The following is a 57,671-nucleotide window of genomic DNA, read 5'->3' as shown; positions in this document are numbered from 1 at the left end:
CTGCTGGATGCTAAGGTAACACGTAATGAATGTATGGCAGAGGGCGGCCATTGCTGCCGCTACGCTATCGTACCCAAAAATGTTACTGACAAAACTTCTGAAAAGTTATAATAATTAGTCACAAGACAATCCCCTGCTGCTTATGATATAGCAGATATAGGCATTAGCCCGGTAGAGCGGGGAGCAATGAATTTAAAGGAGAGATGAAACGATGAAAAAGGACACCAAAGGTTTATTATGGGGCGCTTTAGTCGGCAGTGTGGTTGGATCGGTGACAGCATTGCTGTTCGCGCCTAAACCAGGTAAAGAGCTGCGCAAGGATATTGCAGAAGGAACTACCGCTGGTATTGAAAAGGTTCAAGAACTTGCCGTTCAAGCGGGAGATAAGAGCATTGAGATTTATGACAAGGCAAAAGATTCGATTGGGCATGTAGTGCATGAAGTTCGGGAATGGAGCAAATCATGTGCGAATGCTGTTGATGAAGAAGAAAAAATTACAGTAACTGTCAGCGGCATCGCTACAGAAGAAGCTGTAGAAGCAGTTGACGCTGTAGAAGCTGTTGAAGAGGCTGCTGCCACTTTGGAAGTGGAAACTGAGTTGGTTGAGGCCACTATAAGTGAAGATGTAAGTGAAGAAGCCAGCTTTGAAGAAGTCGTTCAAGATGACAAGGTTAATAAAGAAATTCTATAATGGAACCGTGGTTTAAATCCTCTGTTTCAGTGGTAAAAGAGTACTCATTCTCTTATAATAGAGCCGCTTTTTCGCATTGGGCGGAGGGTGGCTTTTTTAATTAGTTTGCACCCGCTTGTTAAATGATGGAAGAAGACTACTCTTGAACTCAGAGGGCAAAAGGAGTAATATCTGCAGTTGGGGCTGAAAGCCAGGTACATTTTGTTTTCACCTTACATAAGCTACACAAAACAAGTAGAAGGAAGCGGTGTGTTCGTGCAGCAAGCTATAGCAATATTAGACTCAGGTGTGGGAGGGTTAACAGTTGTCAAAGAAGTGATGAGGCAACTCCCGCGGGAGAAGATCATTTATTTCGGAGATACTGCCCGAGCTCCGTACGGACCCCGTTCGACCGAGGAAGTACAACTGTTTACTGAACAAATTGTAGATTATTTGATCCAGTTTAATCCTAAAATGATCGTTATCGCTTGTAATACCGCAACAGCTGCGGCACTCGATTATATCTCAGCTAAGGTCTCCATCCCTGTAATTGGGGTGATTCATCCCGGAGCCCGCGCAGCAATTAGCGCAACCAAAAGCGGACATGTCGGCGTGATCGGTACGGTAGGAACCATCAACAGCGGTGCTTATACTAACGCATTAAAGCAGTTGTCCCCTTTTGTTGAGGTTGTAAGTCAAGCCTGTCCAGCGCTTGTCCCACTCGTCGAGCAAGGCAAGTTCCGCTCAGAGAAAAGTTACGATATCGTAGAAGAGGCACTAGAAGGCATTAAAGACACTAACATCGATACTTTAATTTTAGGATGCACTCATTATCCATTTCTTGTAGAACCCATTGGTGAGACTATGGGATCGGGAGTCAAGCTGATCAGTTCTGCAGATGAGACCGCTCGTGAGATCAGCACAATTTTATATGATAAAGGCAAGCTGTCCATCGGGGATGAAAGTCCAATTCACCAGTTTTTCTGCAGCGGTGATGCTGAGATGTTTCAAAGCATCGCGCGAGACTGGCTTGGAGAACAAATTAGACGCACCCCAGTAGTGTGGCAAGTATCCACGTTATAAGCAGGAGCAATGTTGAATTGAATAGGGACAAACTCCATGGGAGTGTAAAAGAAAAACAGACTGGGAAAGCACATTTCCCAGTCTGTTTTTTTGAAATATAAGCACTTATATGCTGCGGAACTGTAATATCCTTATTTTTCATGAGAAACGGTTGCCATCTATAAAGGGCGATGACGTTGTTTTTTCTTGTGATTCATTTCTCCTTCATGCCGGGTAGTGGCGCTTGCATACAATAGAGTTAAGTGCTGTATGCCGCTGTTTTTGTATTGCTGTATCAGCAATTTAAGGCCGAGAGGATGAGACCTAATGCGACAATATATTGCAAACAGGGGAGATACCGTAAGCCGAATTGCCGCTCTACATGGATTAACTCCTGAGCATGTTATTCAAGGTAATCCATGGGTTGGGAGACAATCTTATTTATACCCAGGTCAGGTTTTATTTCTGCCATCTTCGCCGCGTAAAAGGTATGCTGTGCAGGAAGGGGACACTCCAGAACGGATAACCTCATTATTTAAGGTGAATTTAGAGGATTTGGAGAAGCTTAATCCTGGTGTGACCTCAGGGCGCTGCTGTACACCTGGAAAAATACTTGTCATTCCACCCCCAATTCCAGACCGCGTGGTGTTTCTGCGCGGGGAGTACGGTCCGGCTGAGGTTGAGAGCGACATTGACAGCTTGCTTGACCAATACCCGTTTATACAAGCAGCCACAATAGGCACGAGCGTGCTCGGCAAGCCGCTCCATGTACTCAAGATCGGGAATGGCACTCGTCATCTGCATGTTAACGCCGCTTTGCATGCCAATGAATGGCTGACTTCGCCATGCTTGATGTCCTTCATAGAGGAGTATGCAGCAGCTTATGCTGAAGGCTTGGAATGGAATGGACACAGTCCTGAGGTTTGGTTCCAAAACTGGACATTATGGGTCGTGCCTATGGCTAATCCAGATGGCGTGGAGCTGGTTCAGGAAGGGGTTTTGCCAGACCATCCGTTTTATGATGACCTCATGAAATGGAATGGTGGACGAAGCAGCTTCCGGCATTGGAAAGCTAACATCCGCGGTGTGGATCTTGGGGATCAATTTCCCGCTCATTGGGAAGAGGAGCGGGAACGTCGGGGAGTAAGGCTGCCCTCACCGCGGGATTACAGCGGCCCTGAGCCGCTGAGTGAGCCAGAAGCAGCCGCTCTGGCTGCCCTGGCTGAGGCAGCGCCTGGCGAAGCTGCAGTGTCTCTGCATAGCCAAGGAGGAGAGATTTATTGGAACTACCGGGGGTATGAACCTCCCGAGAGCCGTGAATTAGCCGCGCAGCTGGCAGTTGCGAGCAGTTACCGGGCAGTGGAGCTGACTGGAAGTGATGCCGGATATAAGGATTGGTTTATTCAGACCTTCCGCAAACCTGGATTTACGGTGGAGCTGGGGATCGGCAAAAATCCGCTGCCACTAGCAGATTTTGAAGATATGGCCTTGGAAACAGGACTTATATTGGCAACGCTCCTTTCTAATGTGAAATAATTATGAAACATTTGCAGTAAACTTGCGTAAAATAAAACATGGGGTATGGCCGCTGTCGTCACTACACGTTATCCGCGGCTGTATCCTTTTTACTTGGGAGGAGGGTCACCATGAAACTGAAAAAAATACTGTCACTAAAACAATGGTCCCATATCTTCAGTAGCTCCTGGCAATACATCCGCTCCCCTAAAGTAGCAATGGGGGACAAGCTGTTATTTACAATTCCAGTATTGCTCTATTGGGTCTTGCCGGACTTCATGCCATTTATTCCGATCGATGATATTGGAGTGACCATGCTGCTGATGGGCTGGTTCGTGTCACGAATGGGGCGGAAATATCCTGCACTTCAGCAGGGTGAATAGGATCGCACCACACATTTTCGACAAGAACTTCAGAGCTAATTAGCTAATATAGTTGCTTTTAGATGTCATTTACCTTTAAAATAAGTAATTGAGTATTTAATTTTCGGACTAGGAGATGGAATATAGATGAAGGTCAAAATTACCCGCAATGCGGCTAAAGTGATAAAGAAACAAATGGAGCTTGAAGGAAACAGCGAGTTGAAGCTGCGCGTAGCAATTACACATGCACACGGTGATCATGCTCACTACGGACTGGACTTGGACACGCCTAAAGAGAACGATGTTGTAGTGTCGACAGATAAGGAAATCGATGTTATTCTAGATCCGAGTCAACCACTCCTTGATGGCGTGGTCGTTGATTATTTGTATCTTCCACAAGAAGGTTTTGTCATTACGAATCCGTCTAAAGGTAATCACGGCGATCACTAAACACTCGCCTGTAAATTTCGAACACAAAGAAGGGTTGCTCCATGGCTAACGAAATACAAGTGTGCGATGAATGTAATTTCATGAAGTTGAAAAGTATTATCCCTAAGCTGCAAAAAATGGCACCTGATGCCGAGATCAAGGTTGGCTGCAAGTCGTACTGCGGTCCATGTGGCAAACGGGCTTTTGTTTATGTGAATGGTCGTTATGTGAGTGCTCCAACGGAGGATGAAGTGTTGAAGAAAGCAGAAGCTTTTATCAAACAGCCCTCCGTTCAGAAATAATACTGAGTTCTTATCAACTAAGATAATAGGGTCGATCCCTCTTCATTCTCAGAATAAGTAAAAGTAAACAGAGCAGCGATTCTCCTGTTATTGGAGGATCGCTGCTCTGCGTTTTCTGGTCATTGACGGCTTTCTTCAATCGTGTCCATCATCCCATCATTTCTCCGTCTCCTCATCTCATCGACCCATCGTCCCATCATCTCACCATCTCATCGACCCACCATCCTATCATTCCACCATCCCACCATCTCCTCATCCTACAGGGGTTACGGACTCAGATGACGTTATTTGCGTGTTTTTAGCTGTTAATGCAAGATTTCGGACCCCAGGGACGCTATTCCTCAGAAAAGAGGCTCATATCGGCGTTTTTCAGGCTAATAGCTGCTCTGGAGTCCGTTAGCATTCCAAATCTCGGATATTGCTGGGTTTAAGGTCAGCTGTGTCCGTTAGTGAGATACTTCGCGTATCTAAGTCGGAAAACCCAACGTGCTTCCAACAACGATCAGGAGTTAGTGTCCAACATAGAGAGGATGTCGCAGCCGCCCTTTTCGATAGTTTTGTGGACAGTCTCTTCATTTACCGGGATATAAGCTTAAGGTGCAGATTGTGTATTCTTAAGCTTTTTGATTCCATCATATTTCATGATATCGTCGGAGATCTGTAGGCGGAGCTTGCTGGTCTCATACCCGATGCTGCACTCCCCTACGTCCACGGCTTCGCGGCTTTCGAGACTATAACAGGTTCCGCTGGCAAATTGCCCATTCTCGCTGGGGAGATAAGACAGCTTTGCATCGGCATAGGCGCCGGATCGCAGCGTTACAAGACGCTCATGCCCGCTAAACAGATTATTGCCCATGAGATAATAAGGATCACGTGAGATCCCGAGCAAATGGAGCAAGGAAGGTGTAAGATCCAACTGACCAGCTGGAGCTGAATCTAGGACAGAGGCGTTAGAGCCTGGAAGATGAATGAGCAAGGGAACCTGATGCATTATTTGCTGCATATCGAGTGCGCTAAGGCTTTTGCCGAGAAATTGTTCGTAATAAGCGATCTCCTGGATCGAATTATCATGATCTCCATAGAAAGCAACAATGGTATTATCCCACAGCCCACGCTGCTTCATCTCTTTGACCATTTCCCCTAAAGCTTCATCCGTATAGTGAACAGCCTGCAAATAATCTCCGAAGATCGTGCCCTTGAACTCTCCAGTATCAAGCCCTTGTTTATCTGCAGGGAGAGAATAAGGGTGATGGCTGGATAGTGTAGTCAAAAATGAATAAAAAGGCTGCTGTATCGTTTCTGAAGTGTTCATAATATCGAGGGATTGCCGTAAAAAGGATTTGTCACCCAGAGACCAGCCTAGAGGTTCGTCTATTGTATAGTCTTTTTTGTTATAAAAATGGTCATAACCCATCGCGTTATACATAATCTGCCGATTCCAGAAGCTGCCTTCGTACGCATGAAAAGCATTGGTACTGTAGCCCTTTGATTTCAAAATAGCAGGCAGCGTGTCAAACTGATGATCCGGGTAACGGACAAATACCGAGCCGGAGACCAGCGGGTACAGGGAAGCGTTGGACGTGAAATCCGCATCGGAAGTTCGGCCTTGTGAGGTCTGATGGTAGTAATTGCTGAAATAGGTGTTTTCTTTGATTAGAGCGTTCAGATTAGGCGTGATCTCCTGGCCGGATATTGAGCGTCCAACTACAAAGTTCATAAAAGCTTCAGCTTGAATAACAACAATGTTGCTTCCGCTGTATTTTCCAAAGCTGTCATTATTGGCACTTTGCTCAGTGTTTTGTTCATTGAACCAGAGCTGCATCGAGGTGGCTTCTTCTTGTGAAAGCTCGGGCTGCGGACCTAGATGATCTTTAGCATATAAGTAAATATCATAACCGTGAAAACCGATTAGTCCGGTTACGTTATACATGGCGAGACTCCACCAGTTGCCAGTGAATAGATCTTTAGCCCAGGTAGTAGCGTAGGTGTGGATAGGTCCAAAGGTCAGCACGCAACCTAGCACCAGAGCAACGATCCCATTCACGCTTCTTTTTAGCGTCCTGCTTAGGCGTGAAGAGCGGCGGGAATAACCGGTTTGAGAATAAGAGTGAGATTGCCCATAACGGCGAGGGACGGCATTAGACAAGTATGTATGGGATTTGCGGCGGTATAATCCTACGCCGATTCCGTATGCAATAAGAAATAGCCAGTCAGCGAACAAATAAAGATCGGAAGGACGCAGTAGGGCGAAGATACTTCCACCAAGCGCATCCATCTGTCCAGCCTGAAACAATACGGGTACCGTGATAAAATCCTTAAAATAACGATAGTAGACGATATCCGAATAAATAAGCAGCGTCAGAAGCAAGTTTATACTTAACAACGTTATCGTCTGTCCCCGGCGGGGAAGCCACAGGGTCCAAAAAGACAATAACATGACTGAACCTACAGCAATCCATTTGTCCTGCCGGTTCATATCTATATTGGGAGCATGCAGCCCACTATGCAGAAATAATAACTTGGCCAGCATGATGCCAAGAAAAAGGAGATAACCGATATATCGGGAGCGAATCACAGCAGCTATTGTACTTGTTACGGTTGTGCTGCTCCGACTTGATGGAAAAACTGACATTTTGAAGCCTCCTAGCACAGAAAATAAATAAAACGAGAAGAAACAACGTTGTTGTCTTTTTTAGATGACAAACGTTTCTCTTAGAAATATAAGAGCGTAAAGGATGGGTGTTAAACCAAAACTGTCTTATACTCGGAGAAAAACGGACACCCTCCTCATACGATACGAGGTAGATGTCCGTTCTGCATTCAAACCAATGGTGATCCTAATTATTTCGGATTTCTAGGTGGAAGTGGACCCAAGTATTGATAATATTGACACTCGATACGTCCGTTATACAGTTTGCGGCGTTTGTCTGCCTTACGACCGTAAAATTGTTCGAATTCCTTGTAAGGGCTAATCGCAAAAAATGACCATGTTGGCAGATATATCATCATTTCACCAAACTGGCGGGTCAGCTTCTCCACTTCTTTGTCATTACTGATCCGTTCACCATATGGAGGGTTGGTGATGATACAACCATATTCTCCTTCAGGTCTTGCTTTGGCGGCAGCCATCACTTTGAAGGTGATTTCTCCGGACAGTCCAGCACTCTTGGCGGCGGCTTCAGCAATTTCAATTGCTTCTGGATCGATGTCCGTACCCGTTAATTGCAAAGGATAATCGTCGCGCACAGCATCGAAAGCTTCTTCGCGAGCCTCTTCCCAAAGATGTTTCGGAATGACTGGCCAATTTTCAGATGGAAATGAGCGGCGTAGTCCTGGAGCAATATTCCAAGCGATCATGGCGGCTTCAATTAACAGTGTTCCCGAACCACAACATGGGTCGAACAGCGGCCGATGGCCATTCCAGCGGCTAAGCTGGATTAGTGCAGCAGCCATTGTTTCCTTCAGTGGAGCCTCTGTTGCATGTCTGCGGTAACCACGTTTGTGAAGCGCGGGTCCTGTGGTATCTAATGTGATCAAAGCGATGTCATTTAATAAAATCACTTCGATCACATATCGAGGACCGTTCTCCGGGAACCAGTCTGTATGATACGAAAGCTTCAGCTTCTCGACGATTGCTTTTTTGACAATCCCTTGGCAAGCGGGTACACTCGTTAGTTGTGATTTATGGGACCGTCCTTCAACCGGGAATTCTCCATTCTCTGGAATCCAGTCTTCCCAAGGCAAAGCTTTAACCCCTTCGAATAACTCGTCAAAGGTTTTAGCAGGGAATTGGCCCATTTTAACCAATACGCGGTCAGATGTACGCAGCCACAAGTTACAGCGACAGATATCGATGTAATCACCGCTGAATAATACTCGTCCGTTCTCGACCTTGGTCTCATAACCCAGTTCGTTTAATTCGCGCGCTACCACAGCTTCTAAACCCATAGGGGCAGTAGCGATTAATTGTAATTTGCTCAAATACTCTCAACTCCGTTTAACTTGTAGATAAATACAAAAAGCCAGTACAATAAGAAGAGACGACATTGTCGTCCTTTAAAGCATCCATACAAGTATAGGGGAATGTGGGACACTTCACAATGCCCGGCATTCCATAAATCATAAAATGTTCCCCGTCATCCCTTACTATGAGCAAACGGGGGATCCTCAAAGGAGAATCTTTATGCTTACGCAAGAAGAATACAGTGAACAACTTTATACAGAGGACGAAATTCTGCTTCAAGTAAAAGAAGCAATCGTCCAAGCAGGCATGCCGCCGGTGTCTGTCGAGCCGGGGTACGGAAGACTGCTCACCATGCTTGTTAGACTGTCTCGCTCTAAGCGTATTTTGGAAATTGGCGCACTTGGCGGTTACAGCGGAATTTGCTTGTCCCGCGGTTTCTCTGAAGGCGGCACACTGACTTCGCTAGAGCTGAGAGCCGACTATGCCGAGCTTGCCCGCCGTAATTTAGAGCTGGCAGGCTTCGGGGATACTACGGAGTATAGAATAGGACCTGCAATGGACAGCCTGAAGGCACTGGAAGCAGAGGGCGCTAGGTTCGATTTCTTTTTCATTGACGCAGATAAGTTGAACTACACTAACTACTTGGAATATGCCATCAAGCTGGCCAATCCAGGAGCGATCATTGCGGGTGATAATATTTTTCTCCGTGGACGGACCTTAAATACAGATAGAAATGGTCCTGCCATCCTGGCTGTGCGCCACTTCAATGAGATGATCGCCACGGATGAACGTCTTATCAGTACATGTCTGCCTGCCTATGATGGATTGGCGCTAGCGATGGTGAAATAGCTGATTAGCGAAATAACCGCGGTGTTGTTACTTTGTACAGCTTCAATCGAACCCAAATCGTATTAACCAGCAGCAAGCAGCCGGATATAATGAAAAGCCCCTCAATTCCGATGTAACCTGATAGAAAGCCGCCCAAGATAGCTCCCAGCATATTGCCTAGCGCCAATGTACTGCTGTTGAAGCCGAATGCGCGGCTTTCTTTTCCGTCAGGGGTATAGGAGCGGATAAGCGCATTAACGCTGGGCAACAGTCCACCCATGAAGACTCCCATTAGGAAACGGACTATAATCAGCTGCCAGACACTAGTTACGAATGCCTGCGGAATTAGGAATAGTGAAGCGCCAATTAACGCATAGGTCAGAATACGATGTGCGCCGACTTTGTCACTTAGCTTACCAAGCAAGGGAGAAGCCAGCATATTGGAGATCCCTGTAACGGCACTGACCATTCCGGCCAAGAAGGCTATATTCTCGGCGGGTCCATTTAATTTTTCTACATAAAGTGGCAACAAGGCCATAGGACTAATCATTGCAAATTGCAGCAGAAAGGTTACACCGAATAGAGCTGGCAGCTGAGGGATTTTGATTAATTCCTTCAAACCTGCGAGTACAGAAACCTGCGGCTCCTGTGCAGCTTCGGCGCGGTCGAATTTTTCCTTAACAAGAAATAATGCCAGGAGAGAGGCGATAAAGAGCAAGGCCCCAACGACATAAAAAATCGGCCGAAATCCGATTAAATCGGCAAGTAAGCCACCAATCAGTGGCCCTAGAATTGTTCCTGCTACAGATCCTGATTGCATTAATCCCATGGAGAAGCCCATACGTTCTTTGGGGGTAGTACCTGACACCAGTGCGATGGAGGCGGGATTGAAGCCAGAGATTGTACCGTTTAAGAGACGGAGCAGGAGCAGCTGTAAAGGGGATTGTGCGAAGCCCATTAATACCATGACAATAGCCATCCCAAAGCTGGAACGCAGCAACATGATCTTACGGCCATACTTGTCTGCAAGCTTGCCCCATAATGGCTGGAATATGAAAGAGGTTAAGAAGTTTGCGGCAAAAATAAGTCCCGCCCAGATTCCAATTTCATGTTCACCCTGGACACCAAGATCCTTCGCAAGGTACAAGGTCAGGAAGGGTGTAATCATTGTCATTCCAGCATTCACCAAAAATTGCCCGAACCAAAGCACTAAGAGGTTGACCTTCCAGGTCTCCCATTTCTTCATAGTGCTTTCACATCCTTTCAAAGAATTTCAGAGAATATATGATTCACGGAAAAAATGCCATTTTATCAGTATATCATTTTTTGCAGCTTAATGTGTGCAACACATGTCATAGTAATGTCATAGGATTGTCATTCCAAACTCTTCGTATTAGTTGTTACAAGCTTTTAAAAAGGGCATAATAGTAGATATGCCGATTAAAAAAATCTAATAAAATATAATGGAGATCTTATCATGACCTACAATGACACTTTTATCCGCGCCTGTAGAAAGCAGGACACGGAGCACGTTCCCGTATGGTACATGCGGCAGGCCGGCCGTTATGATCCCGAGTACCGTAAAATCAAGGAAAAGTATTCGTTGCTTGAAATCTGCAAGCAGCCTGAGCTGGCGGCAGAAGTAACCATGATGCCCGTTCGCAAGCTGGGTGTGGATGCGGCCATTTTGTATTCCGACATTATGAATCCAGTTGCTTCAATCGGAGTGAAATTCGATATCGTTAAGGATATCGGTCCAGTGATTGAGAATCCGATCCGTAGTGCAGCTGATGTGGAGAGACTAAAACCCATTGATGTGGAGGGTGATCTGAGCCACATTTTGGAAACGATTGCTATTCTCGATAAGGAACTGGACGTTCCTTTGATCACTTTTGCAGGCGCGCCGTTTACAATTGCCAGCTATTTGATCGAAGGTAGACCTTCCAAAGGATATATCCGTACGAAAGAGCTAATGTACAGTGAACCCCGTGTCTGGGAAATGCTGATGGACAAGCTGGGCGATATGATTATCACGTACCTCCGAAGTCATGTGCGGAGTGGAGGAAAGGCCTTCCAATTGTTCGACAGTTGGGTTGGTGCGCTTGCTCCACGCGATTTTGAAACGTATGTGCTGCCGACGGTTTCTCGTATTTTTTCCGAATTATCTGATCTTGATGTACCGAAAATATACTTTCCTGGTGTGAGCTCTGGAGAATTGCTGCCAAGTCTTACGAAGCTTCAAGCAGACGTAATCGGGCTGGATTGGCGTGTTAGCTTGACTGAAGGCCGACGCAGAACAGGCAATAAATTTGCGATTCAAGGAAATCTTGATCCATATTTGCTTACAGCTCCGATGGACCTTTTGAAGGAACGCGCGAAAGCACTGATCGATGAAGGTGTGCTTGAGCCAGGTTATATCTTCAATCTGGGCCATGGATTATTCCCGGAGGCTTCATTAGATAAACTTAGAGAATTGACGGAGTATATTCACACTTATTCTCAGGAAGTATTACAAAAAACGGCTAAGCAACGTTCGTAAAAAATATAAGAATTTATATGTTCCACGCTATTAAATTGTAAAGGGGACGGAATCCGTGACAGTAAAAATAGGTGTTCTCGTCATGTCGTATGGCACTCCTAAGAGCCTAGAAGATGTTAAAGCTTATTACACGCATATTAGACGGGGGAATCCGCCAACAGCGGAGCAGCTTAAAGAGTTAACCGACCGTTATGAAGCAATCGTCGGGGGGGTATTCCCACTGCGGGAGAATACAGACCGGCAAGTAGAAGCTTTACAAGCAGCATTAAATGCGGATAAGGCGGGAGCAGATGTTGAATTTGTCTGCTATCAAGGCTTGAAGCATGCCAGTCCCTTTATTGAGGACGGCGTTGAGGCTATGGCGAAGGATGGCATTACTCAAGCAGTGGGTATTGTTTTGGCGCCACACTATTCCAGTATGAGTGTGGGGAGCTACATCAAGCGTGCACAGGAAAAGGCTGATGCATGCAAGATTGACATGGGTTTTGTAGAGAGTTACCATATGCATCCTGAATTGATCGATGTGTTAAGCCAAAGAGTGTCGGCGAAGCTGGATCAATATATTGAAGCAGGTGCGACCCGTGATGAGATTCGCGTATTATTCAGCGCTCATAGTCTTCCAGAACGTATTCTGGCTATGGGTGATCCATATCGGGATCAGCTGCTGGAAACTTCGCAAGCAATTGCAGCTCAGGCAGGCGTAACCAACTGGCAGTTTACTTGGCAAAGTGCTGGTCGCACAGCTGAACCGTGGCTCGGTCCGGATATTCTGGACACGCTGCAACAGCTTAGTAAAGAACAGGTGGAATACGTATTGGTGGCCCCTATCGGATTCGTATCCGATCATTTAGAGGTACTGTACGATCTCGACATAGAGGCAACAGCCGTAGCTTCGGAGCTTGATATGCGTCTTATGCGGATCGACTCACTGAATAGTGATCCCGCATATATGTCTGTATTGAGCGATGTAATTCGTAAACGACTGGAGCAGATGAAGGCCGCTCAATCATGATTGGCCCCACAAGAAAAATTGTTATCATAGGCGGAGGGCTGAGTGGACTCAGCGCCGCCTTTTATATTCGTAAATTTTATAAAGAAGCGGGTATTAAGCCTGATATAGTCTTGCTTGAGAAAGAGAAAAACCTCGGTGGAAAGATTGAAACCTTACATCGCGATGGTTTTGTGATTGAAAAGGGACCAGATTCATTTCTAGCGGAAAGGGCGGAGATGTGCGAGCTGGCTAAGGAATTGGAATTGGATCACGAGCTGGTATCCTCCAACCCTCTTGCTAAGAAGCGATATATCTTGCAGCGGGACAAGCTTAATCCTCTGCCAACCGGTCTTGTACTCGGTATCCCTACCGAACTGAAACCTTTTTTATCAAGTGGGTTAGTTTCGTTTGGGGGCAAAATACGTGCGATGATGGATTTTATTCTTCCTCCGCGGCGTAATGATGAGGACGAATCGCTTGGTGAGCTTATTGCGCGACGTCTAGGATCTGAAGTGCTGGAGAATTTAACTGAGCCGCTCCTTTCTGGCATGTACGGCGGAGATATACAAAAGATTAGCCTGCAAGCTACATTTCCGCAATTTGGAGAATTAGAGCAGCAGTATGGGAGCCTTATTCGTGGAATGCGCACAGGGCGAAAGAATAAAAAGGCACAGGAAGGTACTACACAGAGTACCTTCCTCACGTTCCGCAAAGGGCTGCAAAGTCTCGTGCATAGTCTGATTTATGAGCTGCATGATGTAGAACAACGGACGGAGTCTAACGTAGTTTCTATTCAGGCTGCTGGGAGTCCTTCTATCTATGAGGTAGAGCTGGAGAATGGCGAACGGTTGCTTGCGGATGATGTATATATCACTGCGCCTAATTTTTCGGCTGCTGACTTACTTCGTCCCCATATGAATGTTACAGCGCTGGAAGCGGTGGATTATGTTTCAGTAGCGAATCTAGTCATGGCTTTTAACAAAAAGGATATTGTTAACGAATATGATGGATCGGGTTTTTTTGTGCCTCGTAAAGAAGGGCGAAATATTACTGCCTGCACATGGACATCTACGAAATGGCCGCATACGGCTCCTGATGATAAGGTGCTTTTACGCTGTTATGTGGGTCGTTCTGATGATGAACAGAATGTTCAGCTGCCTGATGAGGCTTTGACGGAGCTTGTACTTAAAGATTTGCGAGAGATCATGGGCATTACTGCGAATCCAATATTTACGGAAATCACCCGCTTAGAGCATTCCATGCCGCAGTATCCTATAGGACATCTTGATAATATTACCGAATTCCGCAAAGAATTAGCAGCTTCGCTTCCTGGTGTGTATGTCATTGGCGCCGGATTTAATGGCATAGCAATGCCGGATTGCATCAAGCAGTCCAAGCTTATTGCGGAAAGCGTTGCTAAACAGCTAATGAATGAAATGTGAGTACGATGACTAAATAAAACAGTGAAGCAAAGCATGAGGCGCTTCACTGTTTTTCTTTAGTTAGTAAAATTTTCTATTTCTATCGACTCTCTTATTTGTAGGGTGCTGTGATAGATATGCTATAATAAAAACAATTTGAGAGTAGAGGAGATCACAGAAACCATGTATCCGCCGCGATCGCGTTCTAGACAAAAGAACAAACATAAGAGCAAACGCAAGCGCAGAACGGCCTGGGCTTGGATCAATGCAGGTCTTCTTCTGATGATTACCGTGTTATTGACTTATAGCTTTACGAATGACCCTGACAAGAAAAGCGCCTCACCGCCTCCGGTAGCAGAAGCGACAGCTACGCCTATACCGGAGAGTAGTGATCAGCCTCAGACAGCATCTCCGGTGGTTGCAGTTGCAACGCCTGAAGCTACGGAGACGCCAAGCCCTTCTCCTACGGCAACTCCAGAGCCAACGCCTACACCGCAGGAGGAGCCCGAAGAGATCATTGAAACACAAGCTCCTGAAGCGACAGCGACCCCTGCGAAGGATGAGGACAGCTCGGAAGCAGCAAATAATGATCCAGTGTCTGGTCTGCCGTCAGATGATGACGCGTCTGGTAAGACGGTGACTTTGAATTTTGGTGGAGATGTTATATTTTCCGGGAAAGCTGGAGAACTGCTGGAGAAGAAAGGTTATGATTATTCGTATGCCGCATTGGAGGGTCTGTTCAAGAAAGATGATCTTACGATCTTGAATCTGGAAACTCCAGTGACCACAGGTGGCGTAAGTGCCACTAATAAGCAATTTGTATTCAAAGGATCACCACTCGCTCTGGATGCGCTTAAGTCAGCTGGTGTGGACGCAGTAAATATGGCGAATAATCACACGCTTGATCAAGGAGAGCAAGGCTTGCGGGATACCCTTAACCACCTTGCTGAAAGAGGAATTCCTTATGTGGGTGCGGGGCTTAACAGTAAAGAAGCATATTCGGCGCAATATTTTGAACGTAAGGGCATTAAGATCGCTTTGCTGGGATTCACCCGGGTGATTCCTGCGTCGGATTGGATGGCAGGAAAAAATAAGCCGGGACTTGCCTCCGTATACGATAGTGCAGAAGGACTGAAGGCTATTGCTGCAGCCAAAAAGAAAGCCGATTTGGTGGTCGTAGTTGTCCATTGGGGTAAAGAACGGGTAGAACAATATGATAAAACGCAACAGTCGCTGGGCCATAGCTTTATCGATGCAGGAGCCGATCTTGTCATTGGCGGCCATCCACACGTGCTACAAGGCGTGGAGCCATATAAGGGCAAATGGATTGCCTACAGCACCGGGAATTTTATTTTTACGAGATCTACAGTGCCTGCCACTTGGGAAACTGCGGTTTTTCAGGCGGAATGTAGTGTAAAAGGTCAATGCTCCTTAAAGCTGAAGCCTATGAAAGCCGAGCTAGCACAGCCTGTGCCGATGAACGCAGTGGATGGACAACTTTTGTTAAAAAGAGTAGAAGCTCTATCCGCAGGACGGGTAAAGATCGGTAGCGACGGTAAAGTCACTCAAGTTACCAAATAGGGTTCCTGGGAGGTCCTTATGATGAACAATTTGTGTGTAGCCCATCGAGGGTTTTCCGGTAAAGCTCCAGAGAATACATTGGCAGCCATTCGGATGGCGATTGCCATGCCCTATGTGCACTGGATGGAAATTGATGTCCAGCTCTCCAAAGACGGCGTTCCTGTTGTCATTCATGATTATACGTTGGACCGGACGACCAATGGTCATGGCAAGGTGAAGAACATGGACTGGGAATATATCCGGCGTCTGGATGCGGGGAGCTGGAAAGGGCGTTCTTTTCAGGGCGAGCGGGTGCCTTCTTTGGAAGAGGTGCTGTCACTAGCCTCCGGAAGATTGCGTCTGAATATTGAACTGAAAACAGTGGGAGATATGTATCCTGGCATTGAGAAGACGGTGACGGATCTTATTTCTGCAAAAGGTATGCGGGACGACGTGATCTTGACCTCTTTTGATACTGGAGCATTAAAAAAAGTCAAGGAAATTGATTCCCGTTTTCGCACCGGATTGATCTTTGATTCCAGATTTGGCAATCCTGCACGCAGGCTGCATGAACTGGATTGCTCTTTACTTTCGATTAGCTTCTCGCGTCTGAATCCTAGACTGGCCAAGCTTTTGTCCGAGCGAGGGGTGGAAATTATGGCTTGGACTGTGAACAAAGCGAAAGAGATGCGTCGCTTAGCCGACATGCATTCTGATATAATGATCTGTACAAACCGCCCGGATATATGGGGCGACACCTTTCTGAAGGTATAAATAATCCAAATCGATGGGAAAGAGAGCTGACTGTTTATGTGCGCTGCTGTTAATAATCTTTATTGTGTTGGACGCAACTACAAGCTACACGCGGAGGAATTGGGTAACAATGTGCCAGTGGAGCCGCTCATTTTCATGAAGCCCTCACATGCGGCTGTTTCCCTCGATAAAGCAGTAATTAAGCTGCCAAAGGATGCGGGTCAGATTCATTATGAAGGGGAACTTGTACTGCGTATTGCACGTGATTATACACCAGGCATGAGCGTGGAGGATCTGGTAGATGTAATGGCACTGGGACTGGATTTCACGCTGCGTGATGTGCATAATGATCTGCAGAAGAAAGGTTTGCCATGGACGCCAGCTAAAGGCTTTAAAAATGCCGCACCACTCACCCCTTACATAGCGTTTCCAGATAAGGAAGAGCTGGAGGGAACTGATTTTACAGTGGTGAAAAATGGGGTGGAAGTACAACGCGGCAATGTTAAAAACATGATTTTTTCACTTCAAAAAATTGTTGATTTTATCGCCGAGCGCTACGGGTTAGGGAAAGACGATGTGATATTTACAGGTACTCCGGCAGGCGTGGGTCCTACTGTAGCTGGAGACGCTTTCGAGCTGTACTGGGGCGACAAGCTGATGGGGACTTGCCTGATCGGTTAATAGATCTGTTGGAGATGAATCTATGCAGTGGGTTATTGGCGCTTTAGGCGCTTTGATTGTTGCGGGAGCGGCATATTGGAAGCAGTCTTTAAGTCTCTCTGGCATGATTGCCGCGGTAGTGATGGGCACTATTTATTTTGGTGCCGGAAATGCTTTTTGGTTTGGGATATTGCTGATCTTCTTCATCACTTCAAGCCTGCTGTCCAAACTTCATCATGATAATAAAGCAGAATTAGAGCTGACGTATGCTAAGACGGGCCGCCGCGATGCCGGGCAGGTCTTTGCTAACGGTGGACTTGGCATGGTTCTGGTTCTCCTGAATGCGATCTTCCCGCATGAGCTGTGGGGGTTCCTATTTATTGGTGTAATGGCTACAGTAACCTCGGATACATGGGCTACGGAGATCGGAACACTGAGCAAGAAACCGCCTCGTTCTGTCCTTACGGGTAAAGTTCTTGCTGCCGGAGCTTCGGGAGGTGTATCCAGCTTGGGTACGCTGGCGGCAGCAGCAGGAGGCGCACTCATCGGTGCGTCAGCTTGGCTGCTGCGAATGATATCCGGCATGCCGGATCACTCTTTCGTGCTGCTTACCCTAGCAGGACTTGCCGGAGGACTAGTCGGCGCCTTTGCCGACTCTATCCTTGGTGCAACCGTGCAGCAGATGAACCGCTGTACCGTATGCGGCCGCGAAGTGGAAGGCTCACAGCATTGTGGGGCTCCAGCTGTACACGCAAGAGGCTGGAAGTGGATGAGCAATGATGCAGTCAATGCCATCAGCTCTATCCTCGGCGGTGCAGCTGCCTTACTGCTGAGCATGATCATTTAGCATTTGAATTTAAGCTTTGAACGGCACAGTTTAGGGAGGGACCGATGAGTAGCGCATCCAATCAAAAACATACTGCTATTCTGGATGCCGCATACGAGCTCTTCGGTTCAGGTGGATTTTACGAAACGAAGATGTCGGAAGTGGCGGAGCAAGCCGGGATAGCAAAGGGCACCGTTTATTTATACTTCAAGAGCAAGGAAGAATTATTCATGGCAGTGACGCGCCGCGATTGTGAGGGATTTCTCCTGCAATTACAGGAAAGGCTGAAGGCTAGTGATACTTTGGCCGGTAAACTGTCGATCATTGCTAAACATCACCTGAATTATTATTATGAACGCAAGCGGCATACGAAGCTCTTTTTCCGTGCCCCTAACAATAATCCTGAATTAGTGGCGTATATGACACAATTTATGGAGCAATACATGCAAGATGTGGTCAAGGTATTATTAGAAGGTGGAGCATCCGAGCCTGAGCTTATGGCACAGTCCTACATAGGGATGTTGGATCGTTTGAAGATGGATATCTTATTTGATCCGTCTTTTACGGAGGAGGACGCGTATAAACGCGCTGATTTCGCTGCTGGTCTTTTTATTAGAGGGGCCATGATCACCTGAATTTTGGATAGGATGATAGACCGGATAAATAGCATTGGTTAGATGCGGCCGGTTTTATGAAAATATAAGGCAAGCGAGGAAATGGCATGAATATTATGACCGTGGAACATCTTTCCAAGAGTTATGGCGAGAAAGTACTCTTTAGCGACGCTTCATTTGGTATGGACGATCGGGATAAAATTGGCTTGATCGGTGTGAATGGAACGGGTAAATCAACCTTTTTACGGATTATTGCCGGTCTGGATACTCCGGATGGTGGGCAAATTGCCATCGGGAATAATGTAAGAGTACAATATTTGGCGCAGAATCCTCCTTATGATCCTATGAATACAGTTTTGCAGCAAGTGTTCGCCGGGGATGATCCAGACCTTGCTACCATGCGTGAGTATATGGAGACTATGTCTCTACTTGAACAGCAGCCTGGTAATGCTGAACTGGAAGGAAAACTAGTAAAGATTGGGCAGGCGATCGACGCTGCGGGAACATGGCATTTGGAGAGTGAAGCCAAAAGTGTGCTTACCAAGCTAGGCATCTTAAAGTTTGATGCGCTAATGGACACACTTTCTGGTGGACAACGTAAACGTGTAGCTCTGGCAGCTGCACTGATTACCCCCTCTGAACTGCTGATTCTTGATGAGCCTACCAACCATATTGATACGGATTCCGTGGCTTGGCTAGAGCAATATTTGCAGAAACGGCGCGGCGCTCTTTTGATGGTGACGCATGATCGTTACTTCCTGGAGCGTGTGGCTAGTGTCATGCTAGAGCTAGATGGTGGCCAGCTTTATCGTTATGAAGCTAACTATTCACGGTTTCTAGAGCTTAAAGCCGATCGCGAAGAACGAGAAGCCTCTGCCGAACAGAAGCGTAAGAACCTGCTGCGTACAGAGCTGGCTTGGATTCGTCGCGGTGCCAAAGCCCGTTCAACAAAACAGAAGGCAAGAATCGACCGCTTCGAAAAGCTGAAAGAGAGTACAGGAAGCAGCTCGAACGGTTCATTGGATATTTCTGTGGCTTCTACACGTTTAGGTCGCAAGATCATTGAAATTAATGACCTGTCGAAAGCGTTGGATGGTCGTCAGCTAATCAAAGATCTCAGCTATATCGCTGTACCCCAGGATAGAGTGGGCATCGTCGGCCCGAACGGCAGCGGCAAATCAACACTCTTAAATATGATTGCAGGTCAGCTGCAACCCGATAAAGGTGAAGTTCAGCTTGGCGCTACGGTTAAGCTTGGTTACTTTACACAAGAGCATCAGGATATGGATGACAGTATGCGTGCCATTGAATACGTGAAGGAAGAAGCAGAAGTGATACGGACAGCAGACGGCAGTGTGATTACGGCGGGTCAAATGCTGGAACGCTTCTTGTTCCCTCCTGCGATGCAATGGACACCGATCTCGAAGCTGTCCGGGGGCGAAAAAAGACGCTTGTATCTGCTTCGTGTATTGATGGGAGCACCTAACGTATTGCTTTTGGATGAACCTACGAACGATTTGGATATCGGCACATTGGCTGTATTGGAAGATTATCTGGATGAATTTCCGGGTGTCGTCTTTACCGTATCCCATGACCGTTATTTCTTGGACCGTACGATAGATAAGCTGATTGCTTTTGAAAATGGCGATATCCGGATTCACGTTGGCGATTATACGGAATATGAAGAATGGCTGGCCAAAAATGTACCGTCACGCATTGGAGAATCGAACAAAGAAGATGGAAGCTCAAAGCGAAAAGAGGCCGCGGACACTGGCAGCAACCCTGCATCTTCAACGGCTCCCAAAACAAAACTCAAATTCAGCTTCAAGGAACAGCGTGAATATGAGGGCATTGATGAGCAAATTGAGCTTGCAGAGCAACGTTTGACGGATATTAGTGTACAGATGGAGGCGGCTTTTGCTGACTCTGGAAGGCTGCAGGAGCTAGTAGAGGAGCAACGCCTAGCCGAAGCAGAGCTGGAGCGTCTTATGGAACGCTGGACCTATCTGAACGAGCTTGCGGAGAAAATCGCTGGTAAGGCTTAAACCAGTTGGATGGCTTTTAATGAAAATAGGGGAGGGCTCTGTGTGGAAGATAAACTTAAAGCTGCCGTAGCCCTACGCAACGCTGGTAAAGCGGAAGAAGCCAAAATGATGCTGTTTGAGCTATATGAGCAGAATGCTGGGGACGCTGAACTTCTATATCAATTGGCCTGGACGCATGATGTGCTGGGTTTGGAGCGGGCGGCAGTACCCTTTTATGAGAAAAGCTTGGCGTTAGGATTACCCTCTGAGCAGAGAGTTGGCGCTCTATTGGGACTGGGCAGCACCTACCGGACACTCGGAGAATACGAGAAGTCAAAAGGTCTTCTGATGCAGGCTGTTCAGGAGTACCCAGAGAATAAGGAATTTCCGGCGTTCCTAGCCATGACCTTGCACAATCTTGGAGAGCATAGTCAAGCGATGGAGCTGCTGCTTAAGCTGTTGGCAGAAACCTCTGCGGATGAAGGGATAAGAAGTTACAGTAAGGCCATTTCTTATTATTCAGATAAGCTGGAGCAAGTCTGGGATTGATGCTAGCTTTTAGATCACATTAATACTTACGAAGTACTATCCGGACACCACTGACCTTAAACGCAGCATTATTGCACATTTGGAATGTTAACGGACACCACAGTCGCTATTGACACTAAAAGCGCCCAATACGTTCCTTTTTAGCGTGAATAACGTCGCTTGGGTCCGAAACAGTGCCCCATAGGCTGAAAATTGGCGAATAACATCATCTGGGTCCGTAAGCACCAGGCGAAAGTGATGACCACCGGAAATTCCGGCAATGTCTGTTGAAGAACAAGCGAACCACCAATAAAAAAAGAGTAGGGTCCTCCAGTAATTGGAGAATTCTACTCTTTTATTTCGTTCCGTCCACAGCAATCATTTGCACTACAGACCGAGAATCGCCGGGTACAATGATTTCCTTCGCATTCATCTGGGAAGAGCCATCTCCGTCCAAGAAGATACCCTCCAGACCCTTGGCAGGAACTGTCTGGAGGATCGCTGAGCGGAAATCTGCCGCTGTTGAGAGCGTTGGGGTAACAATCAGCCAGAGCTTTCCTGTGTTGTCATACACCATGCCTGAGCGCAGGCGTTTCTCATCAGCGTAAGGAAGATGCTCTTCAGCTACTGCCGCTTCCCATAAGTCTTCGTGTCCCAGATTCATACTAATGCCACCTTGCGCAAAATAATGCTGGCGATCAGTAATCTTCAATTCTTCTCCAGAAGAGACAACCTGTACGGAGAAGCTACGGCTGGCACCATCCCAGACAAGAGTTCCACGTGCGTATTTAGCATTGAACCAGCCAGACCCATAACCCTTCTGGGCCCCGTTGACTGGAGTATCATTCATGATAGCCATGGATAAAAGCGCATCTTGATAGAAAAAACCACCGTTAATCCCATATGCATTAACTTGCCGTAAAGGGACACCCGCGGCCCTGAGCTTAATATCTTCAGGTGAAAGTGACATCATATAGAGCTGCACATTATCTGCACTCACTGTTTCCAAAAAGCTATAGGCGTGAGGAAGACCTTTAAAGGGATCTTCCTTGTGATTTCTAAATACCAGAAACAACGATAGCGCTAACCCCGCTATCAATAACACCAGGAGTGAGACGATAAGTCTCTGTCTGCGCCTCCAGAGCTGTTTTAGCTTGCCAGAGCTAGCCTCAGTTTGTACCCACATAAGCAGCGAGAAGCTTAGCAGTGTTCACTACAGCTTGCTTATGCGTACGTTCCATGGAGTGGGAGGCATGTACACCTGGGCCAATCAATGCTGCACGGATATTGTTTCCGCCTCTGAGCGCTGCGGAAGCATCGGAGCCGTACATAGGATAAATATCAACGGCATAAGGAATTGCGAGTGCCTCTGCCAGTTCAATCAAACGGCCTGTCATAACATAATCGTAAGGGCCGGAAGAGTCTTTTGCACAGATGGATACATCGGTTTCTTTACAGCTGAGATCATCACCCATGGCGCCCATATCGACGGCAATCATTTCATTGATTTCACCAGGAATCCAAGCTGTACCATGTCCCACTTCCTCGTAGTTAGAGATGAGGAAAGAAAGGTTGTGGAGAGGTTTCCAGCCTTCACGTTTAATACTTTCCAGTAATCCAAGAAGGGCAGCCACGCTTGCCTTGTCGTCTAAATGACGGGATTTAATGTAGCCGCTAGGCGTAATCACTGCACGTGCATCGAAAGAAATGAAATCTCCGACGGAAATGCCAAGCTTGAGTACGTCTTCTTTAGAAGATACCAGCTCATCAATACGTACTTCCATGTTCTCCTCTGATCGTTTGAAGTCACGAGCGTCTGGATATACGTGAACAGATGGATGGCTGGTTAAGATGGTTCCTGTATAAGTTTTGCCGCTGCGGGTATGGATCGTGCAATATTCATTCTCAATGCTGTGCATGGCGAAGCCGCCTACTGAGGTCAGTCGCAGTGTACCGTTAGCTTTAATCGAGCGTACCATGGCACCAAGTGTATCCACGTGAGCGCTGATGCCAATAGTACGAGAGGGATCTAGGCCCGGGACGTTAAGAATTACGCCGCCTTTTTCATTCCAGCTTAAAGGTATGTTCAGCGCAGCTGCTTCTTCAGCAACTAGTGTCATTACCTGTGCAGTGAAACCGCTTGGGCTGGGGGTATCGAGTAATTTTTTTAGGATGGAAAGTATGTAGTCTTCATTAGGTTGAATGGTAATCATTAGTTAAGCCCTCCTGTTAAGCCATCATTGTCTGTGTTAAAAGAATCCAGTGAAGTGTCGGCATCACGAAGCTTGGTAAGCTCAGCAGTTAAGCTTTTAATTTGCTTTTGTAGTTTGTATTGACGAAAAATGCCATAAGAGCCCACGATGATTCCGCCAATTAACGCGCAGCCAAGAATAACGAGTATAAGTGGTATATTAACCACATCAAAACCGAAATTGACTTGAACGGGATCAACGTTGATGACTGCGAATATGGCGGTTAGCAGCGCGAAGATTAGACCCGCAATTAGTGACCATTGAATTCTCATTGAATTCTTCCTCCTCAGGGGGATATAACAATATAAAATCCCCTGCCCAGATAGGGCAAGGGATTAATGTAATACTAAGCTCTCTGCCTTATTTGGTCAACTGTTCCATTTGCGCGATAACACTTTCGAACACACTCATCGCTTCGCGAATCGGCTCAGGAGACGACATGTCAACGCCTGCTTTTGACAAAATATTGATGGAGTAATCACTGCCACCGCTCTTCAGGAAGCCGAGGTAACGATCTACCGCCGGTTTGCCTTCTTCAAGGATTTGTTTGGCAAAGCTAGTCGCTGCCGAGAAGCCTGTTGCATATTTGTAAACATAGAAGCTGTTATAGAAATGCGGAATTCGTGCCCATTCCATCTCGATATCCTGATCTACAACCATTTCTTTGCCGTAGTATTTGACATTCAGGTCGTAGTAGATACTCGAAAGATCTTGTGGGGTAAGCGAATCGCCCTCTTCAACACGCTGATGAATGATCTTTTCGAATTCTGCGAACATCGTTTGCCGGAAAATCGTTGTCCGGAACTGATCGGCATAGTAGGTGAGCAGATACATTTTTTCCTTAGGATCTGTAGACTTTTTGAGTAGATAATCCATAAGCAAAGCTTCATTGGTAGTCGAGGCAACCTCTGCAAGGAAAATGGTATACTGTGCATCCCGATAGTTCAGAGCGTTGTCTGAAAAATAAGAGTGTAGAGCATGACCCATCTCATGTGCCAGAGTAAACATACTGTTCAGATTATCGTTATGGTTCAGCAGGACGTATGGGTGTGTGCCATAAGGGCCCCAGCTGTAAGCTCCAGAGCGTTTATTCTCGTTCTCATAGACATCAATCCAGCCATTGTCGTAGCCTTTTTGCAGCACATTCAGATAATCTTCACCCAGCGGTTTGAGGCCTTCTTTGGTAATTTTCTTCGCTTCTTCGTACGTGATATCTAGCTTATATTCATCTACTAGTGGTGCAAATAGGTCATACATATGTAACTCATCCACACCAAGCAGCTTTTGACGCAACTTCATGTAACGGTGCATTAAAGGAAGACTCTCATGAATCGTATCGATCAGGTTGGTATATACCTCTTTTGGAATGTTATCACCGTAAAGAGACATTTCCATTACAGATGGATACTTGCGGACGTGTGAGAAAAAGACGTTTTTGTTCACATTGGCGCTAAGCGTTGCTGCGATGGTGTTTTTTTGCTTACGATAGGTGTCATAGACTGCTTTAAAAGCATTTCGGCGAACCTCGCGATCGGAGCTTTCCAAGAACTTGATATAGTTGCCGTGAGTCAGCTCGACCTCTTTGCCATCTTCATCTTTAATCTTAGGGAATTTCAGATCTGCGTTGTTCAGCATACTAAAAATGTTCTGAGGCGCTTGTGCTAGGTTTCCAACTTGGGCAAGCAGAGCTTCCTCAGCCTTGGACAATACATGCGCTTTCTCACGTTTCATCTCTTTTAAAGTGAAGGTGTAAGCGGACAGTTCAGGATCAGCAATAAATTGATCCAGCTTCTCAATAGGCAGTGCCAAGATTTCTGGGGTTACAAAAGAAAAGGCTTCGCCTGCTTCGATCCCAAGCTTCTTCGCTTTGGAGGACAAAGCTTGATATTCAGGATTAGCAGTGTCTTCATCCTGACGCATATGAGCATAGACAAAAAGTCGCTCAGTGGAGACTGACAGCTTGTCATCCAGCTCAAAACATTGTTTCACAGCTTCTGCGGAATCAAGTTTACCTTGGAAATCAGCAGCTTTTTTGATCAGTGATTTAGCTTCAGCATATTCTGCATCCCAATCCTTCTGAGAGGCAAATATATCTTCAAGCTTCCAACGATTCTCAGCAGGTACTTCACTTCTCTTCAATAATTGTTCCATAGAAACCCTCCTAGAATGATGAGATGTAGTAGGCATAATCTCCCTCGGCAATACTGTGGATGATATTTCACCCGGTAGCAAGCTGAGCACAAGTAGAAGAGGGATGGACTTGAGTGTAATAGGCATGACGTCCTCCTCTTTGAAAAGTAGAGTCAGCTTATTATGTCCTGCTAAGTCCTGATTATTAATATTTAGTCTTCTTTATATGGTAGTTATGCCAACAAGCTATAAATAACAAAGATGAAAGCAAACAGAATCATTACGACTGCAGCCATGGCCATGCCCCGCTTTAGTTTCGGCGGGACACGATCCTTGGTCATAATTAATACTGCGCCTAGACAGAGGACTAGGACAACATAAATCGTGAGATTTTCGTTATTCATTTCCTGTTATACCTGTTTGAAAGCTGCAATGATGTTTTTGTACTCTTCTTCATTGTCTTTATAAGATTCCTTGTTGAAGCGGTTATTCACCCATTGCATCATCGCTGGACGACTCAGGAAGGTATGTGTTTCTTCTCCCCATTGATCGGAAATTTCGCGGAGTACAATGTAGCGGCCTTGAACTTCTACCGTCATCATATTCCATTTGTCTGTTTTGTATATTTCATGTTTTTTGATCATTATCATTACCACCCTGGCGATTTTTGGCTTTTGGCTCAATGATAACGCACTGGAGAAGGGAAAAGCAAATTAAATCATATATTAAGGGTTGGGTTTGATTGATTTGAACAGAAGATTGCAGTATACTATAGTTATACGCCATATATGGCGGTTATTTTTAGGAGGTTGTTCAATTGAAAGGTACAGTAAAATGGTTTAACGCAGAAAAAGGTTATGGTTTTCTTCAAGTAGAAGGCGGCGAAGATGTATTCGTACACTTCTCAGCAATTCAAGGTGAAGGATTCAAGACTTTGGACGAAGGTCAAGAAGTAGAATTCGACATCACTGATGGTAGTCGTGGACCGCAAGCTGAAAACGTAGTAAAATTATAAGAAACAGCAGGACAGTTAAGCTGTCTGCTACAAATATATAATTTACTTGGCAAGCCCTTGCAAGAGTGGTTACCAACTTACAGAACACAGTTCTTTCGGGAACTGTGTTTTTTTACGCCCACTATAGAAGTTATCCAAAATGAAAAAGGTCGTTACACTCCAGTGAAGGGGAGTGCAACGACCTTTTTGTATTATGAAATAATACCAACCCTAATTATAGGGAGGCTTTTTTGTTCTTTTTTCTGAAATTATTGATCGGATCCAGGTTGGATTTCAATAAATGCTGTCCCAGAAACCCTGCAAAAGCGAGTAAGCTGAAACCCGTAGCCACTATATAAAAAATATAACGCCCCGCCTCTTGATAAATAATGCCGCCAAAGGTACCGCTAAGCAGCCCAGACGCACTTGACCAAACGACGGTGAAAATGGCAAGACCTGTTGCCCGAAGGCGATCCGGAATAATCCGGGTGATATAACGGACAGATGTTACATAAAAAACACCAAATGATATACTGTGCATGGCTTGAATGGCAATCATTGAGCCCGGATGATCCGCTAGGGACATCAAAAGAAAACGCAGAGCATACATCAGACTCCCCAAGGCCAGCAAGGGCAATTCTTTGAATTTGTCGCCGTATCTGCTGAGGATAAATAATACAGGGATCTCACTAAGAGCTGACGCGAGCAGTGCCCAGCCAATGATTTCCTCACCAGCGCCTAGTTGTTTTAGACTGATCGTCAGAAAGGCTTCGTTCATTCTATGGCCTAACGCGAGTACAAACACACAGCCGAAGAACCACAGCACCTCTTTTTGCAACAATATATCTTTAAGTCCATTTTTGCTATTATCAGCTTCAGCTGTGTCCTTATCTTGATTCGTTGTTTCTATAACAGCAGGTTTTTTAACATCCTTAAGTCCTAGGGTAATTAAAAGTGCAGCAATAATGATGATGATACATAGGGTCAAGCTCCAAGTAGAGCCCAATGCTCTTAATGCATAGCCAACGGTTAGAGCAAAGAAAGAATAGCCTAAGGAGCCAAAAACGCGAATGGTAATGAAGTTCCGTCCGTGTCTTTCGGCAACTTTGATAGCCATTGTATCGGCAAGCGGAAAAACTGGGTAATAGAAGAAGTAGAAGAAGGACAAAATAAGCATGACAGATGAAAATTCCGTCGCTCTGGCTAATAGAAGACCAGTTACTAATTGACCCGCAAGTAATATGAACATGATCTTTCGAATGGTGCCTAACTTATCGCTTATCATACTCCAGAATAGATTGGATAGGATGGAGATAAGGGGGCCGAGGGAATACAAGTAGCCTATCTGAGAACTGCTAAACCCTAAATGTGTGTAGAATAAAGGAAAGTATGATACTACAAGGACGCTGGTACCATATATGGTAAAGAGAAAGGAACGCAGCCAGTTTTGATCGCTGTAAAGGCTGCCGGTCCGTTTTGAAAACATGGATTGCACTCCTCCGAAATTGAAATATGCCTAGTATAGCATAAAGCAATGAGGAGATGTTTTTAAAAACTGCTGTATTTCTGAATCTTTCATGATTTTACGAAAGTGATTTTGTTGTTTGTACAAATACGCCTGATCATATTATAATAAGTGGTGATTTGGATAAGGAGACAACAATGTGGAGGCACTGTCATTGAGTGAATTAGAGCAAGGCCGTTACCTTAGCCCGCGTGGTCCACTGGGACTTATGAACAGGGTCTATAAGTACGTGCTGCCGGAAGTGAGAGAATGTCTCCATTTCTGGCGCCAAGATGCGAACGGGATTCCCGATCCCGAGCTCCGGAAGCAAGCACTTGCCAGCATTGAAACTAAAGAGTTTCATTGCATAGGCGGTGGTATTTATGCCGCCGGCAATTTATCGATGAAACATATACTGATTCCGCTAATTGTTGCTTATCAAACTATCAGTGATTATCTGGACAACTTATGTGATCGCAGTACTTCGCTTGATCCTGCAGATTTCAGGCTGCTGCATCAATCTATGCTGGATGCTATTGATCCAAATGCTGAGCCAGGTAATTATTATGCGCTTCGAAGTGAACAGAATGACGGCGGATATTTGTACAGGCTGGTTCGCAAATGCCAAGAGATGATTTCTTTGTTGCCAGGTTATTCCGCTGCTGCAGCGGAGATTCGAGAACTGGCTGTGCTCTATACAGATTTACAAGTGTATAAGCACATCCGCCCGGAACTCAGGGAAACAGCCCTGAAGGAGTGGTGGGAGGAACAGGGCAGTCGAGCACCACATCTGCAATGGAATGAATTTTCGGCTGCAACGGGATCAACGCTAGGTGTATTTATGTTATTTCTATCCGCATGTGATCCGAAGCTGAACCAAGCTTCTGCGGCTTCGATTCGAGCCGCGTATTTTCCGCATGTATGTGGTCTGCACATTATGCTGGATTATCTGATTGATCAGGAAGAGGACCGAGCAGGCGGTGATCTTAATTTCTGCAATTATTATGATGACACGGATACCATGCTGAGTCGGATCGCTGCAATGGTTGAGTGGGCCCGTAAGGATGTTCGTAATCTTCCAGAGTCTTCGATGCATCGTATGGTGATTGAGGGATTGCTGGCACTTTATTTATCTGATCCGAAAGTTAGCGAACAGCGGGAAGTTCGCTCTGTATCTAAAAGCCTGATGAAAGGCAGTCCGCTTACAAGACTGTTCTTCTTCGCTAACAGCCGTTGGATACGCAAACGCTTTTTGTAACCATGTCGCGAAGTTATTTTTATAAGAAGTATCAGGCTTCGCACAATTTTAAGGAGGAACAACAGAATGTCTAAAATTCAAAAAATCGCAGTATTGACTAGTGGTGGAGATTCACAGGGAATGAACGCCGCTGTTCGTGCGGTTGTAAGAAGCGCACTTTATTTCGGTATTGAGGTATTTGGGGTGCAACGTGGTTATCAAGGTCTGCTGAATCGCGATATCTTCCCAATGGATCTTCGCAGTGTAGGAGATATTATTCAACGTGGCGGTACTGTTCTGCAGTCTGCAAGATGTCTGGAGTTCACGAAACCGGAAGGACAGCAAAAAGGCGCGGATATCCTTAATGAACTGGGTATCGATGGTCTAGTAGTTATCGGTGGAGATGGTTCCTATAAAGGAGCTAACAAATTAAGTAAACTCGGTATCAAGACTATGGCTTTGCCAGGTACGATTGATAACGATATCTCCTTCACAGACTACACTATCGGGTTTGATACAGCGGTTGGCGTTGTTGTAGACGCTATTAACAAGTTGCGTGACACTATGTCCTCCCATGAACGTTCTTCGATTGTAGAGGTTATGGGACGCCACTGTGGCGATATCGCGCTGCATGCTGGACTGGCTTCCGGAGCAGAAACAATTCTTGTGCCGGAAATGCCGTATGATTTGAATGAAGTTGCTGACCGGATGCGCGATAATTTTATCAGAGGTAAACGTCACAGTATCGTAATTGTTGCCGAAGGCGTTGGCAAAGGTGAAGATGTGGCTCAAGCTCTGAAAGACCGTCATGCTTCTCTGGATGCACGTGTTACTGTACTCGGACATATCCAACGTGGTGGAACACCAACTCCTGGAGACCGGAATTTGGCTAGCCGTCTTGGCGATTTTGCCGTACGTAAGCTAATCGAAGGTGAATCCGACAAGGCTTGTGGTATCATCAAAGGTGAATTAACCCTTACGGATATTGATCTCGTTGTAAATACGAAAAAGGGCTTTGACCTGGAGCTGTACGAGCTGGCTTCCCGTCTTTCCCAATAATTAGCGACCCTATATATAAAAAGGAACAGCTGCGAGATTCGCACTGTTCCTTTTTTGTGTAATATGGATCGTTAACTCTGTGGTTGTTCCTGTGTGTATTGTGCGGCATAACGCCGTTGAACTTTGATAAGCCGAGACAATAGCAGGGTCGCACCGATGGCAAGACCGGTAATAAGACCAATTCAGTAGCCGAATGCTCCTAGATCTGTGTAAGTTGCAAGTACATAACCTGTAGGTAAGCCAATTACCCAATAGGCAATAAAACAAATGATAAAGGCTGGGTTAACATCCTTATATCCGCGAAGCGCACCTTGAGTAGGTGTAGCAATCGCATCTGAGATTTGAAAAAAGATTGCATAGATCAGGAAATGCTGAATTAACGAGATGACATCGGGTTCATCTGAATATAGACCAGCTACATGATTTCCGGCAAACAAGAGTAATAAAGCTGTGGCCAGCGAAAGGATTGCCGCCAGTCCGATACCCATTATGGCATATTGGCGTGCATCCTTTTGTCTGCCAGACCCCGTCTCGAAGCCGACGAGGATGGTAAGGCTGATGCAAATACTGAGCGGAATCATATAAAGTGTTGTTGCAAAATTGATTGCTGCCTGATGCGCGGCAATTGTTACGGTATCAAATCGGCTCATTAACAAGGTTACAGCGGAAAAGACAGCTGTTTCGAAAAAAATCGAGAAACCGATGGGTACTCCGATTTTGAGCAAATCTTTAATGCTGTTTAACGATATAAAATAGAACTTACGGAATAATCTGAGATTTACAAAGGCCTGAGAACGATATATGAACAGTAGAGCAACGGCAAATATAACCCAATAGGTAATAGCTGAAGCGACCCCAGCACCAACGCCCCCGAGACGAGGGAATCCGAAGTTCCCGAAGATGAGCAAATAGTTCAAACCTACATTTACAGGCAAAGCTATTAGTGTAATACACATGGATACGCGTGTTTGCCCTAAAGCGTCTATACAGCTACGAAGTACCGTATATCCAAACAGGGGGATAATTCCGAACGAAATAGCACTGAGAAAGCGGAAAGCAACATCTCTTACACCAGACTCCAAGTTCATAAAATTAAGAATAGGTGACAAGGCAAAGCTGCCAATTAGCAAGACGATGATCGAAACAATCAGTGACAGCCAAATACCTTGTGTGACTTGAAAGGCAACATCCTTATCCTTTTTGCTCCCGATGAGCTGTGAAACAATAGGTGTGATCCCCATAAGAATACCGCTGAGACCGGTTTGGATTGGAATCCAAAGACTAGTTCCTATCGCAACTCCTGCCAGATCGACGGTTCCGAATTTACCGGACATATTAGTATCAAAGAAGGTGATCGCGGATAAAGCAATTTGTGTAACAAGGATTGGGAATAAAATATGAAAAAATTGTCCTGCCTTTTGTTTTAAAGAGGTGGTCTGTATCATAATTCTGTGCCTCATTCTTTATGATTTTTCAAGGAATAGGTTAAATAGTTCAATAAGTTTCCGTTAAAAGACCCGGCAGACGCCGGGTCTTTAGCATACATATATCAGATCAGCTATAAATAATAAGGGCTGTATTCATTGTTTTTCGTAATCAACATCGGCAGTATAGCGATTGTTGGCGTTCCAGAGAAGGAACTCATCCACGTTCTCATCTTTTAAAGCGCGGATTTGATCTTCCACCTGTTTTTTACCATATTTCACATAATGACCACTTCCGAGCCAGCTTGCTGTAAAGTCTTGAATCCAAGGCCGAATAACGGGTTTATAGCTGCCCAGTGGATCAAGCTTCTTATGTGTGTCAACCATGGAACCTTTAATTGTAGCGTAAGGATCTAAGTCGGGCTCTTTCACGCCAAACCAGCCGGTTGAATAGTGACTTGGATAAACCATTGGACTGATAACATCCACATTCTTGGATATTTTAACAAAGTCTTGGCCAATACCCTCAGCAGGGGCAGATGCGGCATATCCAAAAATATCTACGGACACACGGACACCAAGTGGAGCTAGCTCTGCTTTGGCATATTTAACAAAATTAGATACGATTTCTACGCGTGAATCACTGGTTTTAGTGTATTTAAGGGTTTCAGCGCGTTTTTCGAATCCTTCCGGAAAACGAACATAGTCGAACTGAATTTCTTTGAAGCCGAGCTTAACAGCTTCCTTGGCGATATCCACATTGTATTTCCACACATCTTCATTATAAGGATTAACAAAGCTGTCGCCGCCCTTATTCTTCCATACAGTGCCGTCAGTATTAACAAAAGACATCTGCGGGTTCTTCTTGGCAAGAATAGAATCTTTAAAAACAACAATCCGGGCGATAGGATAAACATCATGTTTCTTCAAACGTTCCATTAACTTATTGATATCTCCAATAAAAGGCTGAGGGTTACCGAGCTTCTGGAGGTCGGCATTATCGGTCTTATACGTGATATAACCCGCATCGTCCTTAATGTCTATAACCATTGAGTTAAGTTCGGTTTGGTCAAGCAATGTAAGCAGCTTTTCCATTCGTTCCCCACCAGCACTGTAGGCGGTAACATAAATGCCTTTTACTTTGGGTGCGTCTGGTTGTGGATCGGTGTGTAACATACTTTCTGAGTTTGTTGCTTCAGGTGAAGCGCTTGGAGCTGGAGTTGCTACATTCGAATTGTTGTTTTGTTGTGCAATGATGGGGGGATTCATGGCGGACTTCAAGGCGATCGCCACTTCAGCGTCATGTTGATTCTGTTGTACGCCTACGCTTCCCAAGGCCATCATCAGTAGAGCCCAGGTGATGTTCATTTGTTTTTCTCTCCCTTTATGTACTTTCCCCTAAATTATATAGGAACGGTTGCTCCCAAAAAGAACAGTGTTGTAACAATATTAGCTCAGATTGGGAATAAAAAACCGCCTTTGTTGTTTATAAACGAGATGTATGGATTCGAAACGGTATGAAAAAAGTAAATGCCGCCTTAAATCGGCAACAGGGCCGAACCCAAGGCGGCAACTATCAAGACTTCTCTTGCGGCTTGCTCATTGAAGATACGCAGAATTCTGATGTTCACAGATGCTGTAATGGATAATATCCATGGCATCTGCAGGTTCCAGAATACTTAGCCCGTCTCGCAGAACGATTACTGAATTTAATTCGTCCTGTTTGAGAAACGGCATCATATCAGGATACCACCTCATGACGATTGCTGACAGTTTTACCGTTTCCATTTCCACAAAAATCACCCTTTCCTTTTTCGATAGTTCTGAATAGATTCAGTGTTCATCGGAAAACGAAGTGCTTTGGAAAAAAGAGGGGTAAATCTCAATCTTTATGAAATTGTTAGGGTTCTGCGTGTGTATAATATATCATAATTCTGAGGTTGGTGCATTTTCCAATACTAGGAATTTTTATTTCCTCATTTTGTCTTTCCGGAAGGAACCCATAACACCAACTGTTTCAACAATATTTACAAAAGCTTGAGGATCTGTCGTGCGGATGATACGTTGCAGCTCTGCAAGTTCGTAGCGGGTTGTTACCGTCATTAGCATGTCCTTTTCAACGTGAGAATAAGCACCTTCTGTTTTAATCTTTGTGACACCTCGTTGAAGGCCTATTAGATGTTGCAGTAATTCATCTGTACGGTTTGTTACAATATATACGGTTACCTTTAAGTGGCTGATATGAATCATATCCAACACTTTACCTGTTACATATATAGATACCATTGATGAAAGTGCTAAATTCCAGTTCTGGTCAAGATAAGCGGCCGCCAGGATAACAAGTCCATTTAAACTTACTACTACATTGCCGACCGGGAAATCTCGGTATTTAGTGATAATTGAACCCAAGATGTCAAAACCTCCGGAAGAACCTCCTGCACGGAAGGAGATACCACAGCCAATCCCAACGAGAACTCCGCCAAACACAGAGGACAGCAGCATATCTGTAGCCACCAGATGCTCGGGAATCACTGTTAAGAACCAGGTTGTAAACACAACGGACAACATGCTCATAATAATAAATCTCCGGCCTAACTGGAACCAGCCTGCAGCCAGCAGAGGAATATTAAAGAGCAAGTATAGGAGGCTTATGTTTAATGGAGTGAAATAACCCACTAACATGGAAAGCCCAGATACACCACCACTTAGTAAACGGTGTGGAATTAAAAATAGATTAAATCCACTGGCGATCAGTGCTGCCCCTAAAAAAACAACCAAACAATTCAAAATCTGTCTTAACAAGTAAATCCACCCTTATATATATATTTAAAAAAATAAAACATGAAAGCAATGAAAAGAAAGGAACCCACTGGTATTCTCACATGTGTTTGTGATATAATGTATAGGATATTCTTGAGTAGAACGTTACAATGGTATTTTTGCATTGCATCGGATGTAAAGCTACAGTTGCTCAGGTACAACAAGGTACCTGATGATTAGGGAGGCTTTTCGTCCCAAAAGCGCTATATCATGCAGAAAATAGAGCATGATTGGACAGCCTATAAATGTGTTTACCGCTACTTAAGAATACAGACAAGCATGTGGAATGTCCACTGTATAGAAGGAGCATGAATAATTTGAAAACATTCGCAGAATTTGGCTTGGAGCCAAAAGTGCTACAAGCAATCACAGAGTTAGGATTTGAGGAGGCAACACCGATACAGGAACAGTCGATCCCATTAGCATTGACTGGGTCGGATCTGATCGGTCAAGCTCAGACTGGTACAGGTAAGACTGCTGCTTTTGGTATCCCCCTCATTTCGAAGATTAACCGTGAAGACGAAAAAATCTTGGCCCTTATTATGGCACCAACACGTGAGTTGGCCATCCAAGTGTCAGAAGAAATTGGCAAACTAAGCCGTTTCAAAGGTCTTCGCTCGTTGGCGATTTATGGCGGACAGGATATTGGACGTCAAATCCGTGGATTGAAAAAGAAACCACAAATCATTATTGGTACACCTGGTCGTTTGCTCGATCACATCAACCGTAAAACGATCCGTTTGGATGATGTTCAAACCGTTGTATTGGATGAAGCAGATGAAATGCTGGATATGGGCTTTATGGAAGATATTCAGACTATCCTGAAGCTCGTTCCTGTAGAACGTCAAACCATGTTGTTCTCTGCTACAATGCCACCAAACATTCAACGCCTAGCTCAACAATTTCTTAACAACCCGCAACATGTCTCCGTTATTCCGAAACAAATCAGTGCCCCACTGATTGATCAAGCTTATGTGGAAGTGCCTGAGCGTCAAAAGTTTGAAGCTCTTAGTCGTTTGATTGATATGGAATCACCTGAATTAGCTATCGTATTCGGACGTACTAAGCGCCGGGTTGATGAGCTTGCTGAAGCTTTGCAAAAACGCGGATATTCTGCTGATGGATTGCATGGTGACTTGTCACAGAACCAACGTGATGCTGTAATGCGTAAATTCCGTGATGGCAGCATTGACGTGCTGGTAGCTACTGACGTAGCGGCACGTGGTCTGGACGTATCCGGCGTAACTCACGTAATTAACTTTGACTTGCCACAAGATCCTGAAAGCTATGTACACCGTATTGGTCGTACAGGACGCGCAGGTAAAGAAGGTACGGCTTGGTCATTCGTTACTCCACGCGAAATTGATCACCTGCATTTGATCGAACGTGTTACTCGTCACCGGATTACTCGTAAACCTTTGCCAACAATGGCTGAAGCTATTGAAGGTAAACAACGCGTTACTGCTGAGCGTTTGCTTGAAGTGGTAGAAAGTGGAGAGTTGAACGAGTACAAAGGAATTTCTATTCAATTGCTTGAGCAATATGATTCCGTACAATTGTTGTCCGCAGCTATGAAGCTTCTCACTGGCGACAAGAAGGATTCCGCAATTGAATTGACTCCTGAAGATCCAATTCGTGCTAAACGTCGTGGTGGCAAAAACGATATCCGCAGTGGCCGTAAACCTAATGGTGGTTATGGCGGAAACCGTGGTACTTCCGGTGGCAGCGGTAGCGGTGGCGGATACCGTGGTAACCGTGATAATAACGGTGGCGGTAGTCGTGGTGGCTATAGCAGCGGTGGCAGCAACTACGGTAGCGGCAGTGGCGGCTATGGCGGTGGCTATAAAGGCAACCGTGATGGCGCACCAGCTCGTGACGGTGGTGCAAACCGCAGCGCAGAGCGTAAACCATACACTCGTCCAAGCAGCACGAGCACTCGTCCTGCAAAACGTGAAGATTTCGATAATTAATACTTCGTCAAGATACCAAAGAAGACGAGATGCCGCATTGCGGTTCTCGTCTTCTTTTTGCTGAAATATAAGGATGTTTGGTGAATTGTTATGTCCTTAGTAGGGCGCGAATTTGTTTTGTGTGATATTAGTATCCGAATGTACGAGTGATGATAACGAGCAAGATAAACAATACGAGGATCGTGCCTGTAGAAGTCCAACCGCCGAAGCCAACAGGTGTAGACATGAGATAACCTCCTTTAGAATGTGGGGATTTTGGTATTTCTTATGGTTACAATCCTAATATATGGACTATAAAGGCTTTACGTATAGACGATAGTCTATAATTCAGAAAGTTGGGCTATGGAAATGAGGAGGTCAAATGAGGTATAGTTAAGATATGTAGTATGTAAGAGACAGAGGAGGAAGGGAATTGGAGTTTAAAGGAGCAATGGGCGGCTTATACCGCGTGACAGAATGGATTTCACGTATCGCAGGCAGTAATATCTTATGGGCACTATGTTCCGCCCCGTTTTTGTTTTTTGGTGTTTTAAAGATGATTATGTTAGGGACAGGCGCAGGTGGAGCGAACGAGCAAATTACATTGAACTGGGCAATGGGGATTTTAGCGCCCTTTACGGTGTTTCCAGCTTCAGCCGCTTTATTTACCGTAGTGCGTAAATGGGTAATGGGGAATACGGATGTAGGAACTTTTCGTACATTTTTTCAGGGGTATAAAGAGAACTATGTAAAAAGTATGCTCGGAGGAGTTATCTATACATTGATGTTCGTTGTTATGTACGTTGATGTAACAGTTTACATGACACAAATGCCTAACTTCAGAATTGTTGGTATTTTGATGTTGGTGCTGATGATACTTTTGTCGGTATCCATGTTTAACTTCTTTTCCATTGTGGTTCATTACCAAATGGGCTTCAAGCAAGTGATGACCAATTCTATATTGCTGACTATAGCACGCCCAATTCGTGTGTTCTCTACATTGATTGCAGCCGCAGTTCTTGTTTATATCGGTCTTAGATATCCGGCTCTTTATTTCATTTGTATTCCAACGTTGATTGCAATGGCGGCCTTCTTTAACTTCTACGCTACTTATAATAAGCTACAGCTGCAAGTAGAAAAGAAGAAGCTGAAAGAGCAGGAAGAAGCAGAAGCAGCAGCATTGAACAATCGGAATGAATATGACGACGATGACGACGATGATGATGACTACGAGGATGAAATTGATGAAAAGGACACCAAACGCATTTAACAAAAAACTGGATTAGCGTTGGATATTTCCAGGTAATTAATTCCTGTGTAAAAATAAAGCGCATACAGGTTTACTTTTTCGTTAAAACGCAATATAATAATAACAAATCCTGCGATGTACGTTACGGTTACTCGTTGTTTTGAACCAATGATAATGTCTTGGGAGATCTACACGAAGCGCAGCTGAACCGCCCTGTCTATATGACTTGGGGAATTCAAAAACGTTTTCTGCGATCACCCACCTGCTCTAGCAGGTTCAGAAGACACTGTAGCCGGACGGCATAAGCGGGTTTTCTCTTGTTTAAGCCAAGGCGCCCTGTTTCCCGTGAATAATGGGAGCGGGCGCTTTTTTGTATGTCTGGAATAAAGGGAAAGTGAGTTATACCCTTTTGTTCCTGAGACAAGAGTGTTACACTTAGAATAATGAACTTGGGATTTGTAGAGGGGGAAGAATTTTGTCGTTAAAAAGAACCTTGGTTGGCTTATTCCGCAGTCATGATGGAACAAGCGACCGCGCCAAAGATCCGACATTAAAAACGCGTTATTACAATCTAACTAAAGACAAAGCATGGGAAGAAGTTTCATCGACTTTAAAGAAAGTTCCTGGATTTAAGGTGCTTCACGAAGTGGAGTCTGTAGGTGAGATTACTCTTGAGAAGAGAACGGCATTTGGCCGTACGCTGGACATTACGGTATCGGTGCTTAATACGACGCCTGTTCGTTGTGGTGTAGATATGTATTCTGCATCTAGAGGTTCACTTGGTGATCTCGGGGCGAATTACCGTGTGATTCAACGCTTGTATGCATCTTTGGACAAAAAATTAGGAAAATACAAAGCAGACTGATTTTTAGAGGCCCGTCAAACCCTTCTTGCTTAGGGATAGTATGAATGCGTTTACGTAAACGGTGAGCTGCTCAGTGTGTTATCGATAAATCTTTCTATTACAAAAAAAGCGGGAGAAGGATGGACCTTCTGCCGCTTTTTTAACAGAGATTATTAAGTATTGTTGTAATAACCGCTACTGATTGGAGAATTAGAGCAGCTTCTTCACAGCAGCAATAGCATCTTCATAGTTAGGGTGCTCGGTCATTTCACTCAAATATTCAACATATACGATCTTGTCGTTCTTATCCAGAACAAAAATGGAGCGCATATCTAAGCGGAATTCTTTAATCAGCACACCATAGGCTTGTCCGAATGAGGTTGCTTTGTGATCGGATAGAGTAATAACTCGATCGATGCCGGCAGCACCGCACCAGCGAGCTTGGGCAAACGGCAGGTCCGTGCTTACAGTGAGAATTACCACATCGTCACCAAGCTCTGCGGCTTCACTGTTGAACCGGCGGGTCTGTGCGTCACATACCCCGGTATCAAGAGAAGGGACAACACTGATCAGCTTGATTTTACCGGCATAATCACTTAGAGACACGTCTTCCAGGAGATTTTTGCTCAGAACAAAATCGGGTGCAGGATCACCAGTTGTTAGCTTAGGTCCTACGAGAGTGATGGGGTTGCCTTTAAAAGTAGCTACGCCTGTTTTTTCTTGCGTCATATCCTTGTTTTCCTCCTCGAATTATAATATTGGATTCTTACTGCCACAATAAATTATAATCTTAATAGCAGGAAGATGTCCAACCGGACAAGATATATATGTAAAGGGATGGGTGTTATGATATTTATTCGGTACGAAAATTGGAAAAGTTATGTCCGGTATTATCCGGTAACCTGTCTGCTCATATTGGCCAATGTGATCATGTTTATCCTGATGGCAGTTAACGGAGGATCAACAAATATTCAAACGCTTGTTGATTTTGGTGCTATAGTTGATGTGAGTCCGTACAAAGAGGAACTGTGGCGCTATCTGGCCGCTATTTTTTTACATAATGGGTTTTCCCATCTGTTCTTTAATTGCTTCGCTCTCCTGGTGTTTGCACCGCCTCTGGAGCGATTGCTGGGCTGGTGGCGTTATGCGCTGCTCTATCTGGTGGGCGGATTTCTGGCAAATGTGCTTACAATTGCGATTAGTGCTCGCTCAGTAGTAGAGTTTGGTACGGTCTCGGTTGGTGCTTCTGGAGCAATCTACGCCATTTATGGTGCATTTTTATACATTGCAGTTATTCAACGGGCCATGATGGATGAGGGCTCGCGTAAAACTTTATATGGATTGTTAATAATCGGGATCATTATGTCGTTTGCTACACCGAATGTGAATTGGGTTGCGCATCTCGGAGGTTTGGTTTCTGGCTTTTTCGTATATGGGCTAATTATTCGTATATTCAAAAAAAGCCTAAGACAGGGGCGATGATGGAGTGGAGCTAAGACAGCTGCAATATTTTTTAAAGGTAGCTCAAAAAGAACACGTAACAAGAGCGGCAGAAGAGCTTCATGTAGCGCAGTCTGCGGTAAGCCGTCAGATTCATCAGCTGGAGCAAGAGCTTGGGGTTGATCTATTCATGCAAAAAGGGCGCAATCTGCAGCTTACGCCTGTTGGACAGCTCTTTTGCAAGAAGGTTGAGAGTATCCTTAAAGAGTTGGAGCATTCGGTAAATGAGGTGCATGAATTTCTGGATCCTGAGCGTGGAGAGATTCGGATCGGATTCCCGCATAGTCTTGGCACACATCTCATCCCGACTATCGTTGCAGATTTTCGTAAATATTATCCTCATGTCAAATTTCGTTTTAAACAAGGATCTTACCCTTCTTTGATAAAAGACGTATTGTCTGGAGAAGTGGATTTAACTTTCATTTCGCCTTTTCCGGAGAATGATGAGCATGTCTCGGGGGATATTGTAATGACTGAAGAGTTGTTTGCGATTCTTCCGCAGAATCACAGGTTGGCAGGAGAGTCTGAGATCCGGTTGGAACAGCTGCAAAAAGAGAAGTTTGTTCTATTCAGCCAAGGCTATTCGTTAAGACCTATCGTTTGGCAAGCTTGCTTGCAGGCGGGATTTCAACCGCAGATTGCATTTGAAGGCGGAGAGACCGATACCATTCGTGGTTTGGTGGCCGCAGGGATGGGTGTAAGCCTGCTTCCGGAGATGGCGTTCTATCAGACGAATCCTCTTCAACCAGCTCAGGTGAGGGTTGTGGAGCCTGCGGTGACGAGAACGGTTGGCTTGATCTACCGTACAGATAGTAAATTGCCGCTGGTGGCACGTTCCTTTCGGACTTTTTTAATCTCCTACTTTAAAGCTAGACAAAATAATACCCCGGTCGGCTCTTAGCCTTCCGGGGTTTTTGTTGTTTAGAGGTATGCGATATTAGTCGCGGTTGCCTAAAAAGACGGTGATTAAGCGAAGCAGTTCAAGCAAGGATACTAGAGCAGCGGCAACATAAGTTAATGCAGCGGCGTTGAGAACCTTTGCTACTCCGCGTTCTTCTTCGTTACGGATGAAACCTTGTTCTACCATGACCTGACGAGCCCGGTTACTGGCGTTGAATTCTACAGGCAGGGTTACGAGCTGGAATGCAACAGCAGCTGAGAAGAAAATGATACCCAAGCCTATAAGATTAAAGTAACCGAAGATGAAACCTGCCATCAGCATGAAAGGCGCGACACCTGATGCGAAATTAACTACCGGGAACATCCGGTGACGAAGTGTCAACATAGGGTAACTTACTTTATGCTGAATCGCGTGGCCTACTTCGTGACAAGCGACAGAGATTGCAGAGATGGAGCTTTCATAATACACAGGCTCTGATAAGCGTACAACCCTGTGGATGGGGTCATAATGGTCTGAAAGTGTGCCTCTTACAGGTTCAATCGGAACATCGTGTAAGCCATTGGCGTCGAGCATACGTCTAGCTGCTTCATATCCAGTCAGGCCGTTCGAATTAGCTACCTTCGACCATTTGCTGAAGGTTCCTTTAACTCTAAACTGTGCCCACAATGAGAAAAGAAAGGCAATAATTACTAACAGGTACATAAACATAGGTGCATTCCTCCACTGTATTGTAAATATGGTATTTACATTGGCGGTCCTTGCGTAAGCAATAGCCGGATCGCTTCCATGCAGGCTAATCCCTGAGGGAGCAGATTTGAAAGTACGCGACTGGCCTGTCCTGGCTTCAAACCACTTATAAGAGGTTCAAGGGCTTTTACTTCCCGTTCTAGCCGCTGCATTTGCTGCTCTAACTCGACTAATTTATCAGAGACGTCGGTTTCTGGTGTTGCCTCATTCCATTTGCCTAGCATAGATTTGATTTCTTCCAATGAATACTTGTCATGCTTTAATTGAGTAATACGTTCTAAAGCAGCCAAGGTTTCATGGCTGTATAGCCGATAATTTTTGGTGCTTCTAGATTCCGGGGAGATTAATCCCAGTTTCGTGTAATAATCAATAGTTCGTTCACTAATGTGAGCAGCCTTAGCTAATTCTCCAATTCGATACAAAATCATATCCCCATTTAATCTCGCCTCACTAATTGAATACGACTGCCGATAAGTGGCGGTCATCTTCTAAATTGATGGTTTCTTATGCTATCTGTAATGATAACAAACTGGAAACCATACAGTCAAACGTCATACTTTCATAAAGTATATGCAGCAAAGAAGGGTTAATTCATGAACGGTGATCTGTAGTTTCTATACAATACACTCAAACTCAAAGGGATATCAAATTTGAAGAATGATTGGGGATGAAAACTATAAGTTACCCCAATACATAACATTAAATGTTATGTATTTTGTGATTTTGGTAAAAGATGCGTTCAATAATTAGGTAATATATAGGTAATATAAATGAGATTGTACACGTAGTTATTTTAATGAAAATGCAGCTAGAATCAGGCCTTTAGGACCTCTAGTCCATTAGTACTGTGAAAATTTCGTGTGCTCAAATAAAATAAAATAAAAACATTCCCAAAATAGTCTTGTCAATTTACCTGACTTCTGATTATAATGACATTAAGAGTTTCACGCTTTGTTAGAAAATATAACATTGGGGAGTGGGGTAAAAATGAAAAAGAAATGGTTGATGATGTTACTGGCCATGATTACACTGATGATTTATCCGGTAAGTGCTTTTGCAGCGGACGGTCCGACGAACGTTGACTTACAAGTCGGATTGGACACAGCGTTTACCTTCCTGGCATTCATTTTAGTATTCTTTATGCAAGCAGGGTTTGCAATGCTCGAAGCGGGTTCGGTTCGGATGAAGAATGCAGGGCACGTAGCAGGTAAGACAGTACTCACCCTGGCTATCGCAAGTCTTTGCTTCTGGGCTATCGGCTTTGGACTTGGTTTCGGTAACGGCAATGGCTTCTTCGGTACTACAGGCTTCTTGTACGGAGGAGATTCAACCGCAGCTTCTTTTGAATCACTTGCATTTTCTGATGTTACTTTAAATGTTAAATTCTTATTCCAAATGGCCTTTGCAGCAGTTTCCTTGGCTATCGTATCTGGTGGTATGGCAGAACGTGCGAAGCTAAGTGTGTATATCATTTTCGGAATTTTGTTCTCCGTCGTAATTTATCCAGTTGTAGCTCACTGGGTATGGGGCGGTGGCTGGTTGGCTGAGCTGGGAATGCAAGATTATGCAGGTTCCACAGTTGTCCATCTTACAGGTGCAACGGCAGCAGTGGTAGCAACCATATTGCTTAAGCCTCGGCTTGGTAAGTTTAATAAAGAAGGAAAACCAGTGATTATTCCAGGTCATAACCAAGTATTTACTGTACTCGGTGTTATTATCCTCTGGTTTGGTTGGTTCGGATTCAATCCAGGTAGTGCTTTGTCCCCAATGGGCGGTTTCTTCGGTCACGTAGCCCTAACAACGAACATCGCAGCAGCAGCAGGTGGTTTGGCGGCATTGATTGCTTCTTGGTTGTACTTTGGTAAGTCTGATATTCCAGCAATGCTGAATGGTGTTCTGGCTGCATTGGTTGCAATCACAGGAGCGTGTGCTTTCGTTGATCCATGGGCAGCAATCATTATTGGTTTTGTAGCCGGTGCTTTTACATTCATGACTTCCCAATGGCTGGAACGTGCAGGGCTTGATGATCCAATCTATGCTTTCTCGGTGCATGGTATTGCGGGGATGTGGGGTGCAGTTTCAACGGGTCTGTTCGCTGTACCTGAGCTTATTACTAAAGGCGGCTTGGTAGGTGAAGCTGGGTTGTTCTACGGTGGCGGTTTCCATCAACTAGGGGTTCAAGTGCTGGGTGTGGTTGGAACATTTGTTTTCGTAGCCGTTCTTTCTTTCATCATCTTATATGTAATGAAGGTAACTATCGGACTTCGTGTTACAGAAGAAGAAGAATTGATGGGTCTGGATATCAGTGAGCATGGTACTTACGGATACCCTGAACAAATGAAATTGATCGCAGATTCGGAATCCAAAACCCTTAAACAATAATATTTCACCTCGGACAGGGAGGCGGACCGTGTGGCATCGATGGAGTTAACAGATGAGTATAATGAAGAAAGCTTTAGGACCATCGTATTGGCCGGTTCGTCAGAGGAGCTTAGGGAGAGGCGTGTTGCCTGTCAAAAAGTACTTCTCGAACAGTTGAATGTTATTCCTATAGAGGAATGGATGTTCCGTGTGAATACTATGCATGATCTTATTGCCCAAACCGCAGTACTCATATGTGAGGCGCAGTTGAAAGAGGCGGGCTATGGCCCGCCTCCCTGTGCCTATTCCTTTATTGTGTTTGGCAGCAGTGGGAGGCAGGAGGCAACGCTTTGGAGCGATCAGGATAATGGCCTGATAGTCGAAGGAGAGCCTGATGGGGAAAAAAATCGCTATTTCGAATTTTTCGGAACTTTGTTATCCGATATGCTTGAAGAAGTAGGGTATGAGAAATGTGCGGGGAAGGTGATGTGCTCCCAAGTTATGTGGCGTAAGACATTATCTGAATGGATAGAGCAGCTTGATAGCTGGAGAAATCAGTTGGAATGGGAGCCGATCCGGTATCTTATTATCTCTTCTGATATGCGTCATGTGGCAGGAAGCGTGGAGTTATCAGCGAAGTGGCAAGAAGCTTTCTATGAAGGCTTTCCGGACAATGAGCAGCTGTCTAATGCTGTTCTTCGCAATACAGTACGCCATAAAGCGACTTTGAATTTACTGGGACAGGTGTTAACAGAGCGGTTTGGTGATTATGCAGGCGGATTTGATGTTAAGTATGGGGTCTATATTCCGTTAGTGAACATTGTTAGACGGTTGTCCTTACTACATGGCATTAGAGCTGGCTCGACATTAGAGCGGATTGAAGCGCTTGATAGGCTTGGGAAATATCAACATTTAGAGGATATTCGCAGAGCTTTCTTATTAGCAATGCGGTTGCGAGTGAACACGCCATATAGTGTTCAGGATGGATTGTTAATCAGCAGTGATTATGTAGCTGAGAGTGAATTGAAGAATAAGCAGCTGCTGTCTGAGCTGCGTGAAAGCCTGCTGCTTGTCAGACGCCTTCACCGGGCGCTGCAGCGTCAGCTCCGCTCAGCGGAAAGGTGGCGGTCATGAGGGAGCCGAACAAAAGCGGAGGATTCTGGAGTAATCTAAGACAAGGTGGAATGCCCTCGGCTATCGCTTCGATGAGAGGTGGGGAAACTGCGCAACAGACTGCGCAGCAAATGGCCTTTATTCGATCTTTGATGCGAGAGAAGCGGCGTCCTGAGGTCCTGCATACCCCATTGTCTGAACTAGAGACAGTGATCTTTGATTTAGAGACGACAGGCTTTTCCCATCAGCATGGGGATGAGATTATGTCTTTTGGAGCCGTCAAGGTTGTTGGAGAGCAGATTAAAGAAGAAGAATGCTTTTATACACTGGTGAACTGTCAGACGGCTATTCCGGAGGATATTACAAGGCTGACTGGGATTACGGAAGAAATGACACAATCCGCTCCCTCCTTAATGGATGGTCTTCATAATTTTATGTCCTTTGTAGGTCAGAATGTGCTGGTGGCACATGCAAGCTCACATGATAAGGCTTTTCTTAATGCTGCTTTATGGAAAACCTCTAAAGTTCAGCTTACACACCGTGTGCTGGACACGATGATGTTAGCGCGTTGGCTTGAGCCACAACGAAGTAATTATTCGCTGGATGAGCTGCTATATGTGCACGAAATTCCGATTCATAGCCGTCATCATGCCTTGGAAGACGCAAAGATGACAGCGCAGCTGTGGGTGATCTACCTTCGGGAAATTTCGGAGCGCGGCCAAGTGGATACCTTGGGAGATCTCTATGCTTATTTAAGTAGAACGTGAAGCGGGGCTTGGGATAAACCGCGGGACAAATTACCGTGGTCATCAGGCAAACGCTCAATATAAAATCCGTTCAGAATTGGATTGCCGCTGTCTTTGGTGTTGGGAGAACCTATAAGATAGAGGGCAAACTCAGGTCCTAGTGCTGTTAATCCTTTATAATCGGCAACTGAAGGGATAGGTGCTGAATGTGGGTGGGAATGAAATAGACCGATGATTGTCGGTTCGTTGTAAAGAACATTAATCCACTCTTCGGGGTGGGGAGTGAAGGTGTGCAGCGGGTCTGGCGCTACGTTGCGCAAGGGTACGTAAGTATCAATGAGCATGCCACCCGCTGCGGCAGCACCCAGCAGGACTCCGCATGCTTCATGCGGATAACAGGACAGCAGGTGCTTCCCCAGTGCTTGCTGTACGGAATATTTCAGTCTTATTGGCTGGACATTTCCCTGGAATGCTGCCATTTGTTCACCCCTCTCTCTTCTTTAGGGTTTCGTCGCAGACGAAACCCTCTTTTTTATTATAAAAGTATATATTATTGTGTAAAATATGAATGGTTTGAAATTTAACCTAATGAGGGTACAATAGTAGAAAACTATTCCAATTGTAAAGGAACAGATGACTATGAAAGCAAGTAACAAATTAAATATAACAGTGTTGCTCATAGTTGTATGTGTTGCTGTGTTTGCGGTGTGGCATAATCGTGAGCCAAAAGCAGAAGCTGTGCTTGCGCAGCAAAATGAGCTGCCGATGAAGAGTGGACCTAAGGCTGGACTGCGTGCACCTTCGTTTTCACTTCAGGGAACAGATGGGACTACCTATGTTGTTGATGGCCCCAGAGATAAAGCGGTAATCCTTAATTTCTGGGCTTCATGGTGTGATCCCTGCCAGCAGGAAGCTCCTGAACTTAATACCATGGCCACTAAGTATAAGGATGTTCTAGATATTTACGGTATTAATGTGAGCAGTCAGGATTATAAACCCAATGCTGAACGTTTTATCAAGAAATACGGTCTTGTGTTTCCGGTTATGTTTGATGTAAAAGATGAGGTGTACAGCAAATATAATGGAGCTGTTTTTCCCACCAATGTGCTCATTGATAAGAATGGAGTGATCTCCGAGATTATTTTAGGTATTCTTAGCCCTGAAGAGTTGGAAAAGAAAATAATCAAGCTTACCGAATCATGAAGCGGGCTGTCCATATAAGAGACAGATCTGCTTTTTTCTCCAAACAGCAAAAGTCTAAAGATCAGCGATTCTTCTTATTGGAGGATCGCTGATCTGCGTTTTTGGTCATACGCGATTTGCTTTAGTGGACCACAAGCATTAATTTCACTATACCGTGGAGCAGAAATGGCTGGAACCCCGAAGGAAGCCGCGTTAGAACAATTAGGGAATTTCTCCCCATAAATTTGAGATCTCGGGTCATTCAACGAATAATTAGGGGAAATATCCCTCTAATTTAGCTGTTTTGGTAAAAAATAATGAAATTACCCTAATTTTTAGGGAGGAATTCCCTGTTTCTGTTTATTTATAGCAAATATCGGCTATTTTCAGGGAGTTTTTCCCCAATTACTCTACCTCGCCACGAACCCGCACTCGCATCCCCCACATCCCGCACCCGAACTCGCACCCCATGCATCCCGTACATCCCTCAACGCCCACTGCACACTGCCCACCACCCATAGTCTATGGGCTAAAGTAATAGTCCGTTATTTAGCCTATTTAATAAAAAAGAAGCTGCCCTATAAGTAGAATTCGCTACTATTGGGAAGCTTCTTTTTTTGTCTTACAAAAGTCTATAAGTGATCAATTAATGATTGACCAGGCCTCTAGGTTCATTGCTGGTTGTCTTCTCATTCTCCAATGAGAGCTCATTGAGAAGCGCGTAGCGCATACTGTCAACAAGTGCCTCCCAGCTGGCTTCAATTACGTTACTGGAGACACCAACCGTACTCCAGGTGTCTGTGAAGTTCTTGGATTCAATCAATACCCTTACCTTCGCTGCAGTCTGATCCTGTTCATCTATTACACGGACTTTATAGTCGGATAGATGCATTTCCTTTAATTGTGGAAAATAGGTCTGTAATGCTTTACGAAGCGCGTTATCGAGTGCGTTGACTGGACCGTTACCTTCAGCAGCAGTATAAAGATTCTCACTGCCAACTTTCAGTTTAACGAACGCTTCAGATACTACTGGATGTTCTGCGGTTTTCTCAACTAACATCTTGAAGGATTCAAAGGTAAAGGTTTCATTCATCTCGCCGGTAGCTTCCCGAAGGAGTAGCTCCAGTGAGGCATCGGCACCTTCAAATTGATAACCTTGATGTTCCATCGTTTTAATCTTCTCGATCACCCGGCGAGCCTGCTCGCTGCTTGGATCCAGATTTAAACCCATATCCTGCGCTTTGGAGAGTACATTGCTCTGTCCAGCCAGTTCGGAGACCAGCACACGCTGCTTGTTCCCGACAAGCTCAGGAGCGATATGCTCATAGGTCCGTGAATCACGCATGATGGCGGAGACATGGATTCCACCTTTGTGGGCGAAAGCTGCATTTCCGACGTAAGGCTGATTTACCGGCAGATTAACATTGGCCACTTCACTAATATAGCGGGCAGTGTTGGTAAGCTGTGATAATGAATCGCCTGGAATACAGTGATAACCCATTTTGATCTGTAGTGTAGGAATAATAGAACATAGGTTGGCGTTGCCACACCGTTCACCGTAACCATTAATGGTACCTTGTACTTGCCGTGCTCCAGCTCCGATGGCGCTAAGTGCATTGGCAACCGCCAGCTCACAGTCATTATGAGTGTGAATTCCGAGATTGGCTCCGGGTAATTGTTGATTTAGAGCGGTAACAATCTCATGAATTTCATTAGGTAAGGTTCCACCGTTGGTATCGCACATTACAAGCCAATCTGCTCCGGCTTCCCGGGCTTTGGACAGAACAGCTGCTGCATATTCAGGATTATTCTTGTATCCGTCGAAGAAATGCTCGGCATCAAAAATCACTTCAAGGCCTTGGCGTTTCAAGTAGGATATGGAGTCGCCGATCATGGCGAGGTTCTCCTCAAGCGTAGTCTGTAATGCAGTGTGTACATGGAAATCCCAAGATTTTCCGACGAGTGTAGCAGCAGGAACCCCTGCGTCAATCATACGTTTTAAATTGTCATCGTTTTCGGCCAAGGAATTCTTACGCCGAGTGCTGCCGAACGCTGTAATTTTGGCGTTCAGATGAAGCTCCTTGACTCTTTTGAAAAATTCAATGTCTTTATTGTTGCTTCCCGGGATGCCACCTTCAATATAGTGCACACCCAGATCATCGAGTTTCTTGGCAATCTTCAGCTTGTCGTCAGCCGACAGACTGATGCCTTCACCTTGGGTGCCGTCGCGTAATGTAGTATCGAAGATGGAGATGGACTTAGACATGAGAGTCCTCCTTATAGGGAAATGAATTTATATATTATAGCATTTTTACGCGGGAATGTAACAAAGAACTTTACAGCCTCTTAAGTTGACCTAACCGCAGCGGAGAGTTATTCTAAATTGGACAATAGAAAACCTGAGGATAAGAAGGTAGATATTGTGCAGAATGTTGATCAGTATTATCCAACGAGCGGCAGGGTTATCCTGCATGTCGATATGAATGCTTTTTACTGCTCTGTGCATGAGGCAGAGGACCCTGACCAATATAGAGGCAAAGCTACAGCGGTTGCGGGTAGTGTTGAATTGCGGAAAGGGATCATAGTGACTTGTTCCTACGTCGCCCGCAGAATGGGGATTTCGACGGGAATGCAAGTTCAGAAGGCGCTTCGTATTTGTCCATCGCTTATCGTTATTAAACCGGACTTCCATTTATACCGCAAATATTCTAATGCTTTTATGCAGATTGCATATAGCTATACTCCGTTACTGGAAGCAGTGTCCATCGATGAATGTTACCTTGATATAACTGGCTCCAGACAATTCGGTACACCCATGGAAATAGCGGAGACGATTCAGCGCCGTATAATGGAAGAATTGGGCTTGCCATGCTCAGTGGGGATCGCTCCCAATAAGCTGCTTGCGAAGATGGCTTCCGATTTAAAAAAGCCAAACGGCATTTCGGTGCTGCGGCTGCGGGATGTGCCTAAGATTTTATGGGACAAGCCCTGTAATGAAATGTTCGGCATTGGTGGAAAAACAGCAGAAAAGCTCCGCAAACTGGGCATTTACAGTATTGGTCAATTAGCAGCGGCTGATGAAAATATGCTGGTTGAGAATTTCGGAGTTATGGGCTCATGGCTAAAGCGTGCCGGCAACGGTATTGATCATGGGATCGTTAACCCTGAGCGGGAGCAGAGTAAGTCGATTGGGCACACCACAACATTGCCGCGGGATGTCGTAGGTCTTGCTGAGGTACGACCGATTTTGCTGAATTTAAGTGATCAGGTAGCTCGGCGATTGCGTAAGCAAGGTCTTGTTGCCTCAGGGGTACAGCTGACTATTCGGACGCCCGATATGAAGACTATAACCCGCTCGCGTCAGCTAGAGGCTCCTTCGGAGAGTGGGGAGGATATCTACAAGTCCGTCTGCGATCTATATGTTCGTCATTGGAATGGGGAGAAGCCTGTGCGGTTGCTGGGTGTGACCCTGCAGGGCTTGATTGCTAAAGAGGATTCCGCCATTCAGCTTGATTTGTTCGATTACGAACGTCAGCCTAAGAAAGAGTCTCTTAACAAGACTATGGATATGCTGCGTAATAAATTCGGTGAAAATGCAGTGTTAACTGCCGGGATGTTAAGCGATTCTCACTCTGCAAGGCTCCGCAATCATAAAGAACGGGGCACTTCACTGCAAAAGGATAATCTTCTATCTGTCGAGTCTGATAAAGAGTGACAAGAACATTCTATGACATGTCAAAATAGGTGTCGTAGAATGCGTCAGAAATGCAAACGTATTGAAAATCGATTGAAATTGTATTCTTTTTATATTAATATGAGAAAAATAAGACGCTGGTACAACAGCGCTGTATTGCTCAACGGGAGGCAGAGATAAAATGGCTAAGTACACTTGGGTCGAAAAAGACACTTGTATCGCGTGCGGTGCATGTGGCGCAACGGCTCCTGATATTTTTGATTACGATGATGAAGGTTTGGCAGAAGTTATTTATGAAAATGACGGAAACCACGGCATCACAGCGATTCCGGATGATTTGTTTGATGATCTCCAGGATTCTTGTGATGGATGCCCAACCGATTCTATTAAAATTGCGGATGAGCCTTTTAACAAAGAGGGCTAATTAACCGGGATTTTGTAACTTCCAGCACAACATAAAGACATCTCCTGCGAACTTTTGTTCAGCTAGGGATGTCTTTTTTGCGATGTCTGACCGATATTAATGTAGGAAGGAATTATAAAATTTCGGAGGTTCCGATGAAAAATTCTCAGCACCTCAAAGCATATGTACAGATGCATCCAGACAATAAGATGGCATGGTACTTGCTGGGTAAGGAATACTATAAGAACGGTCAACAGGGGAAAGCTAACTATTGCTTCAATCAGGCTGGAGAAGTATATGAAGCTTTCGAGCATAGTAAGGTGCCTGCGGAAACGCTGCGGGAATATGAGGAAGGGCTGCTTCAGGCAAGCCGCCAGCGGGATCGAAGGCAGCAAAGATTCCGCTACATTATGCTTGGGCTGATGCTTCTATTACTGGTTATGGTGCCATCGGCTGTGGCTCCGGGTCTAGATATTGCGGGAGATCAGGATACGGTCCAAGACACGGTTACTTCTGAAGTTAAAGATCCGCTTGATCAAAAAGATATTGAGAAGAAACCCGTTCTAGAGGCACGAAAAATGATGTATACAGCGCAAGAGAGTGGAGCTTCGGCTTCGTCAGGGAAGCTGATGGCAACCATGCTAATGCGCAAGGAACCGTTTCAAGCTGCTATTTTGGGCATGGAGCGGGAAGGGAAGTGGCTGCTGTGGAAAGAGAAGCTTCCGCTGAATTCCACATTGCAGAAGAATGGGAATGGACGGTTGGTATACCAATCCTATGATTCAGCGGCATGTGCATGCGAACCGCCAGAGCAAGGGGAAGTTGCAGAGGATGCAGCTGAGTGGCAGGGGGATCAAGAGGAGCTAGCTACATTATGGAGTGCAATGAGGGCTTATCAGAATCATAAAGGCAAGCTTCCGGTTTCCTTGACGGAATTGACTAGACCTTTTCCGGAGAATTGGATTGGCGGGACGACACCAGTCATGAAGCGTGATTTCAATTCTCTAAAGGAAGTAGCAACTGCTAAGGCACTTGGGATACCAGAAGTTGCGGAGGAACCTCCAAGCTCAACTGCTGAGGCGGGAATGGTCATACCGACAGCGTTAAGTGAGAGTGGAAGTAGTGGAAAGGGCGTTCCCTTTTTTGACCAGCCGCTTAGAGTGATTGTGGATAAACAAAAACACCGCTTGGCAGTAGTCAGCGGCTCTGTCATTCTACGAAATTATGAAGTAGGGCTTGGGGGAGACAAGACTCCAGAAGGCAACTTCATCATTACAGATAAAGTGGTCAATCCAAATGGTCATGATAATGGGGAGTTCGGAAGCCGCGGACTACAACTTTCAGATAGTAATTACGCTATTCATGGCACCAATGACCCAGAAAGTGTCGGCAAGGATGAATCCCTTGGCTGTATTCGGATGAGTCGAGAAGATGTGGAAGAACTATTCGCTATGATTCCAAAAGGAACAAAAGTGGTGATAAGTAAAGGGGTTCTGCCTGAAAAGCAGCTGCTGCCGGCGAAACGCTTCAACCCTGCTGCTCCGTATGATCAGACCAACCCCCACAAAGTGTACCACTGGCTGAATTAGTTCCCGGCAACTATAAACAGAACGATGATGAGAAGAATTAGTAAAGTTAAGCTTACGCCGATCCACATTAGCGCTTTACGATTAACTTCTTCTTTCTTTTGCTGCAAAGTTGGTGGTTTACGTTTAGTTGACATCCAGCATACCTTCTTTCTCTCTTAATCGCTGATTACCCCTATATTGTAATGCGTTTACAAGAAAATTACTATACTTTGGGTTAAGCTCTCTGCACACTTACAGGGTAAAATGCTTTTCTTTTGTTCAAGAAAAGGCTAAAATTAAGAAGAAACCTACAGAATCGGGTAGACACGTGGATTAGTGAAGTACCCCTTAAGGAGCGAGAACGGTGTTGTATCGTAATTTTGGTAAACCAATTTTCTTTAAGCTGGACCCTGAGAAGGCTCACCATCTCGTCATAGGTGGATTGGATAAATCATCATCAGTTCCAGGGGGAAGCGCGGCATTGCGTTTAATGTATGGCGTTCCTGAAACGGCAGATTTAGCAGTTGATCTGTTTGGCATACATTTTCCGACTCCAGTTGGACTGGCAGCAGGCTTGGATAAGAATGCCGAGGCCGTTTCTGGATTCTCTTCGATCGGATTCGGATTTATGGAAGTGGGGACGGTTACCCCTAAGGGTCAACCGGGTAATGATAGCCCGCGTTTGTTCCGTCTTCCCTCTGATGAAGCTCTGATCAATCGTATGGGCTTCAATAACGAAGGGGCTGACGCTATGGCAGAGCGTCTAAAAAAATTAAAAAATCGCAGAGTTCCAATAGCAGTAAATATTGGACGGAATAAAATAACTAGTAATGAAGCGGCTCATGAAGATTATCGTCAGTGTATCCGTACGCTTTATCCGTACGGTGATTTTTTTGTGGTCAATATCAGCTCACCAAATACACCGGGGCTGCGCAGTCTCCAGCATGGCAGCGAATTAGCGTTCCTGCTAGCACAAGTAAAGGAAGAAATGGAGATTCAGCGTAAAGCCACAGGCATGAATAAGAGCTTGTTGGTTAAGATTGCTCCAGATGTAAGTGACTCTGAATTGGAGTATATGGTTCAATCACTGACAGAAGCTGGTATGGATGGTATTATTGCTACGAATACTACGTTGAACCGGGATGGACTTAGTCATGAAAAGGCTAATGAGACAGGTGGATTAAGCGGTAAGCCACTTCGTGACCGGTCAACGGAAATCATTCGTAGGATTTATCGCCAGACTGAAGGGAAGATGCCGATCATAGGTTCAGGGGGCATATTCACCAGTCAGGATGCGTATGACAAGATAAGAGCAGGCGCAAGTCTGGTCGAAATTTATACAGCACTTATCTACGAAGGACCGGAGGTTAACCGCAGGCTGCATGCCGGATTACGGCAGCTCTTACGGCGGGACGGATTCAGTCATATCTCTGAAGCAGTGGGTGCTGATCATCACTGATTGAAGGAGTCGAAAGGACAGGAGGACGAAGGCGATGGACGGCAGGGACTGGGGAACTTTTTTGCTTCCATATGAACAGACAGTGGAAGAATTGAAAGTTAAATTCAAAACAATGCGTTCGGAGTTGAAGAAAAGAGAGGAATACACGCCGATTGAATTCGTAACTGGTCGTGTAAAGCGGCTGTCAAGCATTTTGGAGAAGGCTAAGCGCCTGAATGTGAAGATGGAAGATCTGGAGACGGGTATTGAAGATATAGCCGGGATCCGGATTATGTGCCAGTTCGTGGAGGATATCCGCAGAGTGGCTGAATATATCCGGGCTCGTAAGGATCTTGAAGTCCTGTATGAGAAGGATTATATCACCAATTATAAAGAGAGCGGCTATCGCAGCTTTCATATGATTATTAAATATCCTGTGCAGACAGCTCTGGGACAAAAAATAGTGCTCGCAGAGATCCAAATTCGTACACTAGCTATGAATTTCTGGGCAACCATAGAGCACTCTCTGAATTATAAATATCGGGAAAGCTTGCCGGATGAAATGCGAGTGCGCCTGAAAACCGCAGCTGAAGCAGCCTCCATCTTGGACAGCGAAATGTCCAGTATTCGTGATGAAATCCTGGAAGCACAAAAGACCTTCGAGGAAAACTCGAATATGACGACTCAAATTCTCAAATCTATTCATCAATTGTATTTCTATCACTTGGTGAATGAGGCTATAGATACTCAGGCTCGATTTAACGAAATATGGCAGGCTCAGGACATGGAAGCGATGAAGGAGCTTCTGGATCATGTACGGGGACTTCTCTCCGCAGCTAAAAAGGATAGTTTGCCGGATGGCTTATGATCCGTTGTACTTGGCTTATCTAGTGTACTTTAATCGTGACCGGGATTATTTCGAATGTCACGAGGTGCTCGAAGAGCTATGGCTTGCCAAGCAACGCGACCCATTGTACAAAGCACTTCTCCAAGTAGCTGTTGGGTTGTACCATTGCCGCAATAATAATATGCGTGGTGCAACGATTATGCTAAGCGGGGCTGCTGCCAAGCTGGAAGAATATTCAGCAGTGACACTTGGCATTAATTTGGCTAAGCTAGTGGTGGAAGTGAAGGATTATGTTCGCCGCTTGGAGTCGTGTGAGCAGCAGCCATTTTCTTATTATGATCTGACTATAGAAATCATTGATCAAGGTCTGGCGGACGAAGTGAACTCTGCGGCTATGGTGATCACACCGAATAATCCTCAACGACGAGGTCCTCAAAGACCGACCTCTTCTCATCGTAAATAATGATCCTCTATAAATGAGTATTGCCAAAGGGACACCCGTAAGGGTGTTCCTTGAATCTTTAAACACCTAAATTTTAGCAGTACTATCAGGAGGACGGCATCATGGCGGCACAACTGCCCAGTTCTTTCAGCGAGCGTATGATGGACTTGCTGGGAACGGATTATAATCAATTTGCGGATTCGTACAAGGAGACCCCTAACGGAGGCGTTCGTGTTAATACATTGAAAATTTCAGTGGAGAAATTGCAAGCTCTTTCCACTTTAGAGCTGGAACCCATTCCGTGGTGTCCAACCGGATTCTATACAGAGGATGGGGCCAGACCAGGTAAACATCCACATTATCACGCGGGATTGTATTACATTCAAGAGCCAAGCGCTATGGCACCTGTGGAACTGCTTGATGTACAGCCAGGAGATCGTGTCCTTGATTTATGCGCTGCACCTGGGGGCAAATCCACACAGATTTCTGCCAAGCTCTCAGGAGAAGGCTTGTTGGTTACCAATGATCTTCATCCAGAACGCACGAAAGCCTTAGCCAAAAATCTAGAGCTGTATGGGGTGCGCAACGGTATCGTATTAAACGAAAGTCCAGATCATATTGCAGCGGCATTCCCGCTTTATTTTGACAAAATCTTGATTGATGCTCCATGCTCAGGTGAAGGGATGTTCCGTAAAGACGAAGACATGGTGAAGCAGTGGGATTCAGGTACACCTGCCAAATATGCTGCCATGCAGCGGGATATTTTACGTTCTGCTGCAACAGCGTTGGCACCGGGAGGTACACTTGTCTATTCCACCTGTACATTTGCTTCAGAAGAAAATGAGGAAATTATAGCGGAGTTTATTTCTGAACATCCACAGTTTTCGGTGATTACAGTTGGAGGTACTGGCTCGTTTGCTCCAGGTTTTGGAGAATTATCAGGGACGGCAAGACTATGGCCGCATAAAGTAAAAGGTGAAGGACATTTCATGGCTGTGCTGCAGCATGTAGGGCCAAAGGTATCTGCGGAGGAACGTGATCAAGCCGAAGTTAAGTTGAGCGCAGTTACACGGAATACGAATAAAAAAGGCACTGCTCATATTAAATCCGCAAACAAACCAGAAGCCAGACGAGGGAAAGAAGGTAAGTTCTCTAATAAATCTGCTGCTGGCGCTGAACGTGGCCGTCAAGGTTCAGGAGAAGAGCAAGCATTGGCTGCATATGGAGATTTTATAAAAGATCAGCTTGGCTGGGAGCCAAAAGGGTATCCGATTTTCTTCGGTGATCATCTGTACATCTCCCCACTACCTAAGGAAAGATTAAATGGATTAAAGGCGATTCGTCCAGGATGGTATGTAGGACATGTCCGTAACGGCAGATTTATCCCAGGACATCCAATGGCTACCGCGTTACACCCTGAAGAGAGCTGCCGAAGTGTCTCACTTTCCAGTACGAGTAATGAAGCTATTTCCTATCTTAAAGGAGAGACATTGTTGATTAGTCAAGAACGTCTCTCTATTAAAATAGGAACTACCCAAAAAGGATACGTACTGGTCTGCATAGATGGTTATAGTGCAGGCTGGGGGAAGTGGCAGGACGGTGTGCTCAAGAATGAATATCCCGCAGGCTGGAGGTGGATGTAAGAATGAGCCTATCAGGGAAAACTGCAAAAAAGCAGCGTTTAGATAAAGTATTGTCCCATATGGGGGTAGGATCACGCAGCGATATTCGTAAACAAGCCAAGCAAGGTTTAATTACCGTGAATGGTGCAGTCGTCAAGGATAGTGGATTTCATGTAGACCCTTATCACGATAAAATTGTGGTTGGCGGCGAGCTTGTTACCTATCGTGAATTTATTTATCTTATGATGAATAAGCCACCGGGAGTTCTGTCGGCAACAGAGGACAAGCGGGATCGGACCGTTCTGGATCTTTTAAAGCAGGAAGATGTACAGTTTGAACCTTTTCCTGTAGGAAGGTTAGATAAGGACACAGTAGGGCTGCTTCTGCTCACCAATGATGGAAAGCTTGCTCACGAGCTACTATCGCCACGCAAGCATGTCCCTAAGACGTATGAAGCTACAGTTGAGGGAGACGTAGATGCAGACGATGTAGCGGCTTTTGCGGCAGGTGTCGAGCTGGAAGATGGATATGTTACTTTACCTGCACAGCTAACTATATTGGGAAGAGAACGTGGCAGTAAAGTAATCTCACATATTT

At 45.2% G+C, this 57,671-nt stretch carries 58 protein-coding genes, 1 other RNA gene and 1 pseudogene (2 of these 60 cut by a window edge); 39 read left to right on the top strand and 21 right to left on the bottom strand.

The window, feature by feature from the left end; all coding sequences use genetic code 11:
- The 7 genes from MHH49_RS30805 to MHH49_RS30775 form a co-directional block, all read left to right on the top strand.
- Window positions 1-111, top strand: the final stretch of a protein-coding gene (locus MHH49_RS30805) for a helix-turn-helix transcriptional regulator (protein WP_038569796.1). Its footprint begins 555 nt before the window's first position; 111 of the gene's 666 nt are visible here — the last part of the coding sequence; its start codon lies off the left edge, out of view; it ends in the stop codon at window positions 109-111.
- A 100-nt stretch (window positions 112-211) separates the two neighbouring features.
- A complete protein-coding gene (locus tag MHH49_RS30800) occupies window positions 212-691 on the top strand; it encodes a YtxH domain-containing protein (RefSeq protein WP_051491605.1) in 480 nt (159 codons plus the stop codon).
- 255 nt (window positions 692-946) lie between these two features.
- A complete protein-coding gene (gene racE, locus MHH49_RS30795; protein ID WP_036689641.1) occupies window positions 947-1,753 on the top strand; it encodes a glutamate racemase in 807 nt (268 codons plus the stop codon).
- A gap of 306 nt (window positions 1,754-2,059) precedes the next feature.
- Window positions 2,060-3,268: a M14 family metallopeptidase gene (locus tag MHH49_RS30790; protein ID WP_076143318.1), complete on the top strand. Its 1,209-nt coding sequence runs from the start codon at window positions 2,060-2,062 to the stop codon at window positions 3,266-3,268.
- Between the two features lie 110 nt (window positions 3,269-3,378).
- Window positions 3,379-3,630 (top strand): hypothetical protein, encoded by a 252-nt coding sequence (locus MHH49_RS30785; protein WP_076143316.1) that lies wholly within the window; start codon window positions 3,379-3,381, stop codon window positions 3,628-3,630.
- A gap of 126 nt (window positions 3,631-3,756) precedes the next feature.
- Entirely contained in the window at window positions 3,757-4,059 is a 303-nt protein-coding gene (locus tag MHH49_RS30780; RefSeq protein WP_036689223.1) for a HesB/IscA family protein, read from the top strand.
- Between the two features lie 41 nt (window positions 4,060-4,100).
- Complete coding sequence (locus MHH49_RS30775) at window positions 4,101-4,340, top strand: DUF1450 domain-containing protein (protein WP_036689224.1); 240 nt, start codon at window positions 4,101-4,103, stop codon at window positions 4,338-4,340.
- A gap of 592 nt (window positions 4,341-4,932) precedes the next feature.
- Here the strand turns inward: MHH49_RS30775 and MHH49_RS30770 are convergent.
- Both MHH49_RS30770 and MHH49_RS30765 read right to left on the bottom strand, forming a co-directional pair.
- The gene (locus tag MHH49_RS30770; protein WP_076275012.1) at window positions 4,933-6,972 is read right to left on the bottom strand and encodes an LTA synthase family protein; all 2,040 of its coding nucleotides are present in this window, start codon (window positions 6,970-6,972) and stop codon (window positions 4,933-4,935) included.
- 209 nt (window positions 6,973-7,181) lie between these two features.
- Window positions 7,182-8,321: a THUMP domain-containing class I SAM-dependent RNA methyltransferase gene (locus tag MHH49_RS30765; protein WP_076275011.1), complete on the bottom strand. Its 1,140-nt coding sequence runs from the start codon at window positions 8,319-8,321 to the stop codon at window positions 7,182-7,184.
- A 202-nt stretch (window positions 8,322-8,523) separates the two neighbouring features.
- Between MHH49_RS30765 and MHH49_RS30760 the strand changes: the two genes are divergently transcribed.
- Complete coding sequence (locus tag MHH49_RS30760) at window positions 8,524-9,153, top strand: O-methyltransferase (protein ID WP_036689230.1); 630 nt, start codon at window positions 8,524-8,526, stop codon at window positions 9,151-9,153.
- A 4-nt stretch (window positions 9,154-9,157) separates the two neighbouring features.
- Here MHH49_RS30760 and MHH49_RS30755 read toward each other — a convergent pair whose 3' ends face one another.
- Window positions 9,158-10,378: an MFS transporter gene (locus MHH49_RS30755; RefSeq protein WP_038569803.1), complete on the bottom strand. Its 1,221-nt coding sequence runs from the start codon at window positions 10,376-10,378 to the stop codon at window positions 9,158-9,160.
- A 231-nt stretch (window positions 10,379-10,609) separates the two neighbouring features.
- Between MHH49_RS30755 and hemE the strand changes: the two genes are divergently transcribed.
- From hemE to MHH49_RS30705, 10 genes are all read left to right on the top strand, one after another.
- Window positions 10,610-11,671 (top strand): uroporphyrinogen decarboxylase, encoded by a 1,062-nt coding sequence (gene hemE, locus MHH49_RS30750; RefSeq protein WP_076275010.1) that lies wholly within the window; start codon window positions 10,610-10,612, stop codon window positions 11,669-11,671.
- 55 nt (window positions 11,672-11,726) lie between these two features.
- Entirely contained in the window at window positions 11,727-12,683 is a 957-nt protein-coding gene (gene hemH, locus MHH49_RS30745) for a ferrochelatase (RefSeq protein ID WP_076098411.1), read from the top strand.
- Window positions 12,680-14,104: a protoporphyrinogen oxidase gene (gene hemG / locus MHH49_RS30740; RefSeq protein WP_076098410.1), complete on the top strand. Its 1,425-nt coding sequence runs from the start codon at window positions 12,680-12,682 to the stop codon at window positions 14,102-14,104. The genes hemH and hemG overlap by 4 nt, the downstream gene beginning before the upstream one ends.
- Before the next feature lie 162 nt (window positions 14,105-14,266).
- Window positions 14,267-15,664: a CapA family protein gene (locus MHH49_RS30735; protein WP_076098409.1), complete on the top strand. Its 1,398-nt coding sequence runs from the start codon at window positions 14,267-14,269 to the stop codon at window positions 15,662-15,664.
- Window positions 15,665-15,685: 21 nt separating this feature from the next.
- Window positions 15,686-16,417 carry a glycerophosphodiester phosphodiesterase gene (locus MHH49_RS30730; protein ID WP_038569810.1) on the top strand — a complete coding sequence of 244 codons (732 nt, stop codon included), beginning with the start codon at window positions 15,686-15,688 and terminating at the stop codon, window positions 16,415-16,417.
- A gap of 36 nt (window positions 16,418-16,453) precedes the next feature.
- Window positions 16,454-17,077: a fumarylacetoacetate hydrolase family protein gene (locus tag MHH49_RS30725; protein ID WP_036689251.1), complete on the top strand. Its 624-nt coding sequence runs from the start codon at window positions 16,454-16,456 to the stop codon at window positions 17,075-17,077.
- A gap of 22 nt (window positions 17,078-17,099) precedes the next feature.
- Complete coding sequence (locus tag MHH49_RS30720) at window positions 17,100-17,903, top strand: DUF92 domain-containing protein (protein ID WP_076140916.1); 804 nt, start codon at window positions 17,100-17,102, stop codon at window positions 17,901-17,903.
- Window positions 17,904-17,947: 44 nt separating this feature from the next.
- Window positions 17,948-18,517 (top strand): TetR/AcrR family transcriptional regulator, encoded by a 570-nt coding sequence (locus MHH49_RS30715; protein WP_076098408.1) that lies wholly within the window; start codon window positions 17,948-17,950, stop codon window positions 18,515-18,517.
- Between the two features lie 86 nt (window positions 18,518-18,603).
- Window positions 18,604-20,541, top strand: a complete 1,938-nt coding sequence (locus MHH49_RS30710; protein ID WP_038569816.1) for an ABC-F family ATP-binding cassette domain-containing protein — start codon at window positions 18,604-18,606, stop codon at window positions 20,539-20,541.
- Between the two features lie 42 nt (window positions 20,542-20,583).
- Complete coding sequence (locus MHH49_RS30705; protein WP_249267663.1) at window positions 20,584-21,069, top strand: tetratricopeptide repeat protein; 486 nt, start codon at window positions 20,584-20,586, stop codon at window positions 21,067-21,069.
- 334 nt (window positions 21,070-21,403) lie between these two features.
- Here the strand turns inward: MHH49_RS30705 and MHH49_RS30700 are convergent, their stop codons facing one another.
- The 6 genes from MHH49_RS30700 to MHH49_RS30675 all read right to left on the bottom strand — a co-directional run bounded on the left by MHH49_RS30700 (window position 21,404) and on the right by MHH49_RS30675 (window position 26,074).
- Window positions 21,404-22,123, bottom strand: a complete 720-nt coding sequence (locus MHH49_RS30700; RefSeq protein ID WP_256717038.1) for a hypothetical protein — start codon at window positions 22,121-22,123, stop codon at window positions 21,404-21,406.
- Window positions 22,124-22,217: 94 nt separating this feature from the next.
- Window positions 22,218-23,258, bottom strand: a complete 1,041-nt coding sequence (locus MHH49_RS30695; RefSeq protein ID WP_036689645.1) for a M42 family metallopeptidase — start codon at window positions 23,256-23,258, stop codon at window positions 22,218-22,220.
- A 2-nt stretch (window positions 23,259-23,260) separates the two neighbouring features.
- A complete protein-coding gene (locus MHH49_RS30690; RefSeq protein ID WP_042126298.1) occupies window positions 23,261-23,572 on the bottom strand; it encodes a LapA family protein in 312 nt (103 codons plus the stop codon).
- An 88-nt stretch (window positions 23,573-23,660) separates the two neighbouring features.
- The gene (gene pepF, locus MHH49_RS30685) at window positions 23,661-25,451 is read right to left on the bottom strand and encodes an oligoendopeptidase F (RefSeq protein ID WP_036689265.1); all 1,791 of its coding nucleotides are present in this window, start codon (window positions 25,449-25,451) and stop codon (window positions 23,661-23,663) included.
- Between the two features lie 212 nt (window positions 25,452-25,663).
- Complete coding sequence (locus MHH49_RS30680; protein ID WP_036689267.1) at window positions 25,664-25,834, bottom strand: hypothetical protein; 171 nt, start codon at window positions 25,832-25,834, stop codon at window positions 25,664-25,666.
- A gap of 6 nt (window positions 25,835-25,840) precedes the next feature.
- Window positions 25,841-26,074: a hypothetical protein gene (locus tag MHH49_RS30675; protein WP_036689271.1), complete on the bottom strand. Its 234-nt coding sequence runs from the start codon at window positions 26,072-26,074 to the stop codon at window positions 25,841-25,843.
- 173 nt (window positions 26,075-26,247) lie between these two features.
- Here MHH49_RS30675 and MHH49_RS30670 point away from each other — a divergent pair, with 173 nt between their 5' ends.
- On the top strand, window positions 26,248-26,445 hold the full coding sequence (locus MHH49_RS30670; RefSeq protein WP_036689272.1) for a cold shock domain-containing protein: 198 nt from the start codon (window positions 26,248-26,250) through the stop codon (window positions 26,443-26,445).
- Between the two features lie 214 nt (window positions 26,446-26,659).
- Here the strand turns inward: MHH49_RS30670 and MHH49_RS30665 are convergent, their stop codons facing one another.
- A complete protein-coding gene (locus MHH49_RS30665) occupies window positions 26,660-27,910 on the bottom strand; it encodes an MFS transporter (protein WP_076223255.1) in 1,251 nt (416 codons plus the stop codon).
- A 193-nt stretch (window positions 27,911-28,103) separates the two neighbouring features.
- Between MHH49_RS30665 and MHH49_RS30660 the strand changes: the two genes are divergently transcribed.
- Window positions 28,104-29,186 (top strand): tetraprenyl-beta-curcumene synthase family protein, encoded by a 1,083-nt coding sequence (locus MHH49_RS30660; RefSeq protein ID WP_036689648.1) that lies wholly within the window; start codon window positions 28,104-28,106, stop codon window positions 29,184-29,186.
- A 66-nt stretch (window positions 29,187-29,252) separates the two neighbouring features.
- Window positions 29,253-30,224, top strand: a complete 972-nt coding sequence (pfkA, locus tag MHH49_RS30655) for a 6-phosphofructokinase (RefSeq protein WP_036689277.1) — start codon at window positions 29,253-29,255, stop codon at window positions 30,222-30,224.
- Window positions 30,225-30,295: 71 nt separating this feature from the next.
- Here the strand turns inward: pfkA and MHH49_RS30650 are convergent.
- The 4 genes and pseudogenes from MHH49_RS30650 to MHH49_RS30635 all read right to left on the bottom strand — a co-directional run bounded on the left by MHH49_RS30650 (window position 30,296) and on the right by MHH49_RS30635 (window position 34,450).
- A pseudogene (locus tag MHH49_RS30650) lies at window positions 30,296-31,669 on the bottom strand (MATE family efflux transporter).
- A 135-nt stretch (window positions 31,670-31,804) separates the two neighbouring features.
- On the bottom strand, window positions 31,805-33,016 hold the full coding sequence (locus MHH49_RS30645) for a putative glycoside hydrolase (protein ID WP_076223253.1): 1,212 nt from the start codon (window positions 33,014-33,016) through the stop codon (window positions 31,805-31,807).
- A 231-nt stretch (window positions 33,017-33,247) separates the two neighbouring features.
- Window positions 33,248-33,436, bottom strand: coding sequence for a hypothetical protein (locus MHH49_RS30640; protein ID WP_036689649.1), 189 nt, complete (start codon window positions 33,434-33,436; stop codon window positions 33,248-33,250).
- A 180-nt stretch (window positions 33,437-33,616) separates the two neighbouring features.
- The gene (locus tag MHH49_RS30635; protein WP_036689285.1) at window positions 33,617-34,450 is read right to left on the bottom strand and encodes a YitT family protein; all 834 of its coding nucleotides are present in this window, start codon (window positions 34,448-34,450) and stop codon (window positions 33,617-33,619) included.
- 335 nt (window positions 34,451-34,785) lie between these two features.
- Between MHH49_RS30635 and MHH49_RS30630 the strand changes: the two genes are divergently transcribed.
- Window positions 34,786-36,438 carry a DEAD/DEAH box helicase gene (locus tag MHH49_RS30630; protein WP_036689288.1) on the top strand — a complete coding sequence of 551 codons (1,653 nt, stop codon included), beginning with the start codon at window positions 34,786-34,788 and terminating at the stop codon, window positions 36,436-36,438.
- A 127-nt stretch (window positions 36,439-36,565) separates the two neighbouring features.
- Here MHH49_RS30630 and MHH49_RS30625 read toward each other — a convergent pair whose 3' ends face one another.
- Window positions 36,566-36,664: a hypothetical protein gene (locus tag MHH49_RS30625; protein ID WP_036689290.1), complete on the bottom strand. Its 99-nt coding sequence runs from the start codon at window positions 36,662-36,664 to the stop codon at window positions 36,566-36,568.
- 186 nt (window positions 36,665-36,850) lie between these two features.
- On the opposite strand from MHH49_RS30625, the gene MHH49_RS30620 reads away from it, so the two are divergent.
- The 3 genes from MHH49_RS30620 (at window position 36,851) to MHH49_RS30610 (ending at window position 38,531) form a co-directional block, all read left to right on the top strand.
- Window positions 36,851-37,687 (top strand): YesL family protein, encoded by an 837-nt coding sequence (locus tag MHH49_RS30620; RefSeq protein WP_036689293.1) that lies wholly within the window; start codon window positions 36,851-36,853, stop codon window positions 37,685-37,687.
- A 103-nt stretch (window positions 37,688-37,790) separates the two neighbouring features.
- A non-coding RNA gene (ssrS, locus tag MHH49_RS30615) (6S RNA) lies at window positions 37,791-37,982 on the top strand.
- A gap of 159 nt (window positions 37,983-38,141) precedes the next feature.
- Complete coding sequence (locus MHH49_RS30610) at window positions 38,142-38,531, top strand: DUF1499 domain-containing protein (protein ID WP_036689295.1); 390 nt, start codon at window positions 38,142-38,144, stop codon at window positions 38,529-38,531.
- Between the two features lie 189 nt (window positions 38,532-38,720).
- Here the strand turns inward: MHH49_RS30610 and tpx are convergent, their stop codons facing one another.
- Window positions 38,721-39,239, bottom strand: coding sequence for a thiol peroxidase (tpx, locus tag MHH49_RS30605; protein ID WP_038569826.1), 519 nt, complete (start codon window positions 39,237-39,239; stop codon window positions 38,721-38,723).
- 117 nt (window positions 39,240-39,356) lie between these two features.
- Here tpx and MHH49_RS30600 point away from each other — a divergent pair, with 117 nt between their 5' ends.
- Both MHH49_RS30600 and MHH49_RS30595 read left to right on the top strand, forming a co-directional pair.
- Window positions 39,357-39,992 (top strand): rhomboid family intramembrane serine protease, encoded by a 636-nt coding sequence (locus MHH49_RS30600; RefSeq protein ID WP_076223329.1) that lies wholly within the window; start codon window positions 39,357-39,359, stop codon window positions 39,990-39,992.
- A 4-nt stretch (window positions 39,993-39,996) separates the two neighbouring features.
- Window positions 39,997-40,911 carry a LysR family transcriptional regulator gene (locus MHH49_RS30595; RefSeq protein WP_036689300.1) on the top strand — a complete coding sequence of 305 codons (915 nt, stop codon included), beginning with the start codon at window positions 39,997-39,999 and terminating at the stop codon, window positions 40,909-40,911.
- A 36-nt stretch (window positions 40,912-40,947) separates the two neighbouring features.
- On the opposite strand, the gene MHH49_RS30590 is transcribed toward MHH49_RS30595, so the two are convergent.
- Both MHH49_RS30590 and MHH49_RS30585 read right to left on the bottom strand, forming a co-directional pair.
- Window positions 40,948-41,619 (bottom strand): zinc metallopeptidase, encoded by a 672-nt coding sequence (locus tag MHH49_RS30590; protein WP_036689302.1) that lies wholly within the window; start codon window positions 41,617-41,619, stop codon window positions 40,948-40,950.
- A 35-nt stretch (window positions 41,620-41,654) separates the two neighbouring features.
- Window positions 41,655-42,086, bottom strand: a complete 432-nt coding sequence (locus tag MHH49_RS30585) for a MerR family transcriptional regulator (RefSeq protein ID WP_036689305.1) — start codon at window positions 42,084-42,086, stop codon at window positions 41,655-41,657.
- A 559-nt stretch (window positions 42,087-42,645) separates the two neighbouring features.
- Here MHH49_RS30585 and MHH49_RS30580 point away from each other — a divergent pair.
- Genes MHH49_RS30580 through MHH49_RS30570 form a run of 3 tightly spaced genes read left to right on the top strand, consistent with a single transcriptional unit; the run spans window position 42,646 to window position 45,899 of the window.
- The gene (locus MHH49_RS30580) at window positions 42,646-44,040 is read left to right on the top strand and encodes an ammonium transporter (protein WP_036689307.1); all 1,395 of its coding nucleotides are present in this window, start codon (window positions 42,646-42,648) and stop codon (window positions 44,038-44,040) included.
- 39 nt (window positions 44,041-44,079) lie between these two features.
- Window positions 44,080-45,153 carry a DUF294 nucleotidyltransferase-like domain-containing protein gene (locus MHH49_RS30575; RefSeq protein WP_076098509.1) on the top strand — a complete coding sequence of 358 codons (1,074 nt, stop codon included), beginning with the start codon at window positions 44,080-44,082 and terminating at the stop codon, window positions 45,151-45,153.
- Window positions 45,150-45,899: an exonuclease domain-containing protein gene (locus MHH49_RS30570; RefSeq protein ID WP_076223250.1), complete on the top strand. Its 750-nt coding sequence runs from the start codon at window positions 45,150-45,152 to the stop codon at window positions 45,897-45,899. The genes MHH49_RS30575 and MHH49_RS30570 overlap by 4 nt, the downstream gene beginning before the upstream one ends.
- On the opposite strand, the gene MHH49_RS30565 is transcribed toward MHH49_RS30570, so the two are convergent.
- Window positions 45,881-46,357 carry a M67 family metallopeptidase gene (locus tag MHH49_RS30565; protein WP_051491608.1) on the bottom strand — a complete coding sequence of 159 codons (477 nt, stop codon included), beginning with the start codon at window positions 46,355-46,357 and terminating at the stop codon, window positions 45,881-45,883. The genes MHH49_RS30570 and MHH49_RS30565 overlap by 19 nt on opposite strands.
- Before the next feature lie 160 nt (window positions 46,358-46,517).
- On the opposite strand from MHH49_RS30565, the gene MHH49_RS30560 reads away from it, so the two are divergent.
- Window positions 46,518-47,081 (top strand): TlpA family protein disulfide reductase, encoded by a 564-nt coding sequence (locus MHH49_RS30560; RefSeq protein ID WP_076100887.1) that lies wholly within the window; start codon window positions 46,518-46,520, stop codon window positions 47,079-47,081.
- Between the two features lie 625 nt (window positions 47,082-47,706).
- Here the strand turns inward: MHH49_RS30560 and cimA are convergent.
- Window positions 47,707-49,326, bottom strand: a complete 1,620-nt coding sequence (cimA, locus tag MHH49_RS30555; RefSeq protein ID WP_076223248.1) for a citramalate synthase — start codon at window positions 49,324-49,326, stop codon at window positions 47,707-47,709.
- Between the two features lie 117 nt (window positions 49,327-49,443).
- Here cimA and MHH49_RS30550 point away from each other — a divergent pair, with 117 nt between their 5' ends.
- The 3 genes from MHH49_RS30550 (at window position 49,444) to MHH49_RS30540 (ending at window position 52,746) form a co-directional block, all read left to right on the top strand.
- A complete protein-coding gene (locus tag MHH49_RS30550) occupies window positions 49,444-50,775 on the top strand; it encodes a DNA polymerase IV (protein ID WP_370510582.1) in 1,332 nt (443 codons plus the stop codon).
- Window positions 50,776-50,935: 160 nt separating this feature from the next.
- A complete protein-coding gene (locus tag MHH49_RS30545; RefSeq protein ID WP_036689316.1) occupies window positions 50,936-51,178 on the top strand; it encodes a ferredoxin in 243 nt (80 codons plus the stop codon).
- Window positions 51,179-51,312: 134 nt separating this feature from the next.
- Window positions 51,313-52,746 (top strand): L,D-transpeptidase, encoded by a 1,434-nt coding sequence (locus MHH49_RS30540; RefSeq protein WP_341138767.1) that lies wholly within the window; start codon window positions 51,313-51,315, stop codon window positions 52,744-52,746.
- Here MHH49_RS30540 and MHH49_RS30535 read toward each other — a convergent pair.
- Window positions 52,743-52,880, bottom strand: coding sequence for a hypothetical protein (locus MHH49_RS30535; protein WP_167348489.1), 138 nt, complete (start codon window positions 52,878-52,880; stop codon window positions 52,743-52,745). The genes MHH49_RS30540 and MHH49_RS30535 overlap by 4 nt on opposite strands.
- A 209-nt stretch (window positions 52,881-53,089) precedes the next feature.
- Between MHH49_RS30535 and MHH49_RS30530 the strand changes: the two genes are divergently transcribed.
- From MHH49_RS30530 to MHH49_RS30510, 5 genes are all read left to right on the top strand, one after another.
- Complete coding sequence (locus MHH49_RS30530; protein ID WP_036689322.1) at window positions 53,090-54,184, top strand: quinone-dependent dihydroorotate dehydrogenase; 1,095 nt, start codon at window positions 53,090-53,092, stop codon at window positions 54,182-54,184.
- A gap of 34 nt (window positions 54,185-54,218) precedes the next feature.
- Window positions 54,219-55,031, top strand: a complete 813-nt coding sequence (locus MHH49_RS30525) for a GTP pyrophosphokinase (protein ID WP_036689325.1) — start codon at window positions 54,219-54,221, stop codon at window positions 55,029-55,031.
- Window positions 55,021-55,473: a DUF309 domain-containing protein gene (locus MHH49_RS30520; protein ID WP_076143298.1), complete on the top strand. Its 453-nt coding sequence runs from the start codon at window positions 55,021-55,023 to the stop codon at window positions 55,471-55,473. Before MHH49_RS30525 ends, MHH49_RS30520 begins: the two co-directional genes overlap by 11 nt.
- Before the next feature lie 101 nt (window positions 55,474-55,574).
- Entirely contained in the window at window positions 55,575-57,095 is a 1,521-nt protein-coding gene (locus MHH49_RS30515; RefSeq protein ID WP_341138766.1) for an RsmB/NOP family class I SAM-dependent RNA methyltransferase, read from the top strand.
- 2 nt (window positions 57,096-57,097) lie between these two features.
- A protein-coding gene (locus tag MHH49_RS30510) for a pseudouridine synthase (protein ID WP_076272653.1) crosses the window boundary here: on the top strand, window positions 57,098-57,671 show its 5' portion. The gene runs 191 nt beyond the window's last position; 574 of the gene's 765 nt are visible here — the first part of the coding sequence; it begins with the start codon at window positions 57,098-57,100; its stop codon lies off the right edge, out of view.

This window comes from Paenibacillus sp. FSL F4-0122, assembly GCF_038002845.1.
In the GTDB taxonomy this organism is placed as follows: Bacteria; Bacillota; Bacilli; order Paenibacillales; family Paenibacillaceae; genus Paenibacillus_AQ; species Paenibacillus_AQ odorifer.
Note: the sequence above shows the minus strand (reverse complement) of the source record. Positions and strands in the feature narration are given on the sequence as shown.

Excerpts from the sequence above, each read along its gene's own strand:
- MHH49_RS30640 (WP_036689649.1), bottom strand. The coding sequence starts at position 33,436 with ATGGAAACGGTAAAACTGTCAGCAATCGTCATGAGGTGGTATCCTGAT.
- MHH49_RS30775 (WP_036689224.1), top strand. The coding sequence starts at position 4,101 with ATGGCTAACGAAATACAAGTGTGCGATGAATGTAATTTCATGAAGTTG.
- MHH49_RS30645 (WP_076223253.1), bottom strand. The coding sequence starts at position 33,016 with ATGAACATCACCTGGGCTCTACTGATGATGGCCTTGGGAAGCGTAGGC.
- cimA (WP_076223248.1), bottom strand. The coding sequence starts at position 49,326 with ATGTCTAAGTCCATCTCCATCTTCGATACTACATTACGCGACGGCACC.
- MHH49_RS30570 (WP_076223250.1), top strand. The coding sequence starts at position 45,150 with ATGAGGGAGCCGAACAAAAGCGGAGGATTCTGGAGTAATCTAAGACAA.
- MHH49_RS30710 (WP_038569816.1), top strand. The coding sequence starts at position 18,604 with ATGAATATTATGACCGTGGAACATCTTTCCAAGAGTTATGGCGAGAAA.
- MHH49_RS30680 (WP_036689267.1), bottom strand. The coding sequence starts at position 25,834 with ATGAATAACGAAAATCTCACGATTTATGTTGTCCTAGTCCTCTGTCTA.
- MHH49_RS30755 (WP_038569803.1), bottom strand. The coding sequence starts at position 10,378 with ATGAAGAAATGGGAGACCTGGAAGGTCAACCTCTTAGTGCTTTGGTTC.
- MHH49_RS30565 (WP_051491608.1), bottom strand. The coding sequence starts at position 46,357 with ATGGCAGCATTCCAGGGAAATGTCCAGCCAATAAGACTGAAATATTCC.
- MHH49_RS30540 (WP_341138767.1), top strand. The coding sequence starts at position 51,313 with ATGAAAAATTCTCAGCACCTCAAAGCATATGTACAGATGCATCCAGAC.
- MHH49_RS30690 (WP_042126298.1), bottom strand. The coding sequence starts at position 23,572 with ATGAGAATTCAATGGTCACTAATTGCGGGTCTAATCTTCGCGCTGCTA.
- MHH49_RS30800 (WP_051491605.1), top strand. The coding sequence starts at position 212 with ATGAAAAAGGACACCAAAGGTTTATTATGGGGCGCTTTAGTCGGCAGT.
- MHH49_RS30560 (WP_076100887.1), top strand. The coding sequence starts at position 46,518 with ATGAAAGCAAGTAACAAATTAAATATAACAGTGTTGCTCATAGTTGTA.
- MHH49_RS30780 (WP_036689223.1), top strand. The coding sequence starts at position 3,757 with ATGAAGGTCAAAATTACCCGCAATGCGGCTAAAGTGATAAAGAAACAA.
- MHH49_RS30580 (WP_036689307.1), top strand. The coding sequence starts at position 42,646 with ATGAAAAAGAAATGGTTGATGATGTTACTGGCCATGATTACACTGATG.
- MHH49_RS30525 (WP_036689325.1), top strand. The coding sequence starts at position 54,219 with ATGGACGGCAGGGACTGGGGAACTTTTTTGCTTCCATATGAACAGACA.
- pfkA (WP_036689277.1), top strand. The coding sequence starts at position 29,253 with ATGTCTAAAATTCAAAAAATCGCAGTATTGACTAGTGGTGGAGATTCA.
- MHH49_RS30625 (WP_036689290.1), bottom strand. The coding sequence starts at position 36,664 with ATGTCTACACCTGTTGGCTTCGGCGGTTGGACTTCTACAGGCACGATC.
- MHH49_RS30790 (WP_076143318.1), top strand. The coding sequence starts at position 2,060 with ATGCGACAATATATTGCAAACAGGGGAGATACCGTAAGCCGAATTGCC.
- MHH49_RS30600 (WP_076223329.1), top strand. The coding sequence starts at position 39,357 with ATGATATTTATTCGGTACGAAAATTGGAAAAGTTATGTCCGGTATTAT.
- MHH49_RS30515 (WP_341138766.1), top strand. The coding sequence starts at position 55,575 with ATGGCGGCACAACTGCCCAGTTCTTTCAGCGAGCGTATGATGGACTTG.
- MHH49_RS30770 (WP_076275012.1), bottom strand. The coding sequence starts at position 6,972 with ATGTCAGTTTTTCCATCAAGTCGGAGCAGCACAACCGTAACAAGTACA.
- tpx (WP_038569826.1), bottom strand. The coding sequence starts at position 39,239 with ATGACGCAAGAAAAAACAGGCGTAGCTACTTTTAAAGGCAACCCCATC.
- hemG (WP_076098410.1), top strand. The coding sequence starts at position 12,680 with ATGATTGGCCCCACAAGAAAAATTGTTATCATAGGCGGAGGGCTGAGT.
- MHH49_RS30520 (WP_076143298.1), top strand. The coding sequence starts at position 55,021 with ATGGCTTATGATCCGTTGTACTTGGCTTATCTAGTGTACTTTAATCGT.
- MHH49_RS30725 (WP_036689251.1), top strand. The coding sequence starts at position 16,454 with ATGTGCGCTGCTGTTAATAATCTTTATTGTGTTGGACGCAACTACAAG.
- MHH49_RS30720 (WP_076140916.1), top strand. The coding sequence starts at position 17,100 with ATGCAGTGGGTTATTGGCGCTTTAGGCGCTTTGATTGTTGCGGGAGCG.
- MHH49_RS30675 (WP_036689271.1), bottom strand. The coding sequence starts at position 26,074 with ATGATCAAAAAACATGAAATATACAAAACAGACAAATGGAATATGATG.
- MHH49_RS30785 (WP_076143316.1), top strand. The coding sequence starts at position 3,379 with ATGAAACTGAAAAAAATACTGTCACTAAAACAATGGTCCCATATCTTC.
- MHH49_RS30760 (WP_036689230.1), top strand. The coding sequence starts at position 8,524 with ATGCTTACGCAAGAAGAATACAGTGAACAACTTTATACAGAGGACGAA.
- MHH49_RS30535 (WP_167348489.1), bottom strand. The coding sequence starts at position 52,880 with ATGTCAACTAAACGTAAACCACCAACTTTGCAGCAAAAGAAAGAAGAA.
- MHH49_RS30730 (WP_038569810.1), top strand. The coding sequence starts at position 15,686 with ATGAACAATTTGTGTGTAGCCCATCGAGGGTTTTCCGGTAAAGCTCCA.
- MHH49_RS30575 (WP_076098509.1), top strand. The coding sequence starts at position 44,080 with ATGGAGTTAACAGATGAGTATAATGAAGAAAGCTTTAGGACCATCGTA.
- MHH49_RS30735 (WP_076098409.1), top strand. The coding sequence starts at position 14,267 with ATGTATCCGCCGCGATCGCGTTCTAGACAAAAGAACAAACATAAGAGC.
- MHH49_RS30715 (WP_076098408.1), top strand. The coding sequence starts at position 17,948 with ATGAGTAGCGCATCCAATCAAAAACATACTGCTATTCTGGATGCCGCA.
- MHH49_RS30665 (WP_076223255.1), bottom strand. The coding sequence starts at position 27,910 with ATGTTTTCAAAACGGACCGGCAGCCTTTACAGCGATCAAAACTGGCTG.
- MHH49_RS30545 (WP_036689316.1), top strand. The coding sequence starts at position 50,936 with ATGGCTAAGTACACTTGGGTCGAAAAAGACACTTGTATCGCGTGCGGT.
- MHH49_RS30585 (WP_036689305.1), bottom strand. The coding sequence starts at position 42,086 with ATGATTTTGTATCGAATTGGAGAATTAGCTAAGGCTGCTCACATTAGT.
- MHH49_RS30590 (WP_036689302.1), bottom strand. The coding sequence starts at position 41,619 with ATGTTTATGTACCTGTTAGTAATTATTGCCTTTCTTTTCTCATTGTGG.
- pepF (WP_036689265.1), bottom strand. The coding sequence starts at position 25,451 with ATGGAACAATTATTGAAGAGAAGTGAAGTACCTGCTGAGAATCGTTGG.
- hemE (WP_076275010.1), top strand. The coding sequence starts at position 10,610 with ATGACCTACAATGACACTTTTATCCGCGCCTGTAGAAAGCAGGACACG.